Annotated in this window: 48 protein-coding genes and 2 pseudogenes (1 of these 50 running past the window's edge); 28 read left to right on the top strand and 22 right to left on the bottom strand. The window is 71.3% G+C overall.

Translation table 11 applies throughout. The features are described 5' to 3' along the window. Positions 1-544, bottom strand: the 5' portion of a protein-coding gene (locus tag ADX84_RS06330; protein ID WP_049568957.1) for a radical SAM protein. It extends 332 nt beyond the left edge of the window; the window shows 544 of its 876 coding nt (coding positions 1-544); the start codon lies at positions 542-544; its stop codon lies off the left edge, out of view. A 387-nt stretch (positions 545-931) separates the two neighbouring features. Between ADX84_RS06330 and ADX84_RS06325 the strand changes: the two genes are divergently transcribed. From ADX84_RS06325 to ADX84_RS06305, 5 genes are all read left to right on the top strand, one after another. Further along, positions 932-1,987, top strand: coding sequence for a LacI family DNA-binding transcriptional regulator (locus ADX84_RS06325; protein ID WP_199776489.1), 1,056 nt, complete (start codon positions 932-934; stop codon positions 1,985-1,987). 625 nt (positions 1,988-2,612) lie between these two features. Beyond that, entirely contained in the window at positions 2,613-3,668 is a 1,056-nt protein-coding gene (locus ADX84_RS06320) for a ketoacyl-ACP synthase III (RefSeq protein ID WP_307869162.1), read from the top strand. Then, positions 3,665-4,501 carry an SDR family NAD(P)-dependent oxidoreductase gene (locus ADX84_RS06315; RefSeq protein WP_049568954.1) on the top strand — a complete coding sequence of 279 codons (837 nt, stop codon included), beginning with the start codon at positions 3,665-3,667 and terminating at the stop codon, positions 4,499-4,501. The genes ADX84_RS06320 and ADX84_RS06315 overlap by 4 nt, the downstream gene beginning before the upstream one ends. Continuing rightward, complete coding sequence (locus ADX84_RS06310) at positions 4,494-5,237, top strand: AfsA-related hotdog domain-containing protein (RefSeq protein WP_049568951.1); 744 nt, start codon at positions 4,494-4,496, stop codon at positions 5,235-5,237. Before ADX84_RS06315 ends, ADX84_RS06310 begins: the two co-directional genes overlap by 8 nt. A 9-nt stretch (positions 5,238-5,246) precedes the next feature. Further along, positions 5,247-7,073, top strand: coding sequence for an acyl-CoA dehydrogenase (locus ADX84_RS06305; protein WP_049568948.1), 1,827 nt, complete (start codon positions 5,247-5,249; stop codon positions 7,071-7,073). Positions 7,074-7,365: 292 nt separating this feature from the next. Here the strand turns inward: ADX84_RS06305 and mmsB are convergent, their stop codons facing one another. From mmsB to ADX84_RS06265, 8 genes are all read right to left on the bottom strand, one after another. Then, the gene (gene mmsB, locus ADX84_RS06300) at positions 7,366-8,640 is read right to left on the bottom strand and encodes a multiple monosaccharide ABC transporter permease (RefSeq protein ID WP_049568945.1); all 1,275 of its coding nucleotides are present in this window, start codon (positions 8,638-8,640) and stop codon (positions 7,366-7,368) included. Beyond that, positions 8,637-10,214: a sugar ABC transporter ATP-binding protein gene (locus ADX84_RS06295; RefSeq protein ID WP_049568942.1), complete on the bottom strand. Its 1,578-nt coding sequence runs from the start codon at positions 10,212-10,214 to the stop codon at positions 8,637-8,639. The genes mmsB and ADX84_RS06295 overlap by 4 nt, the downstream gene beginning before the upstream one ends. Next, positions 10,211-11,302: a multiple monosaccharide ABC transporter substrate-binding protein gene (gene chvE, locus ADX84_RS06290; protein ID WP_049568939.1), complete on the bottom strand. Its 1,092-nt coding sequence runs from the start codon at positions 11,300-11,302 to the stop codon at positions 10,211-10,213. Before chvE ends, ADX84_RS06295 begins: the two co-directional genes overlap by 4 nt. Before the next feature lie 86 nt (positions 11,303-11,388). Further along, a complete protein-coding gene (locus ADX84_RS06285) occupies positions 11,389-12,825 on the bottom strand; it encodes an L-fucose/L-arabinose isomerase family protein (RefSeq protein WP_199776488.1) in 1,437 nt (478 codons plus the stop codon). Positions 12,826-12,834: 9 nt separating this feature from the next. After that, positions 12,835-13,542 (bottom strand): L-ribulose-5-phosphate 4-epimerase, encoded by a 708-nt coding sequence (locus ADX84_RS06280; RefSeq protein ID WP_049568932.1) that lies wholly within the window; start codon positions 13,540-13,542, stop codon positions 12,835-12,837. Continuing rightward, positions 13,539-15,362, bottom strand: coding sequence for a ribulokinase (araB, locus tag ADX84_RS06275; protein WP_234003855.1), 1,824 nt, complete (start codon positions 15,360-15,362; stop codon positions 13,539-13,541). Before araB ends, ADX84_RS06280 begins: the two co-directional genes overlap by 4 nt. Before the next feature lie 270 nt (positions 15,363-15,632). Beyond that, positions 15,633-16,850, bottom strand: a complete 1,218-nt coding sequence (locus tag ADX84_RS06270) for an MFS transporter (RefSeq protein ID WP_049568929.1) — start codon at positions 16,848-16,850, stop codon at positions 15,633-15,635. 371 nt (positions 16,851-17,221) lie between these two features. After that, positions 17,222-18,205: a LacI family DNA-binding transcriptional regulator gene (locus ADX84_RS06265; protein WP_199776491.1), complete on the bottom strand. Its 984-nt coding sequence runs from the start codon at positions 18,203-18,205 to the stop codon at positions 17,222-17,224. 1,341 nt (positions 18,206-19,546) lie between these two features. On the opposite strand from ADX84_RS06265, the gene ADX84_RS06260 reads away from it, so the two are divergent. The 10 genes from ADX84_RS06260 (at position 19,547) to ADX84_RS06215 (ending at position 30,449) form a co-directional block, all read left to right on the top strand. Further along, the gene (locus ADX84_RS06260; protein ID WP_049568926.1) at positions 19,547-20,650 is read left to right on the top strand and encodes an LLM class flavin-dependent oxidoreductase; all 1,104 of its coding nucleotides are present in this window, start codon (positions 19,547-19,549) and stop codon (positions 20,648-20,650) included. Further along, a complete protein-coding gene (locus ADX84_RS06255) occupies positions 20,647-21,264 on the top strand; it encodes an FMN reductase (protein WP_049568923.1) in 618 nt (205 codons plus the stop codon). The genes ADX84_RS06260 and ADX84_RS06255 overlap by 4 nt, the downstream gene beginning before the upstream one ends. Positions 21,265-21,435: 171 nt before the next feature. Then, positions 21,436-22,734: an extracellular solute-binding protein gene (locus tag ADX84_RS06250; RefSeq protein WP_049568920.1), complete on the top strand. Its 1,299-nt coding sequence runs from the start codon at positions 21,436-21,438 to the stop codon at positions 22,732-22,734. Between the two features lie 104 nt (positions 22,735-22,838). Then, on the top strand, positions 22,839-23,708 hold the full coding sequence (locus tag ADX84_RS06245; protein WP_156208034.1) for a carbohydrate ABC transporter permease: 870 nt from the start codon (positions 22,839-22,841) through the stop codon (positions 23,706-23,708). After that, the gene (locus tag ADX84_RS06240; RefSeq protein ID WP_017543575.1) at positions 23,705-24,544 is read left to right on the top strand and encodes a carbohydrate ABC transporter permease; all 840 of its coding nucleotides are present in this window, start codon (positions 23,705-23,707) and stop codon (positions 24,542-24,544) included. The genes ADX84_RS06245 and ADX84_RS06240 overlap by 4 nt, the downstream gene beginning before the upstream one ends. Further along, on the top strand, positions 24,541-25,362 hold the full coding sequence (locus tag ADX84_RS06235; protein WP_049568915.1) for an IclR family transcriptional regulator: 822 nt from the start codon (positions 24,541-24,543) through the stop codon (positions 25,360-25,362). Before ADX84_RS06240 ends, ADX84_RS06235 begins: the two co-directional genes overlap by 4 nt. Positions 25,363-25,706: 344 nt before the next feature. Further along, a complete protein-coding gene (locus ADX84_RS06230; protein WP_049568912.1) occupies positions 25,707-27,470 on the top strand; it encodes a glycoside hydrolase family 6 protein in 1,764 nt (587 codons plus the stop codon). Between the two features lie 81 nt (positions 27,471-27,551). After that, positions 27,552-28,574 (top strand): glycoside hydrolase family 5 protein, encoded by a 1,023-nt coding sequence (locus ADX84_RS06225; RefSeq protein ID WP_049568908.1) that lies wholly within the window; start codon positions 27,552-27,554, stop codon positions 28,572-28,574. Between the two features lie 62 nt (positions 28,575-28,636). Next, entirely contained in the window at positions 28,637-29,692 is a 1,056-nt protein-coding gene (locus tag ADX84_RS06220; RefSeq protein WP_049568904.1) for a lytic polysaccharide monooxygenase, read from the top strand. 85 nt (positions 29,693-29,777) lie between these two features. Then, positions 29,778-30,449 (top strand): maleylpyruvate isomerase family mycothiol-dependent enzyme, encoded by a 672-nt coding sequence (locus tag ADX84_RS06215; RefSeq protein ID WP_049568901.1) that lies wholly within the window; start codon positions 29,778-29,780, stop codon positions 30,447-30,449. A gap of 90 nt (positions 30,450-30,539) precedes the next feature. On the opposite strand, the gene ADX84_RS06210 is transcribed toward ADX84_RS06215, so the two are convergent. Next, on the bottom strand, positions 30,540-31,133 hold the full coding sequence (locus ADX84_RS06210) for a flavin reductase family protein (protein WP_049568898.1): 594 nt from the start codon (positions 31,131-31,133) through the stop codon (positions 30,540-30,542). A gap of 50 nt (positions 31,134-31,183) precedes the next feature. Between ADX84_RS06210 and ADX84_RS06205 the strand changes: the two genes are divergently transcribed. Beyond that, positions 31,184-32,143, top strand: coding sequence for a threonine/serine dehydratase (locus ADX84_RS06205; RefSeq protein WP_049568895.1), 960 nt, complete (start codon positions 31,184-31,186; stop codon positions 32,141-32,143). Positions 32,144-32,150: 7 nt separating this feature from the next. Here the strand turns inward: ADX84_RS06205 and ADX84_RS06200 are convergent, their stop codons facing one another. From ADX84_RS06200 to ADX84_RS26260, 3 genes are all read right to left on the bottom strand, one after another. Beyond that, positions 32,151-32,450, bottom strand: a complete 300-nt coding sequence (locus ADX84_RS06200) for a hypothetical protein (protein ID WP_234003854.1) — start codon at positions 32,448-32,450, stop codon at positions 32,151-32,153. A 203-nt stretch (positions 32,451-32,653) separates the two neighbouring features. Further along, positions 32,654-33,517, bottom strand: a complete 864-nt coding sequence (locus ADX84_RS06195; RefSeq protein WP_369801058.1) for a serine/threonine kinase — start codon at positions 33,515-33,517, stop codon at positions 32,654-32,656. A gap of 430 nt (positions 33,518-33,947) precedes the next feature. Further along, positions 33,948-34,100, bottom strand: coding sequence for a hypothetical protein (locus ADX84_RS26260; protein WP_199776487.1), 153 nt, complete (start codon positions 34,098-34,100; stop codon positions 33,948-33,950). A gap of 169 nt (positions 34,101-34,269) precedes the next feature. Here ADX84_RS26260 and ADX84_RS06190 point away from each other — a divergent pair, with 169 nt between their 5' ends. Continuing rightward, entirely contained in the window at positions 34,270-34,575 is a 306-nt protein-coding gene (locus ADX84_RS06190; RefSeq protein ID WP_049568890.1) for a hypothetical protein, read from the top strand. Between the two features lie 101 nt (positions 34,576-34,676). Here ADX84_RS06190 and ADX84_RS06185 read toward each other — a convergent pair whose 3' ends face one another. Continuing rightward, entirely contained in the window at positions 34,677-36,140 is a 1,464-nt protein-coding gene (locus ADX84_RS06185) for an alpha/beta fold hydrolase (protein WP_049568886.1), read from the bottom strand. A gap of 271 nt (positions 36,141-36,411) precedes the next feature. On the opposite strand from ADX84_RS06185, the gene ADX84_RS06180 reads away from it, so the two are divergent. Further along, on the top strand, positions 36,412-37,659 hold the full coding sequence (locus ADX84_RS06180) for a sensor histidine kinase (RefSeq protein WP_049568882.1): 1,248 nt from the start codon (positions 36,412-36,414) through the stop codon (positions 37,657-37,659). Between the two features lie 14 nt (positions 37,660-37,673). Beyond that, positions 37,674-37,822: pseudogene (locus ADX84_RS25960) on the top strand (IS30 family transposase); the annotation flags it as partial. A gap of 79 nt (positions 37,823-37,901) precedes the next feature. Here ADX84_RS25960 and purB read toward each other — a convergent pair. After that, positions 37,902-39,332, bottom strand: a complete 1,431-nt coding sequence (gene purB, locus ADX84_RS06175; RefSeq protein WP_049568879.1) for an adenylosuccinate lyase — start codon at positions 39,330-39,332, stop codon at positions 37,902-37,904. A 136-nt stretch (positions 39,333-39,468) separates the two neighbouring features. On the opposite strand from purB, the gene ADX84_RS06170 reads away from it, so the two are divergent. Continuing rightward, on the top strand, positions 39,469-40,884 hold the full coding sequence (locus ADX84_RS06170; RefSeq protein WP_049568876.1) for a sensor histidine kinase: 1,416 nt from the start codon (positions 39,469-39,471) through the stop codon (positions 40,882-40,884). Beyond that, positions 40,851-41,540 (top strand): response regulator transcription factor, encoded by a 690-nt coding sequence (locus ADX84_RS06165; protein ID WP_049568873.1) that lies wholly within the window; start codon positions 40,851-40,853, stop codon positions 41,538-41,540. The genes ADX84_RS06170 and ADX84_RS06165 overlap by 34 nt, the downstream gene beginning before the upstream one ends. Before the next feature lie 18 nt (positions 41,541-41,558). On the opposite strand, the gene ADX84_RS06160 is transcribed toward ADX84_RS06165, so the two are convergent. Further along, positions 41,559-42,272: a nuclear transport factor 2 family protein gene (locus tag ADX84_RS06160; protein WP_049568870.1), complete on the bottom strand. Its 714-nt coding sequence runs from the start codon at positions 42,270-42,272 to the stop codon at positions 41,559-41,561. Positions 42,273-42,460: 188 nt separating this feature from the next. Between ADX84_RS06160 and ADX84_RS06155 the strand changes: the two are divergent. Together ADX84_RS06155 and ADX84_RS06150 are read left to right on the top strand one after the other, a co-directional pair. After that, a pseudogene (locus tag ADX84_RS06155) lies at positions 42,461-43,366 on the top strand (oxygenase MpaB family protein); the annotation flags it as partial. Positions 43,367-43,458: 92 nt separating this feature from the next. Then, positions 43,459-43,680, top strand: coding sequence for a DUF3099 domain-containing protein (locus ADX84_RS06150; protein WP_049568867.1), 222 nt, complete (start codon positions 43,459-43,461; stop codon positions 43,678-43,680). A gap of 47 nt (positions 43,681-43,727) precedes the next feature. Here the strand turns inward: ADX84_RS06150 and ADX84_RS06145 are convergent, their stop codons facing one another. After that, the gene (locus tag ADX84_RS06145) at positions 43,728-44,825 is read right to left on the bottom strand and encodes an alanine--glyoxylate aminotransferase family protein (RefSeq protein WP_049568864.1); all 1,098 of its coding nucleotides are present in this window, start codon (positions 44,823-44,825) and stop codon (positions 43,728-43,730) included. A 188-nt stretch (positions 44,826-45,013) separates the two neighbouring features. Between ADX84_RS06145 and ADX84_RS06140 the strand changes: the two genes are divergently transcribed. The 3 genes from ADX84_RS06140 to ADX84_RS06130 all read left to right on the top strand — a co-directional run bounded on the left by ADX84_RS06140 (position 45,014) and on the right by ADX84_RS06130 (position 48,544). Further along, the gene (locus ADX84_RS06140; RefSeq protein ID WP_049568862.1) at positions 45,014-45,559 is read left to right on the top strand and encodes a GNAT family N-acetyltransferase; all 546 of its coding nucleotides are present in this window, start codon (positions 45,014-45,016) and stop codon (positions 45,557-45,559) included. A 164-nt stretch (positions 45,560-45,723) separates the two neighbouring features. Next, complete coding sequence (locus ADX84_RS06135; protein ID WP_049568858.1) at positions 45,724-47,217, top strand: aminopeptidase P family protein; 1,494 nt, start codon at positions 45,724-45,726, stop codon at positions 47,215-47,217. 325 nt (positions 47,218-47,542) lie between these two features. After that, the gene (locus ADX84_RS06130) at positions 47,543-48,544 is read left to right on the top strand and encodes a hypothetical protein (RefSeq protein ID WP_049568855.1); all 1,002 of its coding nucleotides are present in this window, start codon (positions 47,543-47,545) and stop codon (positions 48,542-48,544) included. 875 nt (positions 48,545-49,419) lie between these two features. Here ADX84_RS06130 and ADX84_RS06125 read toward each other — a convergent pair. After that, on the bottom strand, positions 49,420-50,331 hold the full coding sequence (locus ADX84_RS06125) for a patatin-like phospholipase family protein (RefSeq protein ID WP_199776486.1): 912 nt from the start codon (positions 50,329-50,331) through the stop codon (positions 49,420-49,422). Between the two features lie 49 nt (positions 50,332-50,380). Next, positions 50,381-51,559 (bottom strand): trans-acting enoyl reductase family protein, encoded by a 1,179-nt coding sequence (locus tag ADX84_RS06120; protein WP_049568852.1) that lies wholly within the window; start codon positions 51,557-51,559, stop codon positions 50,381-50,383. 129 nt (positions 51,560-51,688) lie between these two features. On the opposite strand from ADX84_RS06120, the gene ADX84_RS06115 reads away from it, so the two are divergent. After that, entirely contained in the window at positions 51,689-52,255 is a 567-nt protein-coding gene (locus ADX84_RS06115; protein ID WP_049568849.1) for a TIGR03086 family metal-binding protein, read from the top strand. 22 nt (positions 52,256-52,277) lie between these two features. Here the strand turns inward: ADX84_RS06115 and ADX84_RS06110 are convergent, their stop codons facing one another. Then, positions 52,278-53,684: a PLP-dependent aminotransferase family protein gene (locus ADX84_RS06110; protein WP_049568846.1), complete on the bottom strand. Its 1,407-nt coding sequence runs from the start codon at positions 53,682-53,684 to the stop codon at positions 52,278-52,280. Positions 53,685-53,721: 37 nt separating this feature from the next. Between ADX84_RS06110 and ADX84_RS06105 the strand changes: the two genes are divergently transcribed. Further along, positions 53,722-54,651 (top strand): DMT family transporter, encoded by a 930-nt coding sequence (locus ADX84_RS06105; protein ID WP_082206322.1) that lies wholly within the window; start codon positions 53,722-53,724, stop codon positions 54,649-54,651. Here ADX84_RS06105 and ADX84_RS06100 read toward each other — a convergent pair. After that, positions 54,648-56,261 carry a BCCT family transporter gene (locus ADX84_RS06100; protein WP_049568840.1) on the bottom strand — a complete coding sequence of 538 codons (1,614 nt, stop codon included), beginning with the start codon at positions 56,259-56,261 and terminating at the stop codon, positions 54,648-54,650. The two genes, ADX84_RS06105 and ADX84_RS06100, sit on opposite strands and share 4 nt — an antisense overlap. Before the next feature lie 248 nt (positions 56,262-56,509). Then, positions 56,510-57,553, bottom strand: coding sequence for a LacI family DNA-binding transcriptional regulator (locus tag ADX84_RS06095; protein WP_049568837.1), 1,044 nt, complete (start codon positions 57,551-57,553; stop codon positions 56,510-56,512). Positions 57,554-57,671: the final 118 nt, after the last annotated feature.

Below are 57,671 nucleotides of genomic sequence, written 5' to 3'. Positions count from 1 at the left end.
CACCGATGCGGGTGACGCCGAGGGCTTCGAGTTCGGCGCGGGTCTCGCCCACACCAGTGCCGTCCGGGGTGATGATCGAAACCCGCAACGACACCCCAGCCTCCAAGGCGCGGACGATGTTCGCCCGGGTGTGCCGGTGCGAGGCGGTGCGGCCCGTCAGGGCGTTGTGCTGTGCCTGGTCGTGCGAGTAGTAGGACGTCGCCAGGCACATACCGGGCTGTTGGAGGAGCGTCCACCACGCGTCGGTGACGTGGACGAGGTTGGAGTACACCTCGACGGACAACCCCAGCTCCAGGGCGTGTTCGGCGATCTCCAGGGCATCGGGGTGCAGGGTGGGTTCGCCACCGATGAGTTGGATGTGGCGGGTGCCGGTGTCGGCGGCCTGGTCGACGGTGCGCAACCAGTCCGTTCGGGTCATCGTCCCGTGGTCGCCGTCCGGCCCGGACTCGTTGTAGCAGTGAGCGCATTCGAGTTGGCACTTGCGGGTGAGGTCGAGCCAGATGAATCCCGGGGCCCTACTGGGTGCGTCGGGGGTGATGGTCACGTGTCCTCCGTTGGGTGAGGGTGTGTTGCCATCTGGGGAGACGGGGGCGCCCATGATCGTAACGGTGTGTGTTGGCCCTGTCGCGGAGTTGGCAACATCCGGCCAGCAAACGGCTACCCGCCCATCCGGGGGCGGGTAGCCGGTAGAAGCATGGTTCCGGGGCGGAACCGGCCCGTCGTGAGCTCCCGCGCAGGCGGGGATGGGCCGAACAGCTCTTCGTGGCGGGCATTCGAATTACGCGCCTGAGTGAGCGCTAACAAGCACGACTCCTGGCATCCCTTCCTGGACCCGTGAACATTGAACCTTTCGGGCGAGTGGGATATGTTAGCGCCAACTCACTCTCACCACAGGGGTCCCCGCACCACACCGCCAGCCAAGGAGTCACGGGTGGACCACACCTCCTCATCCACCCGGACGAACCGCGACCCCGCGATGACGGACGTCGCACGGCTCGCGGGGGTGTCCCACCAGACCGTCTCCCGCGTCCTCAACGGTCACCCCAACGTGCGCGAACAGACCAGGCTGCGAGTACGCGCCGCCATCGAACAGCTCGGCTACCGACCCAACCGGGCGGCGCGCACGTTGGCGACCGGCAAATCCCAGCTCATCGGCGTGGTGGCGCAGAACTCCACGCTCTTCGGCCCCTCCTCGCTGCTGGCCGCCTTCGAGCTGGCCGCCGCCGCCCAGGGTTTCGTGGTCAGCGTGCGCCGGGTCCGGGTTCTGGACCGGGGCTCCATCACCGCCGCGGTGGAACACCACCGCGAACAGCGGGCCGCGGGAATCGTGGTGATAGCCCCCACCGCCGCCGCCGACGCGGCCCTGACCGAGGTCCCGACCGACGTCCCCCTGGTGGCGGTCGACGGTGACCCCGAACGCGCCGGGGCCGCGCTGGTCACCGTCGACCAGGAGGCCGGGGCCCGGCTGGCCACCCGGCGCCTGTTGGACGCCGGGCACGAGACGGTCTGGCACGTCAGAGGCCCCGAGGACTGGTTCGACGCCGCCGGTCGCCAACGGGGGTGGCGACAAGCCTTGGAGGAGGCGGGCGCGGAGGTTCCGCCGGTCAGTCCAGCTGACTGGAGCGCCGCCTCGGGTTACCGCGCGGGGCTCATGCTCGCCCGGATGCCCGAGGTCACGGCGGTGTTCGCAGCCAACGACCACCTCGCCCTGGGCATCCTGCGCGCCATGTCCGAACGCGGCCGCTCCGTACCCGGGGACGTCAGCGTCGTGGGGTTCGACGACGTGCCCGAGGCGGGCTACTTCATCCCGCCACTGACCACCGTGCGCCCCGACTTCGACACCGTGGCCGCCGAAGCGCTCAGCCTGCTGCTCTCCGGAATCTCCGGGGAACAGCAGGCCGAGCGCCGCATCGTCACCCCCACCCTGGTGGAGCGGGAGAGCGTGGGCGCCCCGGTCGGCCACCAGAACGGGCCCGGTGCCCCATGACTGAGCCCATCGGCCCGATCTCCCCGGCGACACCCCGGCCCTGAGGCGTGAGCCGCGCCGCCGCGCACTCCCCGAGTGAGCCCGATCGCCTTATGCGATCGCGCCGAGACAGAAGGCGAATAAGCGGAGCAGTCATCGGAATGACTTGTGGATGGCCGCGGTCAGAAGTGTTCATTACAGAAGCGATGAATCGCTTCCCTGTGTCATGGATTGTGACGCTTGGCGTATTTCGTGCGCGCTGCTGCCTGTCCCGGGGTGATCGTTAATCTGGTGTGAATCGGAAATGTCCTCCTATTTCGGACTGTGATGGCTGAGGTGAGTGAGGTGACAGTCAGCCTCTGGAAGCGGGTCGATGCGACGCTCAATGCTCATGGCCCACGGTCCACCAAGCCAACCGGAGCGGTGCCATCCCAGTTCAACCGGCCATGAGGTTCGCCCTGGGTGTCGCATGTTCCTGGACGAGGTGCACGGAGCCCGGCTGAGCCAATGATCATGAGATAACCGCCGACGACAGAAATTCGCCCGAACAACAGCAGTAATTCCAAGCTCATCTTCCCCTTGTTTAACAAATGAGATGAGAGGTTTTCTTGTGTCGTGTCCGGGGAAAATGGGCCCTATATCGTAATTGCGAAAAAGGGCTGGAGGTCTGTTGTCTGTTGTCATTTCCGGGGTGGGCGGATACCTGCCCAGTGAAGAAGTCACCAATGGTCAGGTCGCTGAACGAGCGGGGGTCTCAGCCGACTGGATCGCCCAGCGAACGGGGGTGCGAACCCGTAGGCGCGCGGCCCCGGACGAGGCCACCTCGGACCTGGCCGCGCGTGCGGCCGAGAAGGCGTTGGCCTCCGCCGGACGGCGACCGGAGGAACTCGGCCTCATCGTCAGCGCCACCTCCCTGCCGGACGAGCTCGGACCCTCGGTCGCCTGTCGGATCCAGGGCGGTCTCGGGGCACTGAACGCGGTCGCGATGGACGTGGGGGCAGCGTGCAGCGGCTTCCTCTACGCGTTGGAGGTCGCCCGGTGTTGGCTGCACGCCAGACCCGGCGCCCCACCGGTCCTGGTGGTCGGAGCCGAGGTGTACTCGCGTTTCGTCGACCCCGCGGACCGGGGTACGGCATCGATCTTCGCGGACGGGGCAGGAGCCGTCGTCCTGACAACGGGAGACACGGGAGAGGGCCTGGCCCCGATCCGCCTGGGAGCGGACGGCCGGGGTGCCGACCTGGTCGGTGTCTTCTCCGGAGGCACCCGGCGTCCGGCGTCGACGGGGACGGTCGGCTCCGGGGAACACACCATCCGCATGAACGGCCGGGCCATCAGCGACTTCACCCTCCGGCAGTTCCCTCTCATGGTTCGGGAGTGCCTGGAGGACAACGATCTCTCTCTGGAGGACATCGCCCTGGTGGTGTCCCACCAGCCGAACCCGCTGCTTCTCAAGAAGGCGGCCGCACAGGCGGGGATACCGGAGGACAAGATCGTCATCACCGGTGACCGCGTGGGCAACATCGGCGCCGGATCGGTGCCGTTCGGCCTTGCCCACGCCCAGGCCACCGGACGCCTGCGTCACGGTGACCGCGTCCTGCTCCTGGCTTTCGGAGCCGGGATGACCTGGGGGTGCGGCCTGCTGACCTGGTCCGGAACAGCACAGGAACAGCACAGTGAAAACCATCAGGGAGGTCCCTCATGAGTGTCATGGACACGTTCCGCCTCGACGGTGCCCGGGCCCTGGTCACGGGTGCCTCCCAGGGCATCGGCCGGGCCACCGCCCTCGCTCTGGCCGAAGCCGGAGCGCACGTCGGGCTGTGCGCGCGCAACGAACGGGCTCTGGAGGAAGTGGCACGCGAGGTCACCGACCTGGGCGGTGAGGCCGTGGTCGTGGCGGGGGACCTCAGCGATCCGGCGACGGCGGCGCACGCCGTGGAGCGGACCGCCTCGGCTCTCGGCGGGCTGGACCTGCTGGTGCACAACGCGGGTGGTCCCCTCGCTGACCAGGAGGGGCGTATGGTCCTGAAACCGGTCACGGAGTCCTCTGACGAGGAATGGCGACAGGTCATGGACCTCAACCTGTTCGCTGCGGTACGGCTGTGCCGTGCGGCCCACCCCCATCTGAGGCGTTCCCCCCGAGCCAGTGTCGTGTTCATGTCCTCCGTCGCGGCGCTCGTGGCCGTGCCGGGCATGGAGTCCTACGGAGCGGTCAAGAGCGGCCTGCTCTCCTACACCCGCTCCCTCGCCGTGGCGTGGGCCGCAGACGGGATACGCGTGAACGCGCTGTGTCCGGGATGGGTACGCACCCACCTCACCAGTCCGCTGCACGAGGTGGACGCCACAGCCGAGGCCGCCCTCACCAACGTGCCGATGCGTCGCTGGGGAGGGGTCGAGGACGTCACCGGACCCGCCGTCTTCCTCTGTTCCCCGGCCGCGTCCTTCGTGACCGGTCAGCACCTGACACCGGACGGAGGCCTGACGGCCTTCCCCGCCATGCCGCAGCCCCGAGACCCGCAGGAGGCTCCTCATGGCTGATCGGCTCTGGGTCGTCGGAGACGGCTTCCCCACCCCGCGGCTGCACCCCGAGATCCACACCTACAGGGACGTCGTGCACGCACTGCGTGTCGGCGAACTCCGGGAGGGACACCTGGTCCCCGCCCTCGGTGTGGCCCCCGGAGACTGGAAGTACCTGGGTCAGGTGGTCGAGAAGGCCGGCCGAGATCGAACGGTCTTCCTCGACGCTCCGCCACCCGCACCGTTGCCGCGCGCGGCGGTGCTCAAGGCCATCCAGGAGAACGTGGTCCTCGCACGGCCGAGGGTGGAGGGCACCACGGTGGAGTGCGAACTCGTGGTCGCGGACGGCAACGAGATCATGCACGACCACACCGCCGAGCGGCAGCACCTGCCGGGAATGCTGCTCATCGAAGCGGCCATCCAGGCCACGACCTGGGCGACCCGAACGCTGTACCCGGCGGGACCGGAGCGTCCCCTTCCCTATCCGGTCATGCACGCGTGCGCGTTCGACTTCGAGCGCTTCCTGTTCTGGCTGCCCGTCACGCTCCGCCTCACCCTCACGCGTGACGGCGAGCCGTCGGCGGAAAGGCAGCCGATGCGTTCGGAGGTCTCCTACCTGCAACAGGGGCGTGTGGCCGCCACGGGCCACTTCGCGTTCCAGGCGTTCGACCCTCCCACCATCCACGCGATAGAGCAGCGCCAGGCTCGGAGGGTGGTCGAGGGTGCCCAGAGCGGATCACCGACCGCTCCGCGATAAGGAGGACAGTTGCCACCCACGGACACCGAGACACGCAACCGGCTTCGCGCGCTCCTGTACCACGGGAAGGAGGGGAACACCGAGACGGCCCGCCTGTTCGAGCACCCGGTCTTCGCCCCGACCGAGACCCCCTCCACCGACGGGTTCCACCAACTGACCTACGAGCGCCTGAACACCCTCAACCAGCGCCTGGGCGGGGGCAGGAAGGCCCTCAGCTCGCCAGAGCGCCTCCTCGACGTCCTCGGACACGCGGCGGTCCTCGATCCCTCCCTCTTTCTGCGGGCGATGGTGCACTACGAGGTGTGCCTCAACGCCGCGCTCACGCTCGGCGACGACAACACCGAACTGCGCGAGACCATCGACCGGCTCGACTCCATGGCCACGGTCGGCGGCGTTCTCATCACCGAGGTCGGACGCGGCAACAGCCACGTGTCCGTGCGCACCCGGGCCGAACACGACCCGGGCCTTCCCGGGTTCAGGATCACGACGCCCACCTCGGACGCCGCGAAGTTCATGTCCATGGTGGGCGCCTCCGGGCGCGCTCAGACGGGACTGGTGTACGCACAGCTGTGCACCGACCAGGGTGAACACGGCGTCTTCCCCTTCCTGGTCGACATCCGCGACGAACACGGGCCACTGCCGGGTGTTCGCGTGCATCGCCTGCCCCACAGCAGGGTCTCGCCCCTGGACCACTGCCTGGTCTCCTTCCACGGCGCGTCCGTGCCGTTCGGCCGCTGGCTGAGAGACGGAGCCGAGATCACCTCCCAGGGGCGCTTCAGCGAACCGCGCACGCCCGCGCGTGACAGGCTCAGGCGTTCGCTGGCGGTCTCCTCCGCGGCTTCCGCGGCCGGAGCCACCGCGCTGGCCGCGGTGACCCGGGCCAGCGCCGGGATCGTCCACCGGTACTCCCAGCACCGGATGACGACGAACGGACTGGGCGAGGACCTGCCCGTGATCGACTACGGAATCCAACAGGAGTCCGTGTACGGAGCGCTCGCGAGCGCCTACGCCACCACCTTCATGGTCGGTGCGGCCCGCGCGCACTCGCCTCGGGGCGAGCGCGCCGACGGTGACCGGGACGGCGCCGCGATGACCTGGTCGCCCTGGTCCTCGGTGAGCCGTGAACTGTCCCTGGCCAAGGCCACGGCCACGGCGGAGGCTGAGCGGGCCTGCGCCGAGTCCCGACGCCGCTGCGGAGCGCAGGGAACGCTGACCGTCAACAGGATCCCCTCGTATGAGGCCCTCACCCACGTCTACAACAGTGCGGGGGGAGAGAACCGGCTCATCCTCCTGGACGTGGGGCGAGAACTGGCTCTGGGCGCGGACGAGGAGCGGCCCTCCCTCGCGCCTCCTCCGGGCCGATCCCTCTCCGACCCGCGGATGTGGGCGTACCTGTTCGGCGAGGACGAACGGCGCCTGCGCGAGCAGGCCCGCTCCGCACTCGGCGGCACCGCCGAGACGACCGCCTCCCCACAGCGGTGGAACGAGAGTCTGTGGCTGCTGCTCGCGCTGGCCCGCGCGCACACGCGGCGGGTGACCTTCGACGCCTTCGACGCGGCCGTCACCTCACTCGGGGACACCCCCGCGGGGAGGGCCCTGACACCCCTGTTCGGCCTGTGGTCGCTCGACGCCATCGGTGGTCGGGCCGCTGAGCACCTGGCCCACGGCAGTCTCACCCCGGAAGAACACCGGGGCATGCTCGATCTGCGTCGGTCCCTGCTCGGTGAGGTGGACGCCGAGACGCTCGTGGAGGCGCTCGACCTTCCCCTCGAACAGATCGCGGCCCCGATCACGTTCTCCGACTACGCCCGAAGGCTGGCCTCGGGCGGCGGTTGAGGGCGGGGTCCCGGAGCCCCCGGGAGGCTCCCGGGGCAGAGACCGTGGGCCTGCTCGCAGTGCAATCCGGGCCCCTGCGTTGGGAGCCGACCGTCAGTGAACTTCGAGCACCCGGGGGCGGTCAGACCGTGATCGGCGCCAAGGCCCGGTAGCGCGGACCTGCCCCCCGGGGTGGCCGGGGCGCAGGTCACCTCGCCAGGCCCGATGGGGGCGCCGAGCGAGATCGCCTCGGACGTCCGTGGCCGCGGACCCGCCTCACGTCGCGGTCCGCGGCCAACCGAGTGCGGTCAACTCAGGCCGGGGAGCTCCCCCCGGACACCCGTGCGGGTTCGCCTCCGCCAGCGGGGCCGCCGCCACCCGCGCGTGAGCGCATTCCGGGCAGGATCGGCCCCGCACCGCCCACGCGCTTCTTGTTGTAGATGTCGAAGGCCACCGCGAGCAGCAGGACCAGTCCCTTGATGAACTGCTGCCAGTCCACGCCCAGGCCGATCAGGGACATGCCGTTGTTGAGCACGCCCATGAACAGAGCGCCGATCACCGCGCCGATCACGCTGCCCACACCACCGGACGCGGAGGCGCCGCCGATGAAGGCCGCCGCGATGGCGTCCAGCTCGAACATGGTGCCGGCGCCCGGGGTGGCCGCGTTCAGCCGGCCGGTGAAGATGAGCCCGGCCAGCGCCGAGAGCACCCCCATGTTCACGAACACCCAGAACGTCACCCGCTTGGTGCGGATCCCCGACAGCGCGGCGGCCCGCTCGCTGCCGCCCACGGCGTACACACGACGTCCCATGGTGGTGGAGCGCATCACGAAGGCGTAGCCGCCGATGAGCGCGATCAGCAGCACGCCCACGAGCGGCAGACCGTTGTGCCCGGCCAGCGCGTAGGTGAACGCGACGATGGCTGCGGACACCACCACCGAACTCGCGACCGTCACCGCCGCGGGGGGAACCGGCAGGTCACGGGCGAGCGACCGGGCCCGCGAACGCCACTGGATCCACACGATGGCAGCCGCCCCGACCACGCCGAGGGCGAGGGTGGGCAGGTGGAGCCCGTCCGTCTGCCCGGGCAGGAACCCGCTGGCGATCACCCGCAGCGACTGCGGGAGCGGGGCGATGGACTCTCCGCCCAGGGCCGCCAGGGTGGCGCCCCGGAAGATCAGCATCCCCGCCAGGGTGACGATGAACGCGGGAACCCCCACGTAGGCGATCCAGAAGCCCTGCCAGGCGCCGATGACCGCGCCCAGCAGCAGCGCGATGGGGACCACGACGAGTGTCGGCAGCCCCCACGAGGTCAGCATGATCGCTGACATCGCGCCGGTGAAGGCCACCACCGAACCGACCGACAGGTCGATGTGACCGGTGATGATCACCAGCATCATCCCGATCGCCAGGATCAGGATGTAGGAGTTCTGCATGATCAGGTTGGTGATGTTGAGCGGGGTGAGGAGCAGCCCTCCGGTGAGGACCTGGAACAGGATGATGACGGCCACCAGGGCGATGGCCATGCCGTACTGGCGGGTGTTGCCCCGCAGCAGCCCCCTCAGGGGGGTTCGGGTCGGGTGGTTCACGTCGGGTCCCCGGTTCGGGTCATGAGTCTCATCAGGGTTTCCTGGTCGGCGTCGGCCGCCGCGACCTGGCCGGTGACGCGCCCCTCGCACATGGCGTAGACGCGGTCGCTCATGCCGAGGACCTCCGGCAGCTCGGACGAGATGAGGAGTACACAGGCACCCTCGGCCGCCAGTCGGCGCACGATCAGGTAGATCTCGTACTTCGCGCCCACGTCGATGCCACGGGTGGGTTCGTCCAGGATCAGCAGTTCGGGTCGTGTGAACATCCACTTGCCCAGAACGACCTTCTGCTGGTTCCCGCCGCTGAGGGTGCGCACGGTCTGGTCGACCCCGTGGCTGCGCACGCGCATGCGTTCGCTCATGTGCCGGGCCTCCACCGTCTCCAGCCCCGGATCGAGGACCCCGCGAGTGGAGACCCGGCCCAGGGCGGCCAGGGTGGTGTTGTGCCGGATGTCGTCGTCCAGGACCAACCCCAGCGACTTGCGGTCCTCCGGCACGTAGGCGACCCCAGCGGCGATGGCGTCGGCGACGTCGTTCACGCGCAGTTCGGCGCCGTCACGGAGCAGGCTGCCCCGGACGTAGCGGCCGTAGGAACGCCCGAACAGGCTCATCGCGAACTCGGTGCGTCCGGCCCCCATGAGCCCGGCCAGCCCCACGACCTCACCACTGCGGAGGGTCAGGTCAACACCCTCGACCATGCGTCGGCCCGCCTGGGTGGGGTGGTCCACGGTCCAGTCGCGCACCTCGAAGCGGACCGGGCCGATCTCGCCGTCGGGATCGGGGTAGCGCTGGTCCAGGTCCCGTCCGACCATCCCCCGGATGACGCGGTCCTCGTCGATCGAGGGCCGGCCCTGGTCGTCGCGTTCCACGGCCAGGGTCTCCACGGTGCGGCCGTCGCGCAGGATGGTGACCTCGTCGCTGACCCGCATCACCTCACCGAGCTTGTGCGAGATGAGCACGCACGCCACTCCCTGCTCCCGCAGGTCCAGGAGCAGGTCCAGCAACCGGTCGCTCTCGGCCTCGTTGAGCGCCGAGGTCGGCTCGTCCAGGATCAGCAGCCGCACGTCCTTGGCCAGCGCCTTGGCGATCTCCACCATCTGCTGGGCGCCGATGCTCAGTGCGGAGACGGCGGTGGCGGGGTTCTCGTCCAACCCCACCCGCAACAGCAGTTCGCGCGCCCGGGCGTGGGTGGCGCCCCAGTCGATGACGCCGAACCGGGTCTCCTCGTGTCCCAGGAGCACGTTCTCGCTGAGGGACAGCTGGGGGACGAGGGCGAGTTCCTGGTGGATGATCGCGATCCCGGCCCGCTCGCTGGCCGCGACGTCGGAGAAGGCGCGGGGTTCTCCGGCCACCTCCACCAGTCCGGTGAAGGAACCCGCCGGGTGCACACCGCTGAGCACCTTCATCAGGGTGGACTTGCCCGCACCGTTCTCGCCCATGAGGGCGTGGACGCTTCCGTGGGCCACGTCCAGGGAGACACCGTCCAGGGCCCGGACCCCGGGGAACTCCTTGCGGATGTCGCGCATGCGCAGCAGTGGCCCCGGGGGAGCGGGCACGCGGTTCGGGGTGCTCATTCGAGGTCGGTCTCCTCGTAGTAGCCGCTCTCGACCAGCACCTCGTGGTAGTTGTCCAGGTCCACCGAGACCGGCTCCAACAGGAACGAGGGCACGACCCTGGCGCCGTTGTCGTAGGTGTCGGTGTCGTTGACCGGCACATCCTCGCCAGCCAGGATCGCCTCGGACATGTCGACGGTCTGCGTGGCCAGCGCGCGCGTGTCCTTGAAGACGGTCTGGGTCTGCTCACCGGCGATGATGGACCGCACCGAGGACAGGTCGGCGTCCTGTCCGGTGACGATCGGCAGGGGGCGCGACTCGGAGCCGTAACCCACCGCCCGCAGGGACTCGATCACCCCGAGGCTGATGCCGTCGAAGGGGGACAGGACCGCGTCGACGTCCTCGCTGGAGTAGTTGGCGCTGAGCAGGTTGTCCATCCGCGACTGGGCCACCGCACCGTCCCACCGCGGCGTCGCGATCTGTTCCATGGAGGTCTGCCCGCTGCGCACGTCGAGGGTGCCGTCGTCGATGTGCGGTTGGAGCACCGACATCGCGCCCTCGTTGAAGAAGTAGGCGTTGTTGTCGTCGGGGGAGCCGCCGAACAGCTCGATGTTGAACGGACCGTCCTCGTTCTCCAGGTCCAGCGAGTCGACGACGTACTGCCCTTGGAGCACGCCGACCTCGAAGTTGTCGAAGGTGGCGTAGTAGTCCACGTTCTCGCTGCCCATGATCAGCCGGTCGTAGGCGATCACCGGGATGTCGTTGCTGGCGGCCGTGTCGATCACGTCGCCGAGCGCCTCACCGTCGATGGACGCGATGACCAGGACGTCCACCCCCCGCGTGATCATGTTCTCGATCTGGGAGATCTGGTCCTGGACGACATCCTCGGCGTACTGGAGGTCGGTGCCGTAGCCGCGCTCCTCGAACTCGGCGACCATGTTGGCGCCGTCGTTGACCCACCGTTCGGACGACTGGGTGGGCATGGCGATGCCGATGACGCCGTTCTCGCCCTGGGGGCGGGCGGCGTCGCCGACCCCGTTGCAGGCGGTCAGGGCCAGGCCGACGCTGACGAGCGCCGCGGCGAGGGGTAGGAGTGGTGGTCGTGACATCGGGGCCTGCTTTCCTGGGTGTGTGGGAGGGGGAGGACGGCGCTTCTGCGCCCGTCGGTGCCCGTCAGCGGCGGTCGTGGGGGGCCTCAGACCGGGGCGTACTCGATCCCGGCCAGCTCGCACAGGACCTTCCAGTCCCGCGCGATGTGACCGGAGTTCATGACCATGTGGTGGGTGCCGCCCGCACGCAGCCAGGCGTCCATGCACCCCCGCACACCCGACGAGGGGCGGAACTGGCCGTAGGGCATCTCCAGAGCGGGCAGCTCGGGGGAGTCCAGTACCTCGCCCTCGGCCACCACGAGGCGGAAGCGCTCTCCGCCCAGCGAGACGAGGGAGGCCAGGGTCGCGGGACCCGGGCGGTACCGGAACAGGATGGTGGGCGGGTCGGCCAGGCCGCCGATGCCCAGCGGGCGCTTGATCATCCGGGTCGGCTCGTCGTCGCGGGCCAGCCGCCAGTTGCCCTCGCCCATGTGGCTCATCAGGATGGAGTCGCTGGGGAAGTCCATCGCGTACATCTCGGTGAAGTGACCGTCCCCCGCCAGCTGGTGCCCGGCGTAGACGACGGACGCTGCCAGCACGTCGCCCTCTCCGGCGAACCCGTACCCCTGGGCCATCAGGGTGGACGCGGCCGCCATGGGAAGACGGGCGAAGCGGCCGTCCTCGCCGATGGCGTCGAAGTGGGTGGAGTAGGCGCCGCAGCCCGATTCCTCCAGCAGGTGTTCGATGCCCAGCTGCATCCGGGCGTGGTCCTCGCGTTCCTCCCCGGAGAGCCGGTCGTCCACGTCGAACACCTCGTCCTCCCAGGCGAGGAGGTCGCTCACGGCGCGCTCGGGCAGGTCGGCCATGGTGCGGTGCAGGGCGCCGGGGGCGATCACGTGCACCTCGGGGCCGAGCTTGCGCAGCAGGGCGGTCTCGTCCACGCGGGCGTCGCCCATGCCGTTCATCGGGTAGCCGAACACGCCCACGCGCAGCCGCCGCAGCGCGCTGACGGTGTGCGCGGCCCGGGCCCAGCGGTCCACCCGCTCCACGAACTCGGGGCTCTGCCAGTCACCGGTGATGACGTCGAAGTCGATCCCGGCCCGCACCAGGGCGTTGGCGGTGTCCTGCGCCCCGTGGATGCCCTGGTTGTAGGTCATGTCGTCCATGTCCCAGGAGGCGCTGACCGCCGGGTCGGGCTGGGTGTTGGCGAGCGCGACGGGGAGCCGGGTCCCGGTCAGGGCCCGCGTGACGCGGAGGGAGGGGCCGTAGGTGAGCATGACGACGAGGACCCCGTCCAGGTCCTGGCCCTCGAAGTCGCGGATCGCCGCCTCGGCGTCCTCCCGGCCGCGGACCGGTGGGGCGAGGGTCCACTCGGCGGCGTCGGAGAGGCCGTCGGCGAGCTGTTGGGCGTAGGCGGCCTGGTGCTCCGTGATGCCCGGGATCATGGCGTCGTAGAGCGGTTGCATGACGCCGAGGAGCCCGATCCGGGGGAGGCGGGTGCGCACCGCCGGGTTGTCGCTCGCGGGGGGCATGGGTGGGGGCACGGGGTTTCCTTACTGTCCGTAGGCGTTCTGGTAGCGGTGGTAGAGGGCGTCGACGGCCTCCTGGGGGAGGCGTTCGACGGGACCGCCCTGGCGGGCGATGTGGACGGTGCGGGCCACGTCCTCGCACATCACGGCGGCCTTGACCGCGGCCTTGGCGGAGGCGCCGACGGTGAACACACCGTGGCCCCGCATGAGGACGGCCGGGGAGCGGTGGCCCTCCAGGGTCTCGACGATGCCCCTGCCGATGGAGTCGTCGCCGATGAGCGCGAACGGACCGACCGGGATGTCGCCGCCGAACTCGTCCGCCATCGCGGTGACCGCGCAGGGGATGGGCTCGCCCCGGGCGGCCCAGGCGGTGGCGTAGGGGCTGTGGGTGTGCACGACCCCGCCGACGTCGGGGCGGGCACGGTAGACGTGGGCGTGGGCGTCGGTGTCACTGGAGGGGTTGTGGTCGCCCTCGACCAGGCGCCCGTGCAGGTCGCACACGACGACGTCGCGGGGACGGAGGTCGTCGTAGGAGACACCGCTGGGCTTGATCACCATCAGGTCCGTGCCGGGGACGCGGGCGGAGATGTTGCCGCTGGTCCAGGTCACCAGGTTCCACCGGGGCAGTTCCCCGTGGAGCTCGCAGACCCTCAGGCGCAGGCGCTCGACCTCCTCGCGGTGGTGGGTGAGTTGGTGGTGCGCGTCCGTTCGGGGCGCGTCGGTGGAGGTCATCGCTCTCCCTCGGTGGTGGGGGCGGTGGAGGTGTTGCTCGAGGCGGTGCCGACGGGAGCGCCGGTGGGCTGATCGGGGGCGCTGGTGAGGCCGGTCGTGCCACTGGTGGCGCCTGGGGCTGCGCCGGTGGGACGGCCGGAGGTAGCGCCGGGACTGGTGCTGTCACTGGAGGCACCGGTCGTGAACGCGGCGCCCCGCAGTGCGCGCAGCCGACGGAGGCTGTCGCTGCCGCCCCGGCCGAAGTGGTCGTGGAGTTCGGTGTAGATCGCGAACAGCGAGTCGTAGGTGGCGGCGCGCTTCGGGTCGGGGTCCACGGTGTCGGCGCGGACCCGTCCCATCGCCTCGGAGGCCGCGTGGACGTCCGGGTGCGCCCCGGCAGCGACCGCGGCGTGGATCGCGGCACCCACCGCGCAGCTGTGTTCGGTGTCCACCACGCGCAGGGGTCTGTTCAGAACGTCGGCGTAGACCTGGAGGACGAAGGGGTTGCGGACCATCCCGCCGCCCACGGTGAAGTCGTGCACCGGGATCCCGGCGCCGGTGAAGGCCTCGACGATGGTGCGGGTGCCGAAGGCGGTGGCCTCCACCAGGGCCCGGTAGACGTCCTCGGTACGGGTGGCCAGGGTCATGCCCACCAGCACACCGGACAGGGAGTGGTCGACCAGGACCGAGCGGTTGCCGCTGTGCCAGTCCAGGGCCACCAGACCGTGCTCGCCCACGGCCGCGCGGGCGGCCCTGTTGGAGAGCAGCTCGTGGACGGACACCCCCTTCGCGGCGGCCTCCTCGTGGTAGGCCGGGGGCACGTGGGTGTCGACGAACCACCCGAAGATGTCGCCCACGCCGCTCTGCCCGGCCTCGTAGCCCCACATGCCCGGCGTGATCCCGCCCAGGGCCATGCCGCACATGCCCGGCACCTCGGCCAGGACCTCGGAGTTCATCACGTGGCAGGTGCTGGTCCCCATGATGGCGAGCATCCGACCGGGGCCGGTGGTCCGGGCGGTGGCCGCGGTGACGTGCGCGTCGATGTTGCCGACGGCGACGGGGGTGCCCTCCGGGAGCCCGGTCCAGGCGGCGGCACGCGCGGTGAGCCCGCCCGCGCGTTCGCCCAGTTGGGAGAGCGGGTGCTCGAGCCGCTCACTGACGAAGTCGGTGAAACGCGGGTCCAGAGCGGCCAGGAAGTCCCGGGAGGGCCACGCGCCGTCCTGGTGGATGCCCTTGTAACCGGCGGAGGCCACGTTACGGGTCTCGTGCCCGCACAGCTCCCAGACGATCCAGTCCGCGCCCTCGATCCAGCGCGCGGTGTGTTCGTACACGTCGGGGTCGTCGCGCAGTACCTGGAGGGCCTTGGCGAACTGCCACTCGGAGGAGATCCTCCCGCCATAGCGGGGGAGCCACGACTCGCCGCGTTCGGCCGCCAGGGCGTTGATCTCGTCGGCCTCGGGCTGGGCCGCGTGGTGGCGCCACAGCTTCGGCCAGGCGTGCGGACGGTCGGCCAGGTCGGTGAGTTCGCACAGCGGGGTGCCGTCGGCGGTCACGGGGAGGACGGTGCAGGAGGTGAAGTCGGTACCGACGCCGATGACCTGCTCGGGTGAGATCCCGGACTCCCGCAGGGCCGCGGGGACGGCTCGCCTCAGGACCTCGCGGTAGTCGTCGGGGTCCTGGAGCGCGCTCTCCGGTTCGAGGGGGTCACCGTGGTCGGGCAGGCGGTCGGTGATGACCCCGTGCCGGTACGCGTGCTCGGCCGTGCCCAGTTCGGCGCCGTCGCTGACCCGCACCACGACGGCTCGGCCGGAGAGGGTCCCGAAGTCGATCCCGATCACCACCGGTTCGGGCGCCGCGCGTGCTCCCTCGCCAGTCGCCGCGTCAGGATTGTGGGCGTTAACATTCGTGGCCAAGGAGAGGTCCCTTCACGGATGCGCATGCTGAATAGTTCCCTCTGGCTCTGGATTCCAGAGGCTCAAGGGGGTCAGTGTGAGCTGGCCAACATTGTTGGCGTTAACAATCCATGAAGTCAACCCCCCGAACCCACTCCGTCGGGTACACGAGGAAGCGCCCGCACCCCCGGGGGGTACGGGCGCTTCGCCAGTGTCGGGTCAGCCGTGGGCCACGGGCGCGGAGACCGGGCCCTCCGCCGCATCGTGGTTCTCCGAGGAGGGTTCGTTGCCGGAGCCCTCGCGGTCGACCAGTCCGGCGGTGACGGCGATACCGAGCCCGACCAGGGCCAGCACCACACCGATCACGGCGGGGGAGACGTAACCGAGCCCCATGCCGATACCGAGACCGCCCAGCCAGGCACCACCGGCGTTGGCCAGGTTGAACGCCGAGTGGTTGGTGGCGGAGGCGATCGTGGGAGCGGCCTCGGCCTTGCTCATCACCAGGACCTGGAGCGGAGCCGTCACGCCGAAGCCGACAGCGCCCAGAACCACCACGGTGGCGGCTGCGGTCCAGGGGTTGTGCACGGTCAGGGTGAACAGCGCGAGCACGACGGCCAGTGAACCGAGCGAGACGTAGATGGTGGGCCGCAGCCAGCGGTCGGCGATCGGGCCGACCACCAGCGACCCCAGGGTCATGCCCACGCCGAACAGCGCAAGGACGATCGGGACCCCGGTGCTGGGCATGCCCGCCAACTCGGTCATCATCGGCGAGATGTAGCTGTAGACCGCGAACACCCCGGCGAACCCGAAGACCGCCGTGGTCAGCCCCAGGATCACCTGCGGGTGACGCAGGGCCGAGAGCTCGCCGCGCAGGCCGCCCACGCGGGATGTCGGGGTGTGCGGCACGAAGCGGGCCACGCCGACGATGGTCAGGGCGGACAGGGCGACCACCACGAGGAAGGCCACCCTCCAGCCGAGCAGCTGTCCGAGCAGGGTTCCGGCGGGTACGCCGACGATGTTCGCCACGGTCAGGCCGAGCATCACCCGCGCGACGGCCGTCGCCCGCCGGGCCGGGCCGGCCAGGTGCGCCGCGACCAGCGCGGCAAGGCCCAGGTACGCGCCGTGCGGAAGCCCCGCGAGCACGCGGGAGGCGAACACCGCGCCGTAGGAGCTGGTGATCACGGTGGCCAGGTTGCCGACCAGAAAGACGCCCATGAACACGAGCAGCATGGTCTTGCGCGGCAGCCGGGTGCCCAGGGCGGTGAGCAGGGGAGCCCCGATCACCACACCGAGCGCGTACGCGGAGATCAGGTATCCGGCGGTGGAGATGGGCACGCCGAGGTCGGTGGCGACCTCGGGGAGCAGGCCCATGATCACGAACTCGGTGGTGCCGATGGCGAACGCCCCGAGAGCCAGGGCGAGCAGGGCCAGAGGCATGGCGATGCCCCCTTCCAGACGGTGGACGGCGTGCACACGGGCCGAGGAGGGCCTCGCGGCGTGGTTGGGATGGAGCGACGTGGGTCCGGTCGCCCGGTGGGGGTGGGACACGGTTATTTGGCACGTGCTAAATCAACAATGACACCCGTGCCCGAGAAATTCCAATGGTCCGCTACGTGATCTGCCTCGCGCGGCCGGTCCCATCATGGGGTGCTGGGGAGACACCGGGTGGTGATGCGACAGCCGGGGTGCGAGGGGCGCGTGTGGTGAGGTTGTTTGCCGGGACGGGGGCGCGGGCGTCTCGGATCCAGGGGCGAGAGCGATCCGGGGCCACAACGGGTTCTGAGGGGTCGGAGCGCGGCGCGTGGTCGTCAAGCTCGTGGGGGAGCGGTGCTCTCCCGCACGGTGAGTGTGGTGGGGAGCAGCACGTGCGTGCTCTCCGTGCGTCCCTCCTCCAGACGCTCCGCCACCGCGCCGAGGGTGAGTTCGGCGATCCGGTGCACGTCCTGGCGGACCGAGGTCAGCCTCAGGAACGAGAGCCGGGCGGCGCGGCTGTCGTCGTATCCCACCACGGACACCTCCCCGGGCACGGAACGGCCCGCGCGCAGCAGGGTCTCCACGAGACCGCGCGCCGACTGGTCGTTGCAGCACACCACGGCCGTGGGCAGGGAGTCCCGGGCCAGGAGCGCCGACGCGGCGTGCGCCCCCGCCTCCTCGGTGTAGGCGCCGGGAACCAGGTCCACGCAGTCCTCCAGCCCGTGCGCCCGCATGCCCTCCAGGTAACCGGCTCTGCGTTCCGGAGCACTGGGCAGATCACCGCCGTACACGTGCGCGATCCGCCGGTGCCCCAGGGCGACCAGGTGGTCGACCGCCTGTCGCACACCGGACACGGCGTCGGTACGGACACTGTCCGTCCCGACCGCGTTGGTGCGCTGCCCGATCTCCACCACCGGCACACGTTCGGCCACCCTGGCCAGATCCTCCGGGGCCTGTGCGGACATCCCGATCAGAACCAGCGCCTCACAGCGCAACCCCACGAGTTCGTCGATCGCCTGGCGCTCGGTGCGGTTGGCGAGCATCGCGCTCAGAGCCACGCTGTACTCGAGCCGGGCCGCCTCCGGGTACAGGGCCTCGACCAGGTCGGCGTCCATCGGATGCTCCATGGTGAACAGCACTCCCACCTGGCGGCTGCGTGCCCGGCGTAGCAGCTGGGCCGCGGTGTCGGCGCGGTAGCCGAGCTCCTCGGCGGCGCGCAGCACACGCTCGCGGGTGGCCGCGCTTGGGCCGGGCCGGTCGCCCAGGACCAGGGAGACGAGTTGCCGGGAGACGCCCAGGAGCGCCGCGACGTCGGCCATCGTCGGCCGTCCGCCGGCCGTTCCGCCATGCGTCATCACGGTCTCCCTCCCACGCAGGCGCATCGTACCGTTCCCGGCGGTGGTGGGTCCGCGAACCACTCGTCACGGGGGTGCACAAGAGAGGCTGATCGAAGTTCGCCACCGCCCCCGATGCCTCCACACCCCTGCCGCCGTCACTTCGCCGCGCGGGCTCCCACCCCCTGGAGCCGCAGACCTGACCGCCATCGGCCGTATCGGGCGGGGCTCCGGCCACGTGGCGGACGTCCGTTCGGCGCCCTCGACGCCTTCACCTGCGGCCGCACTCGGCCCGTTTACTGTGAGGGCGGTTCCGGGCGGCCCCGGCACAGAAAAAAGGGGGGCGCGCCCTGAGGCGCGCCCCCCTGAAGCCTGGCCGGGTCCCACGTCCCCCAACGTGGAACCCGACCGCGCGGCCTACGCACTAGGTGCGGTCTGGCCGCTGGGAAGGCGGTTGTAGCGATGGTTTCGTGTCAGAAACCCCCATTGCCGACACGAACGCGTACAACCGCGCATGGTCTTGAGGTGATCTCGGAAGCTTCGCACAGACTCTGTGGGTGAGTTGGGGTCGGGGTCGGTCTGAGGTGCTTCACCTGTGAGAACGCTTCTCTGAGGATAGGTGTTCCCGGTGAGTGCTCCGATTTTCGTTCGGCCCGGTAAAAAGCCGGTGCGGACTCGGGCACGGGCGTCCTAAGCTCCCGCCGAACCAGGCTCGTCAAGGAGGTGACCAGGTCGGAGGCGACGACCCTGTGGTGCCCCACCGGCCCGAGGAACTCGCCCTGGACGGGGATTCCGGCTGGCGGGAGTGGCCGCGGCACCCGCCCTGGCCAGCCCGTCTTCCACGCCGTCCTGAACGAGGACCGCGGGACGCGGATCGCCCGGGAGTGGATCCCGCCACGCGACGGTGAGGGGCACGTCACCCGCTTCCGTGTGGAAGCCGGTTCGCCTCACGCTACCCCGTCCGGCGGGTGGGGGGTCAGACGAGCCTGGAGCTGATGGGTGCCAACCGAGGGGCTGGCCGAGTTCGACGCGCACATCGTCGGCGGATCGATGGGGTGCGGTGCTTCCTGCCCGAGGGGCAGGGCTGAGGTGTGAAGGGGGCTGGGCGTCGCGACGCCCAGCCCCCTTCACACTCTCACCGGCGTCGGTTCCCCCAGTTCGGTGCACTTCGGGGCATAGTGGCCCCTCGGCAGGCGTTCCTGGTGGGGCGGGCTCTGCGTGCGCGCGGTCCGCGGGCGCGGGAATACCTGGCTTCCGGGTGGGGTTCCGCATGATAGTTTCATCGAAAGCATTTTCCTAGGAAGCTATTTGGATCGGGGAACGGCCATGCAGTTCGGAATCTTCTCGGTCAGCGACGTGACGACCGACCCCACCACGGGACGTACGCCGACCGAGGGCGAGCGGATCAACGCGATGGTGCGGATCGCCCTGAAGGCCGAGGAGGTGGGGCTGGACGTCTTCGCCACCGGTGAGCACCACAACCCGCCGTTCGTGGCCTCCTCGCCCACGACCATGCTCGGTTACGTCGCGGCGAAGACCGAGAAGATCATCCTGTCCACCTCCACCACCCTCATCACCACCAATGACCCGGTCAAGATCGCGGAGGACTTCGCGATGCTCCAGCACCTGGCCGGGGGGCGCGTGGACCTGATGATGGGCCGGGGCAACACCGGGCCGGTCTACCCCTGGTTCGGACAGGACATCCGCCAGGGCATCCCGCTGGCGCTGGAGAACTACAACCTCCTGCACCGTCTCTGGCGCGAGGACGTCGTCAACTGGGAGGGCAAGTTCCGCACGCCGCTCCAGGGCTTCACCTCCACGCCGCGCCCGCTGGACGACGTGCCGCCGTTCGTCTGGCACGGCTCCATCCGCAGCCCGGAGATCGCGGAACAGGCCGCCTACTACGGTGACGGCTTCTTCCACAACAACATCTTCTGGCCCGCCACCCACACCAAGAAGCTCATCTCCCTGTACCGCCGCCGCTTCGAGCACTACGGCCACGGCAGGGCCGAGCAGGCCATCGTCGGGCTCGGCGGCCAGGTGTTCATGCGTAGGAACTCCCAGGACGCGGTGAAGGAGTTCCGGCCCTACTTCGACAACGCGCCGGTCTACGGCGGCGGCCCCTCCCTGGAGGAGTTCACCCGCGAGACGCCGCTCACCGTCGGCAGCCCGCAGGAGGTCATCGACCGTACTCTGGGGTTCAGGGAGTCGTTCGGTGACTACCAGCGCCAGCTCTTCCTGATGGACCACGCGGGACTGCCGCTCAAGACGGTCCTGGAGCAGCTGGACCTTCTCGGCGAGGAGGTCGTGCCTGTGCTGCGCAGGGAGTTCGCCGCCAGGAAGCCCGCCCACGTGCCCGACGCCCCGAACCACGCCTCGCTCCTGGCCGCGAAGGAGCGCGCCACCACGAACACGGAGGTCCAGGAATGACCCGCAAGCTCGTCACCGTCACGGCCGGGCTCAGCAACCCCTCCTCGACCCGCCTGCTCGCCGACCGGCTGACCGCCGCCGCCGAGGAGGCCCTCACCGAACGCGACGAGAAGGTCGAGGTCCGGGTGGTCGAACTCCGGGACCTGGCCCACGACATCATGAACGCCATGACCACGCGCGTCCCCACGGGCGACCTGCCCGGGGTGCTGGCTGACGTGGCCGAGGCCGACGGGATCATCGCGGTGACCCCGGTCTTCAACGCCTCCTACAGCGGCCTGTTCAAGTCCTTCTTCGACGTCGTCGACACCGAGGCGATGGACGGCAAGCCGGTCGTGGTGGCCGCCACCGGGGGCAGCCCGCGCCACTCGTTGGTGTTGGAGCACGCCCTGCGCCCGATGTTCTCCTACACCCGTTCGGTGGTGGTGCCCACGGGCGTCTACGCCGCCTCCGAGGACTGGGGTGCGGGTGAAAGCGGCGGCCGGGAACTGTCCGAGCGCATCGCGCGGGCGGCCCGGCAGCTGGCCCTGCTCGTCACCGACGCCGCGCCCACGGCGACCGACCCCTACGACGATCCCACGCCCTTCGCTGACCTGATGTCCGGCCTGGGGCGCTGAACGCGGCCCCACACCGTGGCCTCCGGGTCCCCGTGCCCTGCACTGCGCACCCCGCGTTGTGCAGGGCACAACTTTGTCCCCGCGCCCTTCTGCCTGGTCCGAGTGCGTCCCTAGAGTCATCCCACCAATGGTCGGCCACCGCTTTCCCTACCTCCGACCTGGGGAGTTTCGATGCGACTCACTACCCCCGCGCGCCTGTGCGCGCTCCTCGGACTCGCGGCCCTGACCACCGCCTGCGCGCCCCTGCAGACCACCGGAGCCGCCTCCGGAGTGGACGAGCCGGACGGCACCCTGCGCGTCTGGCTGTTCTCCGAGGTCGACCAGGCCCCGAAGGAACGGGTCGTCGACGCGGCCGTCGCGGAGTTCGAGGCCGCGCACGACGGAGTCGACGTCCAGGTCCAGTACATCCCCGTGGAGACCCGGGCCGAGCGCTTCCAGGGCGCCTTCCTCGACCCCGCCTCCGCCCCCGACGTCGCCGAGTACGGCAACACGGACCTGGCCGGGTACGTGGAGTCGGCCGGGTTCGTGGACCTCACCGAGGACCTCGCCGACTGGGCGCCGCACGAGGACATCGCCGACGACGTCGCGGCCACCGCACGGGTGGACGGCTCCTCCTACGGCGTTCCCTGGTTCCTCGGCGCCCGCGCCCTCTTCTACCGCACCGACGTGCTGGAGGAACTGGACCGGGAGGTCCCGCAGACCCTGGAGGAGGTCGTGGAGACCGGCCGCGCCGCGCGTGAACACCACCCCGGCATGCTCGGGGTCTCCGCGGGCGGCGCCTACACCTACGCCATGATGCCGTTCGTCTGGGCGCACGGCGGTGACATCGCCGAACCCCGGGGTGACAGCTACGCCGCCACCATCGACTCAGCCGAGTCCAGGCGGGGACTGGAGCTGTACGGGCGGATCCTCTCCGAGGACGTCTGCCCGCCCCAGACCTGCTCGCAGATGACCGGGGACGCCTCCGTGCAGAACTTCCTCGCGGGAAACGCGGCCATGACCATCGGCGGCAACTTCAACCTCAACGCCCTGCGCGACAGCGAGGTCGCCGAGAACGCCGCCGTCGTCCCCCTTCCCGGAACCGAACCCGGTACCGTCGCGCCCGCCTTCGCCGGGGGCAACAACCTCGGCGTCCTGGCCGGGACCGAGCGCCGCACCCTCGCAGTGGAGTTCGTCAAACTCCTGGCGGGCAAGGAGTACCAGCTGAAGATGTACGAGGCCATGGGCAACCTGCCCGCCTACACCGACGTGCGCGAGGAACTGGCCGCCTCCGACGAGGAGATCACCCCGTTCGTCGAGACCATCGACGCCGGGACCCGGTTCGTGCCGGTCACCGGAGCCTGGGCGACGGTGGACGCCGAGGGCATCCTCCCCGCCATGGTGCAGCGGGTCGCCGCCGGGAACACCACCGTGGACCAGGCCACCGACGAGGCCGCCCGCGCCCTCGACGACGCCTTCGGGGGAGAGTGACGCACGTGGACGCAAGACCCCCGACCCCCGCTCCCACGACCTCCCCACCACGGCGTCCCACCGGTCGGCCCCCGGGCTCCCGGAACCGCCGGATCGAACCCTGGATGTACCTGGTACCGGCCGCGCTGGTACTGGGCGTCATGTTGGTCTACCCGCTCTACCAGCTGGTCCTGGTGTCGTTCTTCGACTACCGCCAGCCCCAGGTCACCGGCGCCGAACCCCTGGAGTTCGTCGGCTGGGCCAACTACCGGACGCTGCTCTCGGACCCCCAGTTCTGGGAGGTGCTGCTCAACACCGTCGGTTTCGCCGCCGCCTGTGTGCTCGGCACCCTCGCCGTGGGCGGTTCCCTCGCGGTGCTGGCCACACGCCTGACGCCCTGGGTGCGCACCGTGCTCTTCCTCGCCGCGCTGGGCGCCTGGGCCACCCCCGCCGTCACCGGCAGCGCCGTGTGGCTGCACCTGTTCGACCCCACCCTGGGTCCGGTGAACCAGGCACTGACCTGGCTGGGGTTCGGTGACTTCTCCGGACACTCGTGGACCTACGACAAGTGGTCCGCCTTCGCCTTGGTCGGCGCCCAGGTGGTCTGGTGCTCGTTCCCGTTCGTCATGGTCACGCTCTACGCCGGGATCAGGGCCATCCCCGAGGAGGTGGTGGAGGCCGCCCGGCTGGACGGCGCCTCCACGTCCCGGATCGCGTGGTCGGTGATGCTGCCGATGCTGCGCCCGGCCGTCACCATCGTCACCATCCAGTCCATCATCTGGGACTTCAAGATCTTCACGCAGATCTACATCATGACCGGGGGCGGGGGGATCGCCGGACAGAACCTGGTCCTCAACGTGTACGCGTACCAGAAGGCGTTCGCCTCCGGCCAGTACGGCCTGGGATCGGCGGTCGGCGTGATCACCACCCTGCTCCTGCTGCTGATCACCCTCGTGTACCTGCGCGCCCTGCGCCGCCAAGGGGAGGTACTGTGACGCTCCGCAGACTCAGGAACGACGTCGCCGGGCTGCTGGTGGCGCTGGTCGTCGCCCTGCCGCTGTACTGGATGCTGCTCTCGGCGCTCAAGCCCCGGGCGGCCCTGGAGGCCGGGGACCCAGCCCCCTACACGCTCGAACCCACCCTGGAGTCGTTTCGCAGGGTGCTGCTGATCGACGGGTTCGGACAGTACCTGCTGAACAGCGTGCTGGTGGCGGTCGTGGTCGTGACCGTCTCCACCCTGTGCGCCTTCCTGGCGGCCGTGGCACTCACCCGTTACCGCTTCCGGCTGCGCACCACCCTGCTCATCATGGTGCTGACCGCGCAGATGGTGCCGGTGGAGGCGCTGACCATCCCGCTGTTCTTCCTCATGCGCACCCTGGGGTACAGCATTCCCGGGATCGGGCTGAACCAGCTGGGTTCGCTCATGCTCGTACACACGGCGTTCGCCATCCCGCTGGCCGTGTGGATGCTGCGCAGCTTCGTGGCGGCGGTGCCGAAGGAGCTGGAGGAGGCGGCGTGGCTGGACGGCGCGGGCAGCCTGACCTTCGTCACCCGGGTGCTGTTCCCACTGGTCGCCCCCGGCGTGGTGGCGTGCAGTATCTTCTCGTTCATCATGACCTGGAACGACTTCCTGTTCGCCCGCACCTTCATCATCTCCGCCCAGGAGAACCAGACCCTGCCCATCGCCCTGCTGTCCCTGTTCAAGCCGGACGAGAACGACTGGGGCGGGATCATGGCGGGCTCGGTCCTGATGACGCTCCCGGTCCTGGTGTTCTTCCTGTTCGTGCAGCACCGGCTGGCCAACGGACTGGGCGGGGCGGTCAAGGGGTGAGTTCGGAGTCCGAACCCCGCCGCAACGCCTCGGCGTCGCTGCGCCGCGCTCTGGCGCTGGTGGAGCAGGTCCGCTCCACCCCGCCCGAGCGCGGCGGCACCACCCTGACCGAACTCGCCGAGGGTCTGGGCGTGAACAAGAGCACCGTGCTGCGGTTGTCCGTCCCGCTGGTGGAGTACGGCCTGCTCACCCGGGACGCGCGCACCGGCCGGTTCCGCGTGGGCACGGCCGCGTTGCTGCTGTGGCAGTCCTACCTGGACCACATGGATCTGCGCTCGGTCGCGTCGGAGCACCTGCGCGGCCTGATGCGCCACACCGGGCACACCTGCCACCTGGTTGTGCTGGACGTGCACGACGTCGTCTACGTGGACAAGGTCGAGAACGCCTCGACGGTGCGGATGGCCTCGCGGATCGGTGCCCGGATGCCCGCCTACCGTACGGCGGTGGGGCGGGCGATCCTGGCGTTCAGCCCGGACGACCTGGTGGCCGACGTGGTGGCGCGGGGTCTGCCCGCCGTCACCACGCGAACGGTCACCGACCCCCGGGTCCTGGCCGAGGAGTTGCGGAGGGTGCGGGAGCGGGGATACGCGATCGACGACCGTGAGAACGAACCCGAGGTGCGGTGCGTGGCCGCCCCGGTCTTCGACCACAACCGCGACCCCGTGGCGGCGATCAGTGTGTCCTCGCTGGTCAGTCAGTTGCCCGTGGCGCGGGTGCGCAGGCTCGGCCCGGAGGTCGCCGCCGTGGCGGCACGGGTGTCCGCGCAGCTGGGCGGGCGTCCCGCGGACGCCGCGGGCGGAGGCCACGGGGCGCCGTAGGCCGACGGGGATCCGGACCATGCTCGGCTGATCGGGTGGACCAGCGGCTTCCGTGATCGGGCGAAACCTCCGAAGAGTTTTCTGTCCGTCACCCATTGCAGCGAGTTTTCAATGGTGTTAACTTTCCGGAAAGCGAAGCATGGGAGCGCTCCCGAATCCGGGTGACGGCCCGCGCTCGCAGTCCGGACCGCACCACGACCGACAGGTGCACGACCCGGCGGCGGGAGTTCCCTCCCGGCCGAGTCCGCGCACCGCGTCGCCCCCACTCAGCCTCTCCGGGACCTCGTGCGACGCCCTCCGCAAGCTCACTCTCCTTGGCACCCCCCCTACGCGAGGAAACGAAGATGAGCAGATCCCCCTCCCACGAACACTCGACCGGGCCACGGCGCGCACTCGCCCTGGCCTCCGCCCTGCTGCTGGGCGTGACCACCGCACTCACCGCCTCCGCCCCCGCGACCGCCGCCACCGGCTGTTCGGTCGACTACCAGGTCAGCGACTGGGGCTCCGGCTTCACCGCCGACGTCGAGATCACCAACCTCGGGAACGCGGTCAACGGCTGGACCCTGGACTGGACCTTCGACGGGAACCAGAGCATCAGCCACAGCTGGGGCGGAACCCACACCCAGTCCGGCACGAGCGTCTCGGTCTCCGACGCCGGGTTCAACGGCACGATCTCCCAGAACGCGACCGCGTCCTTCGGGTTCCAGGCCGACTACTCGGGCGGCAACACGGCACCGACGGACTTCACTCTCAACGGCGTCCTCTGCGAAGGCAGCGTGGACCCGGGGCCCGACCCGGAACCGGGCCCCGATCCCGACCCGGGACCCGGGCCCAGCCCCAGCGAACGGGTGGACAACCCCTACGTGGGGGCCGACGTCTACGTGAACCCGATCTGGTCCGCCAACGCCGCGGCCGAACCCGGTGGCGAGGCCGTCGCCAACGAGCCCACCGGCGTCTGGATGGACCGGATCAGCGCCATCGAGGGCAACGAAAGCCCCACCACCGGTGACATGGGCCTGCGCGACCACCTCGACGAGGCCGTCGAGCAGGCGGCCGGAGAGCCGCTGGTCTTCCAGCTGGTCGTCTACAACCTGCCGGGACGCGACTGCGCCGCCCTGGCCTCCAACGGCGAACTCGGACCTGACGAGATCGACCGCTACGAGTCGGAGTACGTCGACCCGATCGCGGACATCCTGCGCGACTACGAGGACACCTCCCTGCGGATCGTCACCACGATCGAGATCGACTCGCTGCCCAATCTGATTACCAATGTGTCGCCGCGCGACACCTCCACCCCCGAGTGCGACGTCATGCTGGCCAACGGCAACTACGTCAACGGCGTCGGCTACGCGCTGGCCCAGCTCGGGGCCATCGACAACGTCTACAACTACGTGGACGCCGGCCACCACGGCTGGATCGGCTGGGAGGACAACTTCGCGCCCTCCGCGGCCCTGTTCCACGAGGCCGCCAACGCCAACGGGGCCACCCCCGACGACGTGCACGGCTTCATCGCCAACACCGCCAACTACTCGGCTCTGAAGGAGGAGCACTTCGCGGTCGGGCAGACCATCAACGGCACCTCGGTGCGCCAGTCCACCTGGGTGGACTGGAACAACTACGTCGACGAGCTCTCCTTCGCCCAGGCCCTGCGCGCCGAGCTGGTCTCCCAGGGGTTCGACTCGGGCATCGGCATGCTCATCGACACCTCCCGCAACGGCTGGGGCGGTTCCGACCGGCCGGTCAGCGCCGGTCCGACCACCGACGTCGACGCCTACGTCGACGGCGGCCGCTTCGACCGCCGTATCCAGTCCGGGAACTGGTGCAACCAGTCCGGTGCCGGGCTGGGCGAGCGGCCCACCACCGCCCCCGAACCGGGGATCGACGCCTACGTGTGGATGAAGCCCCCGGGTGAGTCGGACGGCTCCAGCACGGAGATCCCCAACGACGAGGGCAAGGGGTTCGACCGGATGTGCGACCCCACCTATGAGGGGAACCCGCGCAACGGCCACAACATGAGCGGCGCGCTGGCCGACGCGCCCGTCTCCGGCCACTGGTTCTCCGAGCAGTTCCAGGAGCTGCTGGCCAACGCGTACCCGCCCGTCCAGTAGGAGGCCCTCCCGGATCGGGCGCCCGCCGCACACCCCCCGGCGGCGGGCGCCCGGCAGGGCCCCTCCCCGAACGGAGGCCTCGTGAAGCAACGCCTGACACTCGCCCTCACCGCGGTCCTCGCACTCCTGGCCGCGCTGTTCGCCCACACGATCCCCGCCCACGCCGACACCGGTTTCCGAGTCAGTGACGGTCGCCTCGTCGACGCCGCGGGCAACGACTTCGTCATCCGCGGGGTCAGCCACCCGCACGCCTGGTACACCCACCAGACCGGAGCCCTGGCCGACATCGGCTCGCTGGGCGCCAACACTGTCCGCGTGGTCCTCAGCAGCGGTGACCGCTGGCAGGAGAACGATGTCGGCGACGTCGCCGCGATCGTCGCCGACTGCAAGGAGAACCGTCTGATCTGCATGTTGGAGGTGCACGACACCACCGGCTACGGGGAGGAACCCGAGGCCGCCACGCTGGACCAGGCCGTCGACTACTGGCTGCGGATCCAGGACGCGGTCGCCGGCGAGGAGGACCACGTCCTGGTCAACATCGCCAACGAGCCCTTCGGCAACGACGAGGCGACCAACGCCTCCTGGGCCTCCGCCACCTCGGAGGCGATCCAGCGCCTGCGCGCGGCGGGCTTCGACCACACGCTGGTCGTCGACGCCCCGAACTGGGGTCAGGACTGGACGCACACCATGCGCGACGGCGCCCAGGGCGTGTTCGACTCCGACCCCCACGCCAACACCGTGTTCTCCATCCACATGTACGGCGTGTACGAACAGGAGTCGGTGATCGTCGACTACCTGGAGTACTTCACCGACCGCGGTCTGCCCCTCGTCGTCGGTGAGTTCGGATTCGACCACAGTGACGGCGACCCGGACGAGGACGCCATCATGCGCCACGCCGAACGGCTCGGCCTGGGGTACATCGGCTGGTCCTGGAGCGGCAACAGCGACGAGGTCGCCTACCTGGACATGGTCGAGGACTTCGACGTCGACTCCCTGACGCCCTGGGGTGAACGGATCTTCCACGGCCCCGACGGCATCGCCCAGACCTCGGTCCGGGCTCCCGTGTACGGCGCGGAGCAGTCCGGCCCGCGCGCACGTACGTGAAAGCCCCCGGCCGCGTACACCGCGCGGCCGGGTTCCCCCAACGCACACACGAGGAGTGACCTATGCGGTCACGTCAGACCATCGCCGCAGTGGCGCTCGGAGGCCTGGCCATCGGCTACGCCGTCGTCGCCGCGCCCGAACCGGCCGAGGCCCACGGGGCCTTCACCTATCCCGCCTCACGCACCTACGCCTGCTTCCAGGACGCCACCGGCGGCAGTTCCGGGGGCGCCCTCCAGCCCGTCAACGCGGCCTGTGCCGACGCCCTCGCCGAGGGCGGCGACTACGCCTTCTGGAACTGGTTCGGCAACCTGATCGGCAACTCCGCCGGCCAGCACCGGGAGTTCGTGGCCGACGGAGAGCTGTGCGGTCCGACCGAGCAGTTCGCCGCCTTCAACGCGGCCCGCACCGACTGGCCGTCCACCCAGTTGGAGCCGAACACCACGGTGGAGTTCCACCACAACGCGTGGGCACCCCACCCGGGGACCTTCTTCACCTACGTCACGGTGGACGACTGGAACCCCAACTCGCCTCTGACCTGGGACGACCTGGAACTGATCGACGAGGTCGTCGACCCCCCGCTGCGCAGCGGGGGCGAGGCGGGCGCCGAGTACTACTGGGACGTGGACCTCCCCGACCGCGAGGGGCGCCACCTCGTCTACTCGGTCTGGGAGCGCTCTGACAGCCCCGAGGCCTTCTACAACTGCTCCGACGTCGTCTTCGGCGACGACCCGGGAACCGACCCGGGGCCGGGTCCGGACCCCACGGAGCCCGAGCCCACGAACCCGCCCGACCCCAAGCCCACGAACCCGCCCGCGCAGGACTACTGCACGGCGGAGTACAGGGTCACCAACGCGTGGAGCGACGGCTTCCAGGCGGAGGTCGAGGTCACCGCGGGGGAGGACGGCGTGACCGGGTGGATGGTGGACTGGGTGTTCGCCAACCGCCAGGAGATCACCAACGTGTGGAACGCCTCGCTCGTCAACCACGGCGCGCACTTCGAGGCCTCCAACGTGGCACACAACGGCACGCTCGCCGCCGGTGACTCCACCTCCTTCGGGTTCACCGCGACCTTCGAGGGAGCCAACATCCTGCCCGGCGTGGAGTGTCAGCGGCCCTGACCGGTGACACGTCGGAACCGGTCCCGGGGCCTCGATCTCCGGGACCGGCCCTCTTGCCCCTAACGGTGTTAGGTAACCTGGGCCGATGGACTCCGCGCGCATCTACCAGAACTGTCAGGACCGACTCCTCGACCTGGCCGCCACCCTTGACCGGGACCAGCTCGCCAGGGTCGTCCCCGCCTGTCCGGACTGGACCGTCCAGCAGGTGTACGCCCACCTGGCGGGGCTCGGCGCGGACGTGGTGAGGGGCGACGTCACGCCTCCGGTCAGTGACGAGGTCACGGCGCGCCAGGTCGCCGACCGCGCCCAGCTGGACATCGGCTCCGTCGCCGCCCAGTGGCGCAAGGAGGCCCCCGCCGTGCTGGAGCTGCTGAGGACCAACAAGCGCAGGCGCTACGGTCTGCTCGCCCTCGACCTGTGGCACCACGAGAACGATCTGCGGGGCGCCCTCGGACTGGCGGCCCAGACCGAGGACGCCGACCAGCTCGCGGACTTCCCGCTCGGCGGACTGGCGAAGGCCTGGCCCACCGAGGGTCCCGCCCTGCGAGTGGTCGCCACCGACACCGGCCAGGAGTGGGAGCTCGGTGAGGGCGGGGTCCTCACCCTGAGCGGCACCGCCTTCGAACTGGCCCGGGCGGTCACCGGGCGGCGCAGCGTCCGCCAGATCACGGCCATGGACTGGACCGGCGGCGACCCGGCCGGGGTGGCTCCGTTCCTGCCCACCCTGCCCGCCCCCGAGGCCGATCTCACCGTCTGATCGCTTCTCCCAGAGGAGGGGCCCAGGCGCGGGCGGAGGCGCGGACGTTCCCTCGCCGGTCGGGCGCTCGGTGACGGCGCGGTCAGTGGTTCAGGGTGTGTAGGGGATGCGGTCGATGGCGCGCACCTCACCCAGGGTGGACCACTCGTTGCGCCCGAGCCGGGCCATCGGGTGCAGCAGGGTGACCTCCGGGAGGCCGTCCACCAGGACGGACTCGTCCACGGCCACGGTCCGGACCCGGCCGAACACCACCGTGGAGTCACCCAGGCGCAGGGTCGAGTGCAGGGAGCACTCCAGCGCCACCGGCGACGCCGCCACCCGGGGCGGCCGCACCGTGGTGCTCGCCTCCCGCTCGATACCCAGCTCGTCGAACTCGCTCAGGTGCGGCGGGTAGTCCGTCGCGGACGCGTTGATCTGCTCCTGGAGCGGTTCGGTGGCCAGGTTGACCACGAACTCCCCGGTGGCCTCGGCGTTGCGCAGGGAGTCCTTGCGGCCCACCGAGGTGAACTGCACGATCGGCGGTTCCGTGCAGGAGATCGTGAAGAAGGAGTGCGGCGCGAGGTTGTCCACACCGGACTCGGAGGTGGTGGAGACCCACGCGATCGGGCGCGGCAGGACCACGGACGACATCAGCTTGTAGAAGTCCCGGCCGGGCAGGGCGACGGGGGTGTATTCGGTACGCATCACCAACGAGTATCCCGTGTGCGGGTGGTGGACGCGGGCATATCCACCGGATGGAACTGGTCACCGCCGACGACGTCCGCGCAGCCGCCGCCCGGGTTGAGGGACACGTGGTGCGCACACCCCTCACCGCGGGGCCGCACGGGACCGACCTCCTCCTCAAACCGGAGAGCCTGCAACCCACCGGCGCCTTCAAACTGCGGGGCGCCACCAACGCCGTCGCCCAGCTCACCCCGGTCCAGCGTGCACACGGGGTGGTCACGCACTCCTCGGGCAACCACGGTCTCGCGCTGGCGCTCGCGGCCGCCCGGCAGCGGGTGCCCTGCACCGTCGTGGTGCCGGAGGGCTCCCCGCAGGTCAAGGTGGACCGCATACGCGGATACGGTGCGCGCGTGGTGACGGTGCCGCCCGCTGAACGCCTGGCCGCCGCCACCGAGCTCCGCGACCGTGAACTCCTCGCGCTGGTCCCGCCCTTCGACGATCCCCGGGTGATCGCCGGGCAGGGAACCGTGGGCCTGGAGATCCTGGAACAGTCACCCGAGGTCACCACCATCGTGGTGCCGGTGGGTGGGGGAGGGCTGGCGTCCGGGGTGACCACGGCGGCCTGGACGGTGCACCCCCGCCGGGTGCGCGTGGTGGGCGTCGAACCCGAGTTGGCAGCCGACGCCGCGGAGAGCCTGCGCGAGGGACGTCTGGTCGCCTGGGAACCGGAGCGCACCCACCGGACCATGGCCGACGGGGTGCGCGTCGGCCTGTCCGAACGCACCTTCGCGCACCTGGCGGCCCGGTTGGACGAGATCGTCACCGTCTCCGAGGACGAGATCGCCGGAGCGGTGTCCGCCCTCGCCCACGGGGCCCGGCTGGTCGCCGAACCCAGCGGCGCCCTGGCCACGGCGGCGGTCCTGGCGGGAAAGGTGGAGACGGTGCCGGGGCGGCCGGAGGCCACGGTCGCGGTGGTCTCGGGCGGCAACGTGGACCCCGCCCTGTTCACTCGCTTGACCGCCGTGGGTTGAGCCCGGCTCAGTCGTCCAGACGCACGGTGACGGCGACCCGGCCCCGCTGGTTCGTACTGGCCACCGCGTGCCCGGACCGCACCCCTTCGGGCAACTCCAGGGACAGGGGTCCGCCCTCACCCGTGAAGTTGCGCCACCACTTCTTGCGTTCGGGGATGGCGACGGGGATGGTCACCGTCGATCCGCTGAGCCGATAGGCCACCGGGGTGGAGAACTCGCGCCCGGACCGCCGCCCCGTGTAGGTGACCACCGTCAGGTGTCGGCGCAGCGGCCGGCCCCAGCGGGGTGAGGCACGCAGCGCCGTCACGCACTGATTGAAGGGACGGACCACACGGTGCGGGATCGGACCTGCGTAACGCACGGGGACTCCAACCTTGGGGCTGTTTCAGGGGCGGACACGACCGTCGAGGAGCGTCGGACGCGTGGTCACCCTAGCCACACCGGAGCGGGGTGGGGCCCAAGTGAGAGGCTGACGCGGGAAAGCCTCTCACCTGACCCCACACGCAGTCCTCAGGCGGCGCGCCAGCGGTAGCGCGAGTCCTCCGCCGTGGTCGTGCACTGCATGAGCGTGCCGTTGTTGGTGCGGCCGAACTGCCAGTGCTGCGAGCAGAAGGCGCCGGGATGCACGCCCTGGACCGGGGCCGGTTCCGGCGCGGGCTCCGGATCGGGCGCTGGTGCGGGCGCGGGCGCCGGTGCGGGCTCCGGAGCTGGTGCGGGTTCGGGCTCGGGCTCAGGTTCGGGCTCCGGTTCCGGCGTGGGGCTGGGGTCGCCGATCTCCCCGGGGCAGTCGAGGTCGGCGGAGACCACGAAGAGCTCCACCTCGAGGGTGTCGGAGAACGGCGCGGTGGCGCCCTTCTCCTCGGGCTCCTGTCCGCAGACGGTGTGCCCGTCGGCGTCCGCCGCCTCCGGGGCGTCCACGTCCCCGAAGGCGCTCCCGACCACCATGGCCAGGCCCGCGCCCTCGATCCACTCCCGGGCCTCGCCGACCTGCCCGTCGGTGAGGTCGGGGAGCGTGGGCCATTCCTCGGTGGTGTCGTCCTCTGGGCAGTCCACCCCCTCGGGAACCACGGTCAGCGCCGCGGTGTCCTCGGTGAGTTCCTGGTCGCACACGACCATCGCCGAGCGGGTCCACGGCGCGTCCTCGGAGAGCGCTCCCAGAACCAGGTCGTCGAGGTCCAGACCGGCCTCGTCCAGCTGTTCCTCGGCGTCCGGCAGGTCGAGCCCCACCAGTTCGAGGACGGTCTCCTCCGCGGGGGAAGCGGACGCGGGTTCCTCGGCCGTCGGCGGCAGGATCAGCGCGAGGACGATGAGCGCGACGAAGCCGAGGAAGGCCAGGGTCGCGCAGCCGCCGCACCCCAGGCCGATCCTGGCCAACGGGGAGAGTCTCCTCCGCCCCGGGACAGCCCCGGGTACGGATGGGGGATGGGTCATACGGGCTCCGTCTCAGGATCCGTGAGGGCGGAGCGGGCGCCGATCACCGTGCCGCACCATGCGGCGAATGCCACCATAACGGGGCGTGGGGAGTGGGTGCGGACCATCGAGAGAGGCGGAGAGCGCTCACAGCGCGGTCGCCAGGCACGACGGGCCCGGGGGCGTCGAGCGGGCGAAGATCCCGGCTTCCACGGCGATCGCCCAAGCGTGGGAGCGGCCCGGTTTCGCCGCGCGCTCACGGCAGTACGGGAGCGAGCGCGGCCGTGCCCGACAGGGCAGCACGGGTCGAAGCCGTCCACACGGGCGCCAGGGGCGGCTGGTCAGGAAGGGCGCCGCCCCTCCAGCGCGCCCCGTGGTTCGGCTCGGCGCCGTGTCAGTCCTCGGTGGCGCGCTGGGCCGAGGCGGCGCGGTCCTCACGTCGGCGCATGGCCATGTCGGACAGGATGGCCAGGCCGAAGGCGATCACCAGCGTCACGATGACCGCCAGCGTGGTCAGGGCGGTGCCGAACGAGGTGGCGTCGATCATGGGTAGCTCCGGGGGTTCGAGGGCGCCGACGCCTCCAACCGTAATATGCGTTAACTTTCAGACCCAGTGTAAACCAGAGTGAACTGCGTCATAAGCCGCTGGTGCCTCGCCGCCCCGCAGCCGGGGCCGTCCGGTGTGGCGGAGACGGGACCAGGGCAGGCTCCCGGTCATGTCGGACGCCGAACCCACTCCAGACGGTCGCTATGTCGTGGTCCGGGGACGAAAGTGGCGGGCCAGTGACCCGGAGCTCCCCGCGCCGGTGCGCCAGCGCCTGGTCGATCACCTGATGGCCGCGCGCCGAGAGGTGGCCTCCGCGCTGCGGGCGGGTGACGCGGAGGCGGAGAGGGAGGCTCGGGCGAAGGTGGGGCGCGCCAAGGAGGGCCTGGGGGAAAGGGGCACACCCTGGTGGGAACTGCCCGTCGACGACAGGCGCCGCCGCTGGGAACGGGCGCTGGGCGACCTCGACCCCGGCTGACCCGCGACCCCGGCTGACCCGCGACCCCGGCTGACCGCGACCAGGCGGACCCGCAGTGGTGTGCCCTCCCGAGTGACGGGAGGGCACACGGGGCCGCTCGCTCAGCCCCGGGGAGTGGGCGGAGTCGTACCCGGGCAGGTCTCCGTGACCGCCTCACGGGTCTCGAAGAACTCCACCGCCGTCTCGGCGCAGGGCAGGTTGGACAGCGTGCCGTGGCCGTCGTCCTCCACGCTCAGGACCCGCCCGCCGACGACCTCACTCATGTCCAGGGCCCAACGGTGGGGAGTGACCATCTCGCGGGTGTGCCCCACCAGCTGGAGCGGGCTCTCACCCGGGCTCAGCTCCGGCGCCAGGCCCGCCGAGGGCCAGCCCACGCACAGGTGCTCGTAGAAGCCCAGGGTGCCCATGGCGGGCAGACGCTCGGCCCGTTCGGTCCGGTGCTGCCACACCTGGTCGAAGTCACGCGGGCTCTCGGAGTCGTTGCACAGCAGCGCCATCTGGGCGAAGAAGGTACCGCCGTCGGTCTCGGTGTCCCAACCGAACCCCTCGGCGTGGGGCTGCCCCAGTTCGGGGACGCCCCCGTCCAGCAGGGCCACCAGGGCGGTCGCGTTGTCGGGCCACTCGCGCTCCGGTGTGGACAGCAGCGCCGTCACCGCGTCGCCGTCCACCACCGTTCCGTCGGGTGTGGTGCGCGGCTCCTCCGCCAGTTCGTCACGCAGATCCAGCACCCGCGTCCGTACCGGCCCGCCCTCCGTACCCAGACCGTAGACGTCGTCGTGCTCGGCCATCCAGTCGGTGAACCGGTGGAAGACCTCCTCGCCCGCCTCCGCCTGGCCCTCCTCCAGTCGGGACACGCTGGTGTCCGGGGACACCACCGAGTCCAGGAGCATGGCCTCCACCCGGTCGTCGAACAGGGAACGGTAGGTCACGCCGAGCAGGGACCCCCACGAGACCCCGTAGTAGCCGATGGTCTCCGCGCCCAGTGCCTGGCGGACCAGTTCCATGTCACGGGCCACGTTCTCCACGGTCAGGGAGTCGACCAGCTCCGGGTCGTTGGCGTGACACTCCGCGTTGATCCGGGCGTGCTCCTCGGCGACTCCGCGCGCCCGCTCCTCCGCGCTCAGGTCGGGCGAGGGATCGGGCGCGACGTAGTCGTCCTCGCACTCCAGGGCCGCGCTGTGGCCGATACCGCGCGGATCGAACCCGATGAGGTCGTGCCGTAGCCCCAGGTCCCGCGCCTCACTGTCGAGGATGCGTCCGGGCATGGTCACGCCCTGATGCCCCGGCCCTCCGGGGTTGAACAGCACCGGGTAGGTGTTGTCCTCGGCGGCGGGCACCCGGGTCAGGGCGATCTCGATGGTGCGACCGCCGGGGTCGTCGTGGTCGAGGGGCACGGTCACGGTCCCGCACAGCGTGCGTTCGTCGTCCTCGTCCCAACCGGCGGCCACCTCCGAGCAGAGCCGCCAGTCCGGTTCCGGGGCGGGCACCGCACCGGCCGGGACGGCTCCGGTCGTGAGCATCAGTCCCGACAGGGCGGTCAGGGCCGTACCGCGTGCAAGGGGCATGGGGGTCTCCACTCGTGGGATCGGGGACGCGTCCGAGAGAGCTGACCGGAGCACGTGGCGCCCCGGTGTCTCGGAGTCGCCGCAATGCTACGTACGGCCACCCCCTCCGGGCATGCCCCTGGCGGATGATCCGACGGGTCTCCGAAGTACCGGGTGGAGGCCGTCGCGGTGTGTCCTTGGTCGGTTCGGCCACCGACTTTGGTGGGGGGTCGAGCGCTCGGCCGGGTGACGGCGCCCCGGACACGGCACGGGCGCCCTAAACTCAGCCCTCATGCGCACCCGGATCCCTCTTCCCAGCCGCTGCCTCGCCCGATGGCGCGGCCTGGACCCCCTCAGTCGACGCGAGTGGCGCGGGACCGCCGCCGACTGGCTCTACGCTCTGGGCACCCTGCTCTTCACCGTCCAGTTCCAGATCCAGGCCCTGGACGGCTGGGGCCTGGCCGGAGCCTGGACGGGGACTCTCCTCGAGACCCAGTCCGAGCTGTACGGCCCTGAGCTTCCGGGGCTGCTGTACGTCGCCCTGCCCGCGCTGTGCGCGTCGGCGGCGATGCTGGTCCGGCGTACCCACCCACTCTGGTTGCTGGTGCTGGCCCTCCTGCTACTCCTGGGGTTCGGCAACGTCGTCCCCGCCCTCGTGGCCGTCTACTCCTACGCGGCCTTCGCCCGGAGCCCGCTCTCCCCGGTCGCCTGGTCGCTGTGTTTCGCGGCGGCGGTGGTCGTCGTCTACCAGGACGAAGCCCAGTTCGTGTTCATGGGCGTGATGGCCGTGCTGCTGCTCCTGGCCCTGGGACTGTACGTGGGCACCCGTCGCCAGCTCGTGGATGGGCTCACCGAGCGGGCCGAACGGCTCGACCGGGAACGGCACCTGCTCGCCGAACGGGCGGTGAGCGCCGAACGCAACCGCATCGCGCGGGAGATGCACGACGTGGTCGCCCACCGGGTCAGCCTGATCGTCCTGCACGCCGGAGGGCTGGAGGTCTCCACCAGCGATCCGAAGGCCCTGGAGACCGCGGGGCTCATTCGAGGGACGGGACGCCAGGCACTCGGAGAGCTGCGCGACATCCTCGGGGTGCTCCGCCAACTGCCCTCGGGCCCCGCGCCCGACCAGCCGCAGCCCACCCTTGAACGGGTGCGGGAGCTGCTCGACGAGTGGCGTGAGGCGGGGATGACCGTCGAACTCCGGGACGGGCTCCCCGGGGCGGGCGACCTCCCGCTGCCGGTCCAGCGCACCGCCTTCCAGGTGGTCAAGGAGGGGGTGACCAACGCCGCCAAGCACGCGGCGGGGGCCGACGTGACCGTGTCGGTCCGGCTGGGCGGGGAGACCCTGACCGTGGAGGTCGCCAACGCGGAACCGCCGAGCGACCTGGTGCCGCCGCCCGAGAGCGGGTACGGATTGGCTGGGCTCCGGGAACGGGTGGACGCCCTGGGCGGCCGACTCACCTCGGAGGGGACCCCCGGTGGCGGCTGGCGACTGACCGCCGAACTCCCCGCGGTGGAGGCGCCCCCCGAGCCCGCCTGAGGGGTGGCGCGGGCACCAACGGGCCACTCAGGCAGTACTTCCCCAAGGGCACCGATCTGTCCGCGCACTCACTCGGACACCTGGAGGGGTGGTCCAGCTCAACGGGCGCCGACGCAAAACGCTCGGCTGGGATACCCCAGCCGAGCGCCTCGCCAAGCTGCTCCAAGCGAGCAGCTGGTCATCGGTGTTTGCGACGACCACCAGAATCCGACCAGGCACTCCGGGCCCTTCGTCGCACGTACCTACAGGATCGACCCGGGCGCGTAGGCGGCGGCGTCCGGACGGGCGGCGGTGATCTCCTCGATCCGCGCCACCACGGTCGCCACCTGGTCGGCGGCCGCACCCGTGAAGGTGATCCGGTCGGCCAGCAGCGCGTCCAGTGCGGCGCGGTCCAACGGGAAGCGCTCGTCGGCGGCCAACCGGTCCAGCAGCTGGTTGCCCACGCCCTCCTGGCGCATGGCCAGCGCGGAGCCCACCGCGTGCTCCTTGATGAGCTCGTGCGCGGTCTCCCGGCCCACCCCGGCGCGCACGGCCGCCATCAGCATCTTGGTGGTGGCCAGGAACGGCAGGTAGCGGTCCAGCTCGGCGGAGACCACGGCGGGGAAGGCACCGAACTCGTCCAGGACCGTCAGCATCGTCTCGACCAGCCCGTCGAAGGCGAAGAAGGCGTCAGGCAGCGCCACCCGGCGCACCACCGAGCACGACACGTCGCCCTCGTTCCACTGGTCGCCCGCCAGCTCACCGGTCATCGACGCGTACCCGCGCAGGATCACGGTGAGGCCGTTGACCCGCTCGCACGAGCGCGTGTTCATCTTGTGCGGCATCGCGGACGAGCCCACCTGGCCCTCGGCGAACCCCTCGGTGACCAGCTCGTGCCCGGCCATCAGACGGATCGTCTTCGCCAGGGAGGACGGGCCCGCGGCGAGCTGCACCAGCGAGGTCAGCACCTCGAAGTCCAGCGAACGCGGATACACCTGGCCCACGCTCGTGAACCGGTGCTCGAAGCCCAGGTGGGCGGCGACCTCGTCCTCCAGCGTGTCCAGCGCCGCACGGTCACCGCCGAGCAGGTCCAGCATGTCCTGGGCGGTGCCCACCGGGCCCTTGATCCCGCGCAGCGGGTACCGGGCGATCAGCTCGTCCAGGCGCCCCAGGGCCACCAGCACCTCGTCGGCGATCGACGCGAACCGCTTGCCCAGCGTGGTGGCCTGAGCGGCCACGTTGTGGGAACGGCCCGCCATGACGGTCTCGCCGTACTCGGCGGAGAGCCGACCGAGCCGGGCCAGCAGCGCCACCACGCGGTCGCGCACCAGGAGCAGGCTGTCGCGGACCTGGAGCTGCTCGACGTTCTCGGTGAGGTCACGAGAGGTCATGCCCTTGTGGACGTGCTCGTGACCGGCGAGGGCGTTGAACTCCTCGATCCGGGCCTTCACGTCGTGCCGGGTGACTCGCTCGCGCTCGGCGATGGAGGCCAGGTCGACCTGTTCGAGGACCTTCTCGTAGTCCTCCACCACACCGGCCGGAACGTCCACGCCCAGACGCGCCTGGGCGCGCAGAACGGCCAGCCACAGTCGCCTCTCGGCGACCACTTTGTACTCAGGGGACCACAGCCGGGTCAGCTCCGCGGACGCGTAGCGGGCAGCCAGGACATCGGGGATCACAGGTTTCGCGCTCACGTCGTCCCACCCTATCGCCCCGGAGCAGGGCGGTCGCGCGTCGGTCCAGCCCCAGTTCACCGGTAGTGCCGTCCCTACCCCGAAACGGTGGGTCCGGCGGATGTCCCCGCCCCGAGCCGCGCCCTAGCGTGGAGGCATGATCTCCCCGAACGTTCGCCGCACAGGGCCGAGCACGCTGCTCCAGTCGCTCGCCAGCCCCCGGTACCTGCTCTCGGCCTGGCCGTGGCGGTCCCTGGCCTACCAGCTGACGACCCTGGCCGTCGGGGGCACCCTGGTCGTCGTGGCGTCGCCCGTGTACGCGCCCTGGGCGGTGTTCGTGGCGCGGCTGGGAAACGGTGACGACGCGGGCTCGTTGACGTCGTGGTTCCTGTTCGGGCTCCTCATGGTGCTCTGCTTCGCCCCACTGGTGGCCATCCCCCTGGGCGCCCTGGAACGCCGACGCCTGTACCTGGTGATGCCGGAGGAGAACCGCAGCGGACACCGGCCCCCGCCGCCCGGCCTGTGGGGCTGGGTGCGCACCCGCTACTCCGAGGCCGCCACGTGGCGGGAGGTCGCCTACGCCGCGGTCATGTTCCCGATCCTCGGCCTCTGCCTGCTGGTGACCGTCTCGCTGACGGTGGCCACGGCGATCCTTGCGGCGGGACCCGTCCTGCTGCGCGACGAGAACGAGGGCCCGATCGCCCTGGGCTGGACCACCCTCACCACCCCGGCCGAGGCGCTGCCCTACGCCCTGGCCGCCCCACTCACGGCGGCCCTGCTCTTCTACGCCTGCGGGCTCATCTCCTACGGCCACGGGGTCATCGCCCGCGCCCTCCTGGTCGGACCGCCCAAGGAGGAACTGCGAGCCGAACTCGACCAGGTCACCGAGTCCCGCGCCCGGCTCGTGAACGCCTTCGAGTACGAGCGCCGCCGGATCGAACGCGACCTGCACGACGGTGCCCAACAGCGACTCGTGGCCCTCAGCATGGACCTGGGCATGGCCCGCGTGGACCTGGACGAGGGCTCACCCGCCGACCTCCGAGTGGCCGCGGCCCAGGTCAAGGCGGACGACCTCATCACCGAGATCCGTGAACTGGTGCGCGGCATCCACCCGCGCGTGCTCACCGACCGCGGACTGCGCGACGCCCTCCAGGAGCTGGCCGACCACTGCCCGGCACCCGTCACCGTGGAGACCGCGATCCCGCACCGCCTGCCCGCGCACGTGGAGGGGACCGCCTACTTCGTGGTCGCCGAGGCTCTCACCAACGTCTACAAGCACGCCCAAGCCGACGCCGTGACCGTGCGTGCCCACCTGGCCTCCGGACACCCCAGGTCCGCAACACCAGGGGCCCCGGGCGCGCCGCAGGACGACGGAACCGCCGTCCTCTCCGTGGAGGTCACCGACGACGGGGTCGGCGGTGCCGACGCCGACCGCGGCAGCGGACTCACCGGGCTCCGTGACCGGGTCGCGGTGATGGGCGGGACAATGAGACTCGCGAGCCCCGAAGGCGGGCCGACCCGAATCCGAGTGGAGCTGCCGTGCGGACCGATCCCCGCGAACCCGACTCCGTGACCCCCGTACCGACCGTGCTCGCGGAGGACGGAGTGCTGCTGCGTGAGGGCCTGGTGGGCGTGCTGGAGCGCTTCGGCTTCCCGGTGGTCGCCGCCGTCGAGGACGGCGACGCCCTCGTCGAGGCGGTGACCGAGCACCGCCCCGGCCTGGTGGTCACCGACATCCGGATGCCCCCCGACTTCACTGACGAGGGGCTGCGCGCCGCCGTGCGCCTGCGCCGAGAGGACCCCGGGCTGGCGGTGGTGGCGCTCAGCCAGTACGTGGAACTCAGCTACGCCACCGACCTGCTCGACTCGGGCGACGGCAAGGGCGTGGGATACCTGCTCAAACAGCGGGTGGGCGACGTCCGCGAGTTCGCCTCGGTCCTGCGAAGGGTCGTGGAGGGCGCCACCTTCGTGGACCCCGAGGTCGTCCGGCAGCTGCTGCGCCGCAGCTCCGACCCCCTCGAACGACTCACCGCCCGCGAACGGCAGGTGCTGGAGCTGATGGCCGAGGGGCACTCGAACGGGGCCATCGCCCGCAAGCTGGTGGTCAGCGACGCGGCGGTGGGCAAGCACGTCGGCAACATCCTGGCCAAACTCGACCTGCCGCCCGACGACGACACCCACCGCCGCGTCCAGGCGGTACTGGCGTTCCTCCGTGCCCAGGCCGACTGACCCGGGCGCGGCGGACACTCAGCCGTCCATGGAGCGGTCCACGACCACGGCCGACTCGTCGCCGATGACCCAGGCGTCGTGACCGGGCGGAACGAACGCCACCTGGCCCGCGCGCAGTTCGCGCTCGGCGCCGTCGGAGGTGCGGAACCCCATGGTTCCCTGGAGGAGCGTGAGCGAGTGGGTGGCCATGCACAGGTCCGTGCCCGCCTCGGGCCCCATGTGCTCGCTCCAGCGCCACCCCGGCTCGAGGGTGAGGCGGTTCAGTACCAGGCCGCCCAGGCGCATGGACTCCACGTGCCCGTGGTCGAACTCCATGCGGTCGTCGGAGGCGTCGAAGTCACCGATCCGCACGGCGCCCGGGGACTCCTCGTCCCAGGCCTGCACCATGGACTGGTGGACGATCCTGCCGTCGACCAGGTCCAGCATGGAGATGCTCTTGACAGTGAGCCCGTCCGGGTACGTGCACCGTTCCGTGTAGGCGGCGTGGTCGCCGTCGGTGACGCACTCCAGGACCTCGTGCTCCAGGTCCATCGAGTACACCTGCCGGAGCTGGTCCTCGATCGACTCACGGCCGTGGAGGACGGTGGGAGCGCTCGGCGGGGTGCGGCGGTCCACGGTCTCCATGTCCGCGTCCTGCGTGAACTGGCGGGCGAGCGTCTCGGTGTCACCCTCCTCGATGGCCCGCCGGAAGACCTCGATGTCGAATCCGGTGCTGCTGGTGTTGACAGACATGGTGCGGACCCCTTTCCGCTGGGAACTCGAAAGACACGCTCGACTCACGGGTGTCTCTCCCTCCACCCTCCTCCCCTCCCTGCCCCCGGTTCGACCAATCCCGGGTCAGGCCTGGGTTTGCCCGTGCCGGGAGAGGGGGAACGATCGGGGACGGCGAGGGGGAACACCCCGGACCCCCAGGAGGCACGATGAGGCCCACGGTCGCCGCTCCCGAGAGCGTCACCTGGAGGGTGCACCTGGACCGCTCCATGTGGGTGGCGGGTGTGCGCGCCCTCATGCTCCAGGCGCTGCACCCGATCGCCATGCAGGGGGTCTGGCAGCGCTCCGACTTCCGCTCCGACCCCACCGGGCGCCTGCTGCGCACCGCCCACTTCGTGGCGGTCACCACCTATGGCAGTCTGACCGAGGCCGACGCACTCGGCCGACACGTCCGCCGCGTCCACCGCGCGCTGAGCTTCACCGACCCCGCCAGCGGCCGGCTCCACCGGGTCGACCGGCACGACCTGCTCGTGTGGGTGCACTGCGCCGAGGTCACCTCGTACCTGGAGACCTGCCACCGTGCCGGGGTGGAACTGAGCGCTGCCGACCTCGACCGCTACCTCGACGAGCAGGCGCACACCGCCACCCACGTCGGACTGTCACCCGGCGACGTTCCCCGTGACGTCGCCGACATGCGCCGCTACCTGGCCGCCGTCCGGCCCAGCCTGCGCGTGACTCCCGAAGCCCGCCAGGCGGTGCGCTTCCTGCTCTGGCCCAGGATTCCCGACCGACTCGCCTGGCTCACACCGCTCAAACCGCTCTGGTTCCCGATCGGCGCGCTGTCCTACGCCACGCTGCCCCCGTGGGCACGCAGGGCCTACGGGACGCTCCCGGAGGTGCCCGGGGCGGGGGCAGCGGCCACCGTGAGCCTGCGGGCGCTGCGCTCGGGGCTCAACCGGGTGCCCGAGCGCTACTACGACCTGCTCTTCGACGAAGCCACCGTGCGCAGCGCGGACGAGGCCAGGCGACGGCTCCTCGCGGCCGGATACCGCGTGGAGGACGGGTTGCGTCTCGCGCGTCCCCGCGCCGTGCCCTCGTCCCCGCACGCCCGGGCCCTCCACGAACGGAGCCGGACCTCGACCGCGCCGACCCCACGGACTAACGTGGGTCCCAGGGGCGGCCTCACCAACGGGACACCGGAGGTGACATGGTCAAACGAAGGAAAGTCCGGTACGCGCTCGTCATGGGGACGTGCCTGGTGCTCTTCGTCGGCGCCACCCCCGCCTACTACCTGCTCGGCACGGGGTGGGCGGTGGGGATGTGCCTGGTGGCCATGGTGCTGCCACCGATCGCGATGACCCTGGGCAGCATCTCCGACCCGGACGACCCGCGCGACCACGACAACAGGTACGGGCCCAACGCCGAGTAGTCCGACGCCGATCGCGCCCGGCCCCGCGCCGGACCCGCACCCCGGTGTCAGCGCTCCAGGACGCGCCTCAGAGCGCCGAGGACCAGCTCGGCGCGGTCCAGTCGCGCGTTGTGGCCCATGAGGCCGATCCGCCAGACCGTCGCCGCGTACGGGCCCACACCGGCGCCGATCTCCAGGCCGTAGTCGCGCAGCAGTCGCTCGCGCACCTTGCCCGAGTCCACGCCCTCGGGAACACGCACCGAGGTCAGCTGGGACAACCGGTGCCCCTCGGCGGCGAACAGTTCGAGACCCATCTCCTGGAGGCCCTCGCGCAGGCGCGCGCCGGCCGCCTCGTGGCGCGCGGCGACGGAGTCCACGCCCTCCTCCACGATCCGGGCCAGCGCCGCGTCCAGGGAGGCGACCATCGCGGTCGGGGCGGTGTGGTGGTAGGCGCGCCCACCAGGGCCGCCGCGCACGTACGCGCCGAGCAGACCGAGGTCCACGTACCACACGGGCGGGGCCTGCACCCTGCGCTCCCAGGCGCGCTCGGAGAAGGTGAAGGGCGCCAGCCCCGGCGCCACGCCCAGGCACTTCTGGGTGCCGGAGTAGGCGATGTCCACCCGCCACCTGTCGAGGTCCATCGGCATTCCGCCCAGCGAGGTGACGCAGTCGGCCAGCAGCAGGGTGTCGTCGGACCGTTCGCGCAGGGCCCGGCCCAGCGCGCCGATGTCACTGACCACACCGGTGGAGGTCTCCGCGTGCACGGCCGCCACCAGCTTCGGGGCGGGGTGGGCGTCCAGGACGCGCTGGACGTCCACGGGCTGGCCCCACTCGTGGTCCACCCGGACCACCTCGGCGCCGTAACGCCCGGCGACCTCGCACATCCGCTCGCCGAACAGGCCGTTGACCGCGACCACCACGACGTCACCGGAGTGCACGGTGTTGGCGAAGGCGGTCTCCATGCCGAGGGAACCGGTACCGGAGAGCGGGAGTGTGAGCGGGTTCTCGGTGCCCCAGAGGGAACGCAGCCGCTCGCAGGTGCGTTCCAGCAGGGTGATGAACTCGGGGTCCAGGTGCCCGAGGAGCGGAGCGGTCAGGCCCAGAGTCGCCTCCGGGTAGGGGTTGCTCGGACCGGGGCCCAGTAGGGTGCGTTCGCTGACTGACATGGTCGAACACTAGCCGGGACGGGCCCACCGGGCCCAAACGGGGTGATCCGGGGGCCGTGCTCCGGCTCTCGCGCCACCACCCGCCGCTCCCCCCCCCACCTCGAACCGGTCCCGAAGCGGCCCAGACCAGGAAGGAGACGGGCGTCCCGCGCCCAGCCGGAGGCTGGTCCCCGCACGCCCAACCACCCATGACCGACACCAACACCGAGGCGGCCACACGAGCCGACACCGACGGCGTGCGCATGCTGCGGGTGGCCCACGACGACCCCCGGGTGGACGGGCTGCTCGCCGGGCTCCTTGAGGAGTACACCGAACGCTACGGCGCCGAGGGCGCGGCCAACGAACTCAGCCGGTACCCGGTCACCGAGTTCGTCGCCCCGCACGGCTGCCTGGTCCTGGCCGAACTCGACGGCGAGGTCGTGGCCGGGGGAGCGCTGCGGCCGTACCACCGGGACCGCGCGATCCAGGCCGACACCGTCGAGTTCAAGCGCGTGTGGACCAGCGCCCGGCACCGGAGGCGCGGACTGGGACGGCGGATCATGAGCGCGCTCGAGGGTGCGGCGCGTGACCTCGGCTACACCCGGGTCATCCTCTTCACCGGGCCCTCCCAGCCCGAGGCGGTCGCCCTGTACGAGCGGATCGGCTACCGCTGGGTGGACCCGGCCACCGTCGAGGACCTGCCCTACCCGAAGGCCATCCCCTTCGCCCACGATCTGACCCCGGACCGGGTCTGACCGGCGGCGCACGGGCACACAGGCGCTGGTCCCGACGTTATGGGGAGCGCTATGTCCGGCGTGCGGACAGGGGTACGAAGGCCCCCGTACGATGAGGACAGGGCGACCGCCACCAGCGGTCCGCGCTCCCCGCACCCTTTCGACGAACTCTGGAGAGTCACAACGTGAGCGAGCAGCAGCGTCCCGAGGCCGAGGTCGACGCCCCCGTGTTCAGGCCGCGCAAGAACGGCCAGGCGCAGTCGGTCTCCGACGAGCTCGCGGCGTGGATGACCACCGGCTGGGCCGACACCGAACTGCGGGACCTCGAGCCGATCGAGCAGGCCGAGCACACCGCCCGCCGCCGGTCCACGCTCAGCGCGGCCTTCCCCGGCGACCGCCTGGTCATCCCCTCCGGGCAGCTCCTGACCCGCTCCAACGACACCGAGTACCCCTTCCGCGCCGCCACCAACTACGCCTACCTGACCGGTGACACCACCGACGGCAACTGCCTGGTGCTCACCCCGAAGGCCGACGGCGGCCACGACGTGGTCCTCTACCTCAAGCCGCGTTCCAACCGCGACAACGGCGAGTTCTGGCTCGGCGGCTACGGCGAGCTGTGGACCGGACGCCGCAACAGCCTCGGCGAGGCCTCCGACCTGCTCGGCGTGCCCACCGCCGACGTGCGCACCCTTCCCGCGGAGCTTCGCGGCGACGCCTCCGTCACCACGCGCGTGGTGCGCGGCCACGACGCCGAGATCGACGCCCTCGTGGACGAGCTGCGCGCCGACGCCGACGACGAGGCCCGCGCCAAGTCCGCCCAGCTCGACGAGGACCTCGGCGTCGCCCTGGCCGACCACCGCCTGGTCAAGGACGAGTGGGAGGTGGCCCAGCTCCAGCTGGCCGTCGACGCCACCGCGCGCGGCTTCGGCGACGTCGCCAAGGCGCTCCCGCAGGCCAGGGACACCTCCGAGCGCTTCGTGGAGGGCACCTTCTTCCTGCGGGCCCGGGTGGAGGGCAACGACGTCGGTTACGGCACCATCGCTGCCTCCGGCGCCAACGCCACCACCCTGCACTGGACCCGCAACGACGGCCCGGTCCGCGAGGGCGACCTGCTGCTCCTTGACGCCGGTGTGGAGACCACCACCCTCTACACCGCCGACGTCACCCGCACCATGCCGGTCTCGGGGACCTTCACCGACCTCCAGCGCAAGGTCTACGACCTGGTCTACGAGGCGCAGGAGGCCGGGATCGCCGCCGTGGCCCCGGGCCAGCCCTTCACCGCCTTCCACGAGGCCTCCCAGCGCGCGCTGGCCGAGGGCCTGGTGGAGTGGGGCCTGCTGGAGGGTCCGGTCGACCGCGTTCTCGAGCTGGGCCTCCAGCGCCGGTACACGCTGCACGGCACCGGCCACATGCTCGGCATGGACGTGCACGACTGCGCCGTGTCCCGTCAGGAGACCCACCTGTACGGCGAACTGAAGCCGGGCATGGTGCTCACCGTGGAGCCGGGCCTGTACTTCCAGCCCGACGACCTCACCGTCCCCGAGGAGCTGCGCGGCATCGGCGTGCGCATCGAGGACGACGTCCTGGTCACCGAGGAGGGCCGCACCGTGATGTCGGCCGGCCTGCCGAGGTCCTCCGCCGACGTCGAGGCCTGGTTGGCCGAGCGCCTGCCGCGCTGACCGCAGCGTTCCCGAGGCCCGAACCGGCGCACGGGCCGTCTTCCCCGGAGGAAGGCGGCCCGTGCGCCGTGTCCGGCCCGGAATTCGGTCACCGGTGGGCCTGTGTAGCGGCGGTGGCCGGAGGATTTCGGCTGTCCGTAGCCTCGCTCCGATCGTGGGCGGGAATGTGGCATGCCCGCCCTGTCCGGATATTCAACGGGGCGGGTATGGAACCATCAGTCTGATCCACCGACGGCCTTCCCGATCAGGGAGCGGTCCGATCTGGCACCCGCTACGGTTTTTGTGGCGAGCGGATACGTAAGACAGAACTGGGGGAGGTTCACGCGTGCGCGCGGAACGGCTGTGGCGCAGGGGGCTGAGGTTTCCCCGCCTGTTCCTGGCGGAGCGGACGGTCCTCGTTCACGGCGACGTCGACCCCAACCCCGACCCCAGGAAGTCGCGGTACGAGGCCCGGGCCTTCGACACCCGCTCCCTGCGCCCCCTGGGCACCGCCTTCGAGGCGCAGGGACCGGTCAACCTGGCGCGGGCGCCCGACGGGCAGCAGTGGCCCGGCACGGTCCTGGTCCAGGCCTCCCGGCGCTCGGTGACGGTGCGCGACCCGAGCACCGGCACGCCGCTGCTGGAGACCGACCTCGCCGAGCCGGGTGAGCTGTGGCCAGACGACGTGGCCCTGCGCGTCCTGGACAAGGAGGCGGTGGTGCTCCTCTTCGGTGAGGACGGTGACGGCGGCACCCGGTGGTGGGCGGTGGACCCCTTTACAGGGGAGACCGTGCCCGACCTCGCCGACTCCCGGCCCGGCCACGAGGCCCGGGGGGAGCGGATGTCCTTCGCCGGTGACTTCCTGGTCGCCCCCGGTCAGGACCCGGGCTTCGACCCGGTCATCCTCGCCGACTACGAACACCCCCGCGAGCGCGTGTACCGGTTGGAGGACGGCGAGTACCTCGGCGAGGTGGAGAGCCACGCCGACTCCGAGACGGTGGCGGCCCGGGTGGGCGGACGATCCCTGCTGGCGGTGGCCGGAAGGGTCCACTCGCTGCCCGACCTCGAACTGGTCGCCGAGCTCGGCGGGCCGCGCACACTGGTGTCCCTGGCCGAGTGGGAGGGCGAGGCGGTCGCCGTATACCAGGAGGAGGACGCCCGCCCCGGCGGTCTGGGCTCCTGGTACCTGGACCGGCTGCGCGTCCGGTACCTGGACCGCCCGGGACAGCCGGTCGTGGAGATCCCCGAGACCTGGCCGGGCGACCTGGAGGACCTGGTCGCCGCACCGGACCGGGTGGTGGTCCTGGCCACCACCGAGGGTGTGTACGCCCTGAACGTGAAGCCCTAGGTCGTGGTTTGGCTCCCTCCTCCCACCCGTCACCCTCCACCACCCTCAACGGACGCCTGCGGCGCGGTGCCTGCCCTCTTCGTCGCCCTCCACCGCCCTCAAGGGATGCCTGTGGCGCGGTGCCTGCCCTCTTCGTCGCCCTCCACCGCCCTCAAGGGATGCCTGTGGCGCGGTGCTTTCCCTCTTCGTCGCCCTCCACCGCCCTCAAGGGATGCCTGTGGCGCGGTGCTTTCCCTCTTCGTCGCCCTCCACCGCCCTCAAGGGATGCCTGCGGCGCGGTGCTTTCCCTCTTCGTCACCCTCCACCGCCCTCAAGGGACGCCTGCGGCGCGGTCTCCTCGTGTTTCCACCAGGCTGCCTCTCGCCGCGCCGAGGAAGCTCAGAAGCCAACCCCGGGGCAGACCCCGCTGCGCGACACCGCGGAGCCTGCGTGGCAGCGCACAGTAGGGGCAGCCTCGCTCCAGCGGCCCGCGAGGGATGGCCGGGCCCCGCTGTGTGAGACTGCGGAGCTTGCGTAGCGGTGCACAGCAGGGGAGATGGCCGCTCACACCGGTGGCGGCTCCGCCGCTACCGGTGAAACCAACCAAAGGACACCCCCTGGCCCAGGGGCCGCCCCGGTCGGGTCATGGCACCGCGGGCAGTCCTGTGGCCGGACCGGTCGCGTCTCCCGTGCCGGTGACAGCGTGCCCAGCGGTCCCGGGCCGATCGGGCGGCAGGGCGCTGGCCTCGGCGACGAAGTCCCTCCTCCAACCACCCCGCGCGGTCCGCGCCCGCGACGACGCGGTCCGCCCCGGCCTCCGCTTACGCCGCGTGGAGCTCGGCGGGGACCCCCTGGACGCGCAACTGGTCGAGGTCAGGACCGACGAGGGGAGCGGGTCAGGCGTCGACCCCGGCCAGGTACCCCCGTGAGGCCTCGTAGGCGCGGTCGATCCGCCTCTGTACGGTGTCCAGCCGCCGGAACGCCAACGGTTTGTCGTCGCCGTCCAACGAACCCCCGCTGGGCAGTACGTGCAGCCGGACGTCCTCCGGCAGCGTCGCGAGGTCCCGGGCGAAACGGTGGCGGCGCGCGATCTCGAAGGCCACCCGCGCCGTCTCCACCGGGTTGGTCGGCGGCGACAGCGGTTCCTCCACCCGCCCCACCTGCAACACGTACACCGTGCGCGCACCCGCCCGAACGGCGGCCTCGATCGGGATGGAGTTGACGATCCCGCCGTCCATGAAGTGCTCGCCGTCGATCCGGGTGGGCGGCAGCAGCCCCGGGACGGCGGAGGAGGCGAGCACGGCCTCGATCAGCGGCCCCTCAGAGAACCAGTGCTCGGCCGCACGCTCGATGCTGGCCGCCACCACGCGCAGCGGTACCGCCAGGTCCTCGAAGGCGGGATCGGGGCCCAGCATCTTCACCAGGAGGCGGCGCAGCGGTTCGGGCGAGATCAGGTGCGTGCGGGTCGTCACGATCCGGTGCAGCTGACGACCCACGGCCTCCCCGAACACCGTGTTGGCCTCCTCCGAGGTCCAGGTGCGGGTCAGCCGCTCCACCGCCGCCGTCGAGGGGTCGGCGGCCAGCACCGCGCCGTTGATCGCGCCGATGGAGGTCCCCACCACCAGGTCCGGTGCGATCCCCTCCTCCAGCAGCGCGCGGATCATGCCCACCTCGACGGCGCCGCGCACCCCGCCCCCGCCGAGCACGAACGCCACCGGACCGGGGCAGCGTTCACCGATGGGGATGTCCGGGGGGTCGGCTGGGAGGGGCGGGGTGGTGCCACGGGGGGTCTCAGGCGCGTCTGTCACCCGGACAGTGTAGGAAGGGAGGCGCTCCGGAACCGGCCTGGGCGGCCCCTCACTCCTCGACGGTGCGCAGGACCTCGAAGTCGATCCCGGCCCGGGGCAGCCTCCGGATGAGCGCGTCGCCCATGGCCACGGCGGTGGTCACCTGGCCCGAGGTCGGTGGGAGGTCGTCCTCCCACAGGCACAGCGCCGACTCCGCGAGCATCCCCGAGGTCGCCCCGTACCCGGGCTCGCCACCCGAGACCAACGTGTGCACCCGACGGCCGCCGCCCGACCCCGCGAAGTGCACGGTGAACCACCCGTTGGCCAGCTGCTCCTCGGAGGGGCCCGCGCCCGGCGGACGCAGCGACTTCAGACGATCCCGCAACGGCGGTGCCTGGGCTGCCGCCATCACCCCGGCGGCCGCGCCGACCGCGCCCAGGGCGCTGCCGAGCCGCCGGAAGGCCGCGTAGTGGCCGTAGGTGAAGTCCGGTCCGTAGCGTTCGAGGGCCGCCGCTGACCTGACCACGACCCGAGGGTCCAGGGTGGGCAGGGGCAGGGGCCACCCCCGCGCCAGCCGGGTGCGCGGCCGACCACGGTTGTCGATCCGCACCCGCCGATCCCGCGGCCCGTCCTCGACCCGACTCCGCTCCCGCGCCGCCGCCAGCATGCCCGCCGAGTCCGCGAAGGCGTCCACGGCCGAGTGCAGGGTGCCCCCGGAGACGTTCCCCCGGGCACGAACGAACCCCTCCACGTGCAGCGGAACCCCCTCGGGCAGCCGCTCGACGGTGAACAGCACCCCCAGGTCGTGGGGGATCGAGTCGAAACCGCAGGCGTGCACGATCCGCGCGCCGGTGCGGACCGCGGTGGCGTGGTGGCGGACGTACATGAGGTCCACGAAGGCGGGCTCGCCGCACAGGTCCACGTAGTCGGTGCCCTCGGCCGCGCAGGCGGCCACCAGGGGTTCGCCGCGCTCGGCGTAGGGTCCCACCGTGGAGATGACGACCCGGGCGGAGGCGGCGAGGGCACGCATCGAGGCGGGGTCGTCGACGTCGGCCAGCAGCAGCTCCGGCAGGGGCCGGTCCGGATCGATCTCGGCCAGCTCCGCCCGCACCGCCTCCAACCGGTCGCGGTCCCGCCCCGCGATGGCCCACCTCAGCCCACGTGGGGCGTTGGTGGCCAGGTACTCGGCGGTCAGCGAACCGGTGAAGCCGGTCGCGCCGAACAGGACGATGTCATGACCGCGTTCCACGGTGGTCCAACCTCTCAGATCTGCTCCATGAGCCGGACTCAGTCTCGCACGCCCGGTCCAACCGGTTTGGCGGGCCGGGGCCACCGGGTAGGCAGCTTCGGAACGGCATCCGAGCACAGGAGTGACACCATGGCCGACCTGGTCGACCTGCACGGCACCGCGATGGCGGAGTTCGACCGCCGAGTGGCGGAGGTGGCCCTGACCGACTGGGCACGACCCACCCCCTGCACGGACTGGGACGTGCACGACCTGGTCAACCACCTCACCTCGGAGCAGCTGTGGGTGCCGTCCCTGCTCGACGGAGCGAGCATCGAGGAGGTCGGGGACCGCTTCGACGGCGACGTCCTCGGCGAGGAACCGGCCGCCACCTGGTCCGTGGCCTCCCGAGAGGCCCGCACCGCCTGGCTGGCCCCCTCCGCGCTGGAACGGACGGTGCACCTGTCCTTCGGCGACGTCCCGGGCCACGTGTACCTGTGGCAGATGACCTTCGACCTCGGGATCCACGCCTGGGACCTGGCCAGGGCGGTCGGCGCCGACGAGCGGCTCGATCCCGCTCTGGTCGCGGAGCTGCTCGAATGGGCCGGTGAGAACCAGGCGGTGCTGTCCGGCAGCAGCCTGTTCGCCGAACAGGTCCCCGTGGGGCCCGACGCCGACCCCCAGACCCGGCTCCTCGCCCTGACCGGGCGCAAGGCCTAGGCGGAGTCCCCGGGCGGTGCCCTCAGCCGCGCTCCAAGGCCCGGCCCAGCACGCGGGCCCCCTCGGGGAAGGCGCCCGGGCGTGGGCCCGCGTAGTTGAGCCGGAGGTAGGGGCCGGTGGGCTCGGCTGGGAACCACTCGCCGCCGGGGGCGACGACGACCCCGGCTTCCTCGCACTCGCGGACGACACGGGGCAGGTCGGTGGCGTCCGGCAGCCGCAGCCACAGGTTGAGCCCGCCCTGGGGAACCGCCTCCAGATACGTGCTGGGCGCGTGCTCGCGCAGCGCCTCGACGAGGAGGTCGCGGCGCGCGGCCAGCTGCTGGCGCAGCCCCCGCAGGTGGGTGCGCCAGGCGGGCTGGGTGACGACGTCCAGCGCCACCGCCTGCAACACTCCGCTGACGTACATGGCCTCTGACTGCGCGTCCGCGAGAACGCGCTCCCGGGCCGGGCCCCGGGCGACCAGCCCGGCCACGCGCACGGACGGTGACACGCTCTTGGTGAGTGAGCGCAGGTACACCACGTGCCCGCCGTCGTCACGCGCCGCCAGAGGGGTCGGCCGCGCGTCGATCCCGAAGTCGTGCGCCCAGTCGTCCTCCACGAGGAAGGCGCCATGGCGACGCACGATCTCCAGCACCCGGTCGCCCAGGTCGGTGGACCAGCGGGCTCCGGTGGGGTTGGCGAAGTTGGGCTGCGCGTACAGCACACGCGCCCCGGTCCGCTCGAACGCGCGGTCCAGTTCGTCCGGGTCCGGTCCGTGGATCCCGCTGGGCACCGGAACCGCCTCCACACCCGCCTGCGCGGCCGCGCGGGTCGCGCCCCAGTAGGTGGGTGACTCGATCAGGGCGGGCCGTCCGGCACCCACCAGGGAGCGGAACACACCGCTCAACCCGCTCTGGCTTCCGGGGAGGACGAGCACGTCGCCGGGCGCGGGTGGCGTGACACCCACGGGGGTGTGCGCGGTCAGCCCGGCGGCGAACCAGGCCTGGAGGTCGGGCAACCCGGCGGACGGGGGCCTGGCCACGGTCGCCTCGCTGCGGGCCGCGCGCGCGAAGGCGGCGCGCACCAGTCGTTCGGGGAGCAGTTCCCGGTCCGGGTAGCCCGAGTGGAGCGCGATCGCGTCGTTGGGCGGGGTGCGCAGCGCCGTGTTCAGACCGGGGGAGCGGTGCCGGGGCGCGCCGAGCGCGGCGGTCTGCCACCCGTAGTCGTGAGGCCGGGCGACCCGGATCGCGCGAACGAAGGTGCCCACGCCCGGACGGCTCTCCAGCACTCCCTGCGCGGCCAGCGTTCGCAGGGCCTTTTGCACCGTGACCGGACTCGCGGCGTACTCGGCCACCAGGGCCCGGGTCGAGGGCAGCCTGGCTCCGGGCGGCGCGCCGGCGATCCACGCGCGCAGCCCCTCGACGATTCGCGCACTGCTATCGTTGGACATGAGGATCAATAGTAGCGCTACTCATGATCAGCCCAGGGTGCTATCCACTCGAACCGGGCTCTGGTGGGGGCTTCTGGGGGTCGCGGCCTTCTCCCTGACCGTCCCGTTCACCCGCGTCGCGGTGGCGGGCGGAACCATGTCACCCCTGTTCGTCGGCTCAGGGCGCGGGGTGGCCGCCGCCCTGCTGGCTGGCACCGCGCTCGCGCTCACCCGGCAGCGTCTTCCCCGGGGCGGCCAGTGGTTCCGTCTGGCGCTGGTCGGCGGGGGAGTGGTGGCGGGGTTTCCGCTACTGACCTCGTTCGCCCTCACCACCGCGTCGGCCAGCCACGGCGCGGTCGTCATCGCTCTGCTGCCCGCCGCGACCGCCGTGACGGCGGTGCTGCGTGGTCACGAACGGCCCCCGGCGGTGTTCTGGGCCATGGCGGCGGTGGGCGCGGCCGCGGCGGTGGGCTTCGCGAGCCTCCAGGGAGCGGGGGCCGGTTCCGGCCTGGTCTGGTCCGACCTGCTGCTGTTCGGCGCGGTCATCGCGGCCGCGATCGGCTACACGGAGGGCGGTCTCCTCGCCCGCGAGCTCGGCGCGTGGCAGACCGTCTCCTGGGCCTTGGTGCTCTCCGCCCCGTTCATGATCGCCCTGTGCGGGGTCGCGGTGGCCCAGCAGCCGCCGAGCGGGACCCCGGCCGAGTGGGCCTCGTGGGCCTACCTGGCGGTGGTCAGCATGTACCTGGGCTTCTTCGCCTGGTACCGGGGCCTGGCGATCGGCCCGATGACCCGGGTGAGCCAGATCCAGCTCACCCAGCCGGTGATGACCCTCGGATGGGCCGCCCTGCTGCTCGGTGAGCACCTGACCTGGCCCACGGTCCTCGGCGGGGCCGCGGTGGTCCTGTGCGCCACCGTCGCCGTCCGGTCCAGGCTCGGACGGACGACGGTGGTCAGGGGCGGCCCCGCCGTACGGAGAAGCGGGACCTAACCCGTGGTCACCCGCTCCGCCTCGGCGTCAGTCTCGGAACCCTCGTCCTCGCCCGCGGCGCGGGGAGCGGGGGCGGGGACGATCCCCTGCTCCACCGCCATCTCCCGGACCAGGCGCGGAGCGCTCCACAGCGTGGGCAGCAGGATCAGCCCCACCGGTACGGCGGTCACCACGATGAACGACTGGAGGGCCTGCACGCCGTTGTCGCCCACCGTGAGCAGCGCGATGGCGGCGGCGCCCATACCGAGGCACCAGAACGCCCGCACCCACGGGAAGGGCTCGCCCGAGTGCATGCTGGCGGAGGAGATCGAGTACGACATGGCGTCGAGCGTGGCGGCGAAGAAGATGAGCGTGACGACCACCATGATCAGCGCCAGCACCGCGCTCAGCGGCAGGGCCTGAACGATGGCCAGTGCCGCGGCGGGAAGGCCGTGCTCCTCGTACGGGCCGGAGACGGCCCCCGGGTCGCGCTGCTCGAGCCACAGCCCGCTGCCGCCCAGGGCGGTGAACCACACGGAGGTGACGACGGCGGGCAGCACCGTGGCGCCCACATAGATCTGGCGGACCGTGCGGCCCTTCGAGATGCGAGCGATGAAGATGGCCATGATCGGGCCGTAGCCGATGAACCAGCCGAAGAAGAAGACGGTCCAGTAGCCGAGCCACTCGGTGTCGCCCCGGAACAGGGCCATGGGTACGAACTCACGCACGTGCACGGCGCTGGCCTGGAGGAACAGGTCGACGACGAAGGGCAGGGAGGAAAGCCCGACGACGCACACGATCAGCACCAGCGCGGCCCAGACGTTGATCCGGCTGAGCAGCTGGATGCCCCGGTCGAGGCCGCTGAGCACCGAGATGGTCGCCACGACCGTCAGGCCCAGGATGATCGCCACCTGGGTGCCGAACCCGGAACCCACCCCGAACATCTCGCCGCCGATGTAGGACATCTGGAGACCGAGGAAACCGATCGGGCCGACCGTTCCGGCGACCACGGCGACCACGCAGCTGATGTCGGCGACGGTGCCGATCCAATGGGTGCGGATGCGCTCACCCATGAGTGGCCACAGCAGTGTGCGGGGTCGCAGGGGCATGCCCTTCTCCACACCGCGCATCATCACCAGCGTGGCCAGCGAACCACCGATCGCCCAGGCCGGGAAGCCCCAGTGGACGAAGGTCTGCGCGAGGGCGACCGAGGCGCCTTCCATGCCGCCCGCCATGTGCGCGTACTGCGGCGGCGGGTCGACGTAGTGGGCCAGGGGCTCGGCGGCGGCCCAGAAGACGCCGCCCGCGGCCAGCAGGGTGGTCAGGACCATGGCGACCCACCGGAACCAGGTGAACCCGGGGGCGTCGGTTCCGCCCATCCGCACCCGCCCGTAGCGGGAGAAGGCCAGGATCGTGGCGATGACCACGGTGGCCAGGAGCAGGACCTGCCAGTAGGCGCCGAACCAGCGCGCCGACCACGCGAACGCGGTGTCAACGGCGGCGCTGACACCGGAGGGGGACACGAGCGCCGCCAGGACGAAGGCGATCAGCAGGCCGCCGGAGATTCCGACGACCCAGGGATCCGGTCGTCGGCCGGTTTCGGGCACGCGTGTGCTCGGGGTGGAAGACATGGAGTAGAGGATGCCCCTCGATTGGAATCATCCACCGGAAGCCCCGGCAGACCGGCCGAGTCTACGTGCGTTCGTCCAGGTTGGAGCGGAGATGAGAGGGTGCGTCGCGCCACGCCGGTGTGTGGCCGTGAACGCTTTCGCGCCGGTGTCTGCGTACGGCGCAGGCGCCGAGAACCCCCGCGCACGGGGCGATCCGTCGTACCGGCCACCCACCGTCGCCCCCCGGCTCGGGGACGACAGCGGCCGCCTCAACAGAGGAGGGCCACCGAGTCCCGCTCCACCAGGTGCACGGGAAGTCGGACGCGGCGCCCTTCGGGGTCCTCGCCCGGGGAGACCAGCAGGCGCATGGCGTGATCGCCCAGCAGCTCCCGGTCCAGGCCCACGGTGGTCAGGCCCGGGTCGAGCAGCCCGGAGGTGGCCAGGTCGTCGTGCCCGACCACGCTCACGTCCCGACCGACCCGTATCCCCAGGGAGCGGGCGGCGGCGTACACGGCCGAGCCCAGGTAGTCGGAGTTGACCACGAAGGCCTCGTGCCCGCCCGCCCCGCCGCGCCCATGGGAGCCGACGCCCAGCCGCTCCACCACCATGCGGGCGACGCTGTCGTGGTCCAGGTGACAGCGCACCACGGTTCCCGCCAGGCCCCACTCCTCGCATCGACGGACGAACTCCTCCTCGCGTCCCCAGTCGGCGGCCAGCCCCTCGGGGGCCACGACCAGCGTGGCCCCCCGATGGCCCCGCGCGCGCAGGTGCCCCAGTGCCAGGGCGACGGCGGCCCCGTCGTCGGGGCCCACCGTCGACAGCCGCGCCCCACCGGAGAGCGCGGGGTCGGGCGTGCGGTTGAAGGCCACCACGGGGACGTCGGGGTGACGGGGGAGCCAGTCGGTCAGCGGACCGTGCCGACCGATCGGGCTGATCGCGACCCCGCCGACCCCCTCGGCGGCGAGCCTGCGCAGCGCGGCGGCCTCGCGGTCCACGTCGTAGTCGGAGCTGAGGATGAGCAGGAACGCGCCCTCACGATGCGCCCGCACCTCCATGCCCCGCAGCACGTCCAGGAAGAAGGGGTTGCGCATGTTGCGGATGACCACCCCGTAGGCCGACCTCTGTCCGGTGCGCAGCGCCCGCGCCCGACCGTCCACCTGGTAGTCGAGGTCGGCGGCGGCCCGGCGGACCCGCTCCACGGTTGCCGGGGCCACCCGCCCCTGGCCGTTGAGCGCGAAGCTGGCCTGGGCGACCGAGACCCCGGCTCGGGTGGCGACGTCGCGCAGGGTCACGCGCTTGCGAGAGGCGGGCATGGTGGTCCTTCCGAAGGGAGGTGTCCGGCCATGATGCCGGGGCGGCGGCGGGTGTGCCACGGCGGTCCGGGCGGGCGGGGGCCGGTGCCCGGCGGTCGAACGGGGCCCGTGCCCGCCC

It is taken from the genome of Nocardiopsis sp. SBT366, assembly GCF_001083815.1.
Taxonomy (GTDB): Bacteria; Actinomycetota; Actinomycetes; order Streptosporangiales; family Streptosporangiaceae; genus Nocardiopsis; species Nocardiopsis prasina.
This window is presented reverse-complemented; position numbering and strand designations above follow the sequence as displayed.

Excerpts from the sequence above, each read along its gene's own strand:
- ADX84_RS06315 (WP_049568954.1), top strand. The coding sequence starts at position 3,665 with ATGAGTGTCATGGACACGTTCCGCCTCGACGGTGCCCGGGCCCTGGTC.
- ADX84_RS06310 (WP_049568951.1), top strand. The coding sequence starts at position 4,494 with ATGGCTGATCGGCTCTGGGTCGTCGGAGACGGCTTCCCCACCCCGCGG.
- ADX84_RS06295 (WP_049568942.1), bottom strand. The coding sequence starts at position 10,214 with ATGAGCACCCCGAACCGCGTGCCCGCTCCCCCGGGGCCACTGCTGCGC.
- chvE (WP_049568939.1), bottom strand. The coding sequence starts at position 11,302 with ATGTCACGACCACCACTCCTACCCCTCGCCGCGGCGCTCGTCAGCGTC.
- ADX84_RS06280 (WP_049568932.1), bottom strand. The coding sequence starts at position 13,542 with ATGACCTCCACCGACGCGCCCCGAACGGACGCGCACCACCAACTCACC.
- ADX84_RS06270 (WP_049568929.1), bottom strand. The coding sequence starts at position 16,850 with ATGCCTCTGGCCCTGCTCGCCCTGGCTCTCGGGGCGTTCGCCATCGGC.
- ADX84_RS06265 (WP_199776491.1), bottom strand. The coding sequence starts at position 18,205 with ATGGCCGACGTCGCGGCGCTCCTGGGCGTCTCCCGGCAACTCGTCTCC.
- ADX84_RS06260 (WP_049568926.1), top strand. The coding sequence starts at position 19,547 with ATGCAGTTCGGAATCTTCTCGGTCAGCGACGTGACGACCGACCCCACC.
- ADX84_RS06255 (WP_049568923.1), top strand. The coding sequence starts at position 20,647 with ATGACCCGCAAGCTCGTCACCGTCACGGCCGGGCTCAGCAACCCCTCC.
- ADX84_RS06250 (WP_049568920.1), top strand. The coding sequence starts at position 21,436 with ATGCGACTCACTACCCCCGCGCGCCTGTGCGCGCTCCTCGGACTCGCG.
- ADX84_RS06245 (WP_156208034.1), top strand. The coding sequence starts at position 22,839 with ATGTACCTGGTACCGGCCGCGCTGGTACTGGGCGTCATGTTGGTCTAC.
- ADX84_RS06230 (WP_049568912.1), top strand. The coding sequence starts at position 25,707 with ATGAGCAGATCCCCCTCCCACGAACACTCGACCGGGCCACGGCGCGCA.
- ADX84_RS06220 (WP_049568904.1), top strand. The coding sequence starts at position 28,637 with ATGCGGTCACGTCAGACCATCGCCGCAGTGGCGCTCGGAGGCCTGGCC.
- ADX84_RS06215 (WP_049568901.1), top strand. The coding sequence starts at position 29,778 with ATGGACTCCGCGCGCATCTACCAGAACTGTCAGGACCGACTCCTCGAC.
- ADX84_RS06210 (WP_049568898.1), bottom strand. The coding sequence starts at position 31,133 with ATGCGTACCGAATACACCCCCGTCGCCCTGCCCGGCCGGGACTTCTAC.
- ADX84_RS06205 (WP_049568895.1), top strand. The coding sequence starts at position 31,184 with ATGGAACTGGTCACCGCCGACGACGTCCGCGCAGCCGCCGCCCGGGTT.
- ADX84_RS26260 (WP_199776487.1), bottom strand. The coding sequence starts at position 34,100 with ATGATCGACGCCACCTCGTTCGGCACCGCCCTGACCACGCTGGCGGTC.
- ADX84_RS06190 (WP_049568890.1), top strand. The coding sequence starts at position 34,270 with ATGTCGGACGCCGAACCCACTCCAGACGGTCGCTATGTCGTGGTCCGG.
- ADX84_RS06185 (WP_049568886.1), bottom strand. The coding sequence starts at position 36,140 with ATGCCCCTTGCACGCGGTACGGCCCTGACCGCCCTGTCGGGACTGATG.
- ADX84_RS06180 (WP_049568882.1), top strand. The coding sequence starts at position 36,412 with ATGCGCACCCGGATCCCTCTTCCCAGCCGCTGCCTCGCCCGATGGCGC.
- ADX84_RS06170 (WP_049568876.1), top strand. The coding sequence starts at position 39,469 with ATGATCTCCCCGAACGTTCGCCGCACAGGGCCGAGCACGCTGCTCCAG.
- ADX84_RS06160 (WP_049568870.1), bottom strand. The coding sequence starts at position 42,272 with ATGTCTGTCAACACCAGCAGCACCGGATTCGACATCGAGGTCTTCCGG.
- ADX84_RS06150 (WP_049568867.1), top strand. The coding sequence starts at position 43,459 with ATGGTCAAACGAAGGAAAGTCCGGTACGCGCTCGTCATGGGGACGTGC.
- ADX84_RS06145 (WP_049568864.1), bottom strand. The coding sequence starts at position 44,825 with ATGTCAGTCAGCGAACGCACCCTACTGGGCCCCGGTCCGAGCAACCCC.
- ADX84_RS06140 (WP_049568862.1), top strand. The coding sequence starts at position 45,014 with ATGACCGACACCAACACCGAGGCGGCCACACGAGCCGACACCGACGGC.
- ADX84_RS06115 (WP_049568849.1), top strand. The coding sequence starts at position 51,689 with ATGGCCGACCTGGTCGACCTGCACGGCACCGCGATGGCGGAGTTCGAC.
- ADX84_RS06110 (WP_049568846.1), bottom strand. The coding sequence starts at position 53,684 with ATGTCCAACGATAGCAGTGCGCGAATCGTCGAGGGGCTGCGCGCGTGG.
- ADX84_RS06100 (WP_049568840.1), bottom strand. The coding sequence starts at position 56,261 with ATGTCTTCCACCCCGAGCACACGCGTGCCCGAAACCGGCCGACGACCG.
- ADX84_RS06095 (WP_049568837.1), bottom strand. The coding sequence starts at position 57,553 with ATGCCCGCCTCTCGCAAGCGCGTGACCCTGCGCGACGTCGCCACCCGA.